We start from the raw sequence: 57,477 nt of genomic DNA, 5'->3' as shown, positions 1-57,477 counted from the left end.
TAAAGCTCGTCTTGATTCTTCGTTAAATGAAACGATTTTTGCCATAAGTTTGCTGTGTTGGGCTGTCTCCATTAGCAAATTTAGCACTCAAGGCGAGAGAGTGCTAATAAAATTGCTATCGCTGATGTAGGGATTTCCCTAATTGTGTAGGGATTGCCCTAATCTCCCTATTTGAGTCAGCTCACACTTGTACTAACCGGATTAAGTGCTGAAACCACTGCCTGTGCAGCACTTTTGCTCGATTGAGGATTTTGACCCGTAATCAGGTTGCCATCCTGCTCAATATGGTCAGACCAGTTAGGCTGCACAACGAACTGACCACCTAGTTCACGTAGCTTAGTTTCCAGTAAGAAGGGCATCAACTGATCCAGTTCGACGGCACGTTCTTCCTCGTTGGTAAACCCAGTAATCGTTTTACCAGCAACCAGAGACGTCCCATCTGCTAGCTTTGTGCCAACAAACCCCGCCGGCCCATGACAAACGGCCGCAATCACTTTATTGGCTTCGGCAAAGGTACTCAGTAGCTTTTGTAGTTCCGCGCTTTCCGGTAGGTCAAACATTGTTCCATGTCCACCAGGGAGGAAGATGGCATCAAAATCTGCTGCCTCAAGAGAAGTGAGTGCTTTAGTATGCTGCAATACCTCTTGAGCTTCAGTCCAGTTGCTTGCTTCTTCCGTCTCGGTACTGCGTGGATCAAGTGGTGCTACTCCTCCATTTGGGCTAGCAACTGTCACCTCAAAGCCGTTGGACTTGAACTCCATGTAGGGGATAGCAAATTCTTCAAACCAGATACCAGTGGGGTGGGTGTCGTCGATGCGATCGCAATTTGTAACAACTATCAGTACTCTTTTTGGCTGGCTCATTATTCATTCCTCTCTATCGTCTTTGCAGGGGGCGATTTCACCATCATCACCCTGCTTCAACTGTAGGAGAACTTTTAACTTCAAGAGGTAGAGAGGAACGCAAAGTTACTTGTTACCCTCTGCGTTCCTAGGTATTGCCTGGAGTTAAGCCATCACCATGCCACCATCGACATTAAACACTTGCCCAGTGATGTAAGCTGCTGCTGAGTCTGCTGCCAGAAATCTCACCATGCCAGCGACTTCTTCCGGTTCCCCATAACGACCTAGAGGGATGTATTTGAGAATTTCCTCAGACTTGAGGTCATTAGTCATATCTGTAGCGATAAATCCCGGCGCTACTGCATTCACCGTGATGCCACGACTTGCCAACTCCTTCGCCACGGTTTTGGTAAACCCAATCACACCCGCCTTGGCAGCACTGTAATTTGCCTGACCTGGATTTCCCATCTGCCCTGCTACTGAGGCAATATTGATAATGCGACCGGAACGTTGCTTGAGCATCCCTTTACTGACAGCTTTTGTACATAAAAAAACGCCAGTCAGATTTAGGTCAATCACCGCCTGCCAATCTTCTGGTTTCATCCGCAGTAGTAGAGTATCGCGGGTGATGCCAGCATTATTGACCAGTACATCAACACGACCAAACTTTTCTAACGTGGTACTTAAAAGGGCATCTACTTGTTCAACTTTAGAGACATCGGCTTGAGCGGTAATAGCATTTCCCCCAGCTTCAGTGATTGCCGCCACGACTTCTTCAGCCGCATTACTAGAACTGGCGTAATTCACCACAACATTAGCTCCCTCAGATGCCAAGGCTAAAGCGACAGCACGACCAATTCCTCGCGATGCCCCTGTGACAATTGCAACGCGATCGCGTAACCGTTGCGAAGCTATTTCTAATGCTTCCATCAAAAATTCCCCTTAAACTGTTTGTCTAATTCAGCTCCAAAAATTTTGCACTAGAATCGAGCAGAAAGCCTAAAACAGGGGTTTATTTTTTATGGCAGTTAAAAAGCAGTTCAGTAGCTTCCAAGACCTGCTCTCAGGCTCCGATGTCCCGGTATTGGTAGATTTTTATGCGACTTGGTGTGGGCCTTGTCAGATGATGAGTCCAATCTTGGAGAACGTGAACACTCAACTAAAGGGTCGTTTACAAGTTGTAAAAATTGATACAGATAAATATCCCCATCTAGCCTCTCAATACCAAATTCACGCTTTGCCTACGTTGGTACTCTTCAAAAATGCCCAGCCAGTAGAGCGCATTGAAGGCGTTCTGCCAGCCGAGCAACTTGTCCAACGATTACAATCCTTGGTTTAAATCAGCATTCAGGAAATCAAGGATTAAGATGCCTCAGAAGAGGGAGCTTCATCTTTAGGAGTATCCGACGGTTGAGTAGACTCACCGCTTGGAGGAGTAGCTGTTTTATTCATATCCTGGGCACGCTGTTCCCGTTTTTTCCGCTCAGCCTTGATGGCATCTTCCATCACAATGCGTGCCTGAGCCATTTTTTCTAGGTTGCTGCGGTACAACTCCAAGTCTTTTTGCAGTTTGTCATCTTGGAGGTGCAGCGTCTCGCTGATTTGCTTGAGTGCCTCAGTACGTTGCTTCTCGTCATTAACAAACTCTGTGTCAGCTTGTTCGAGTAGCGTATAAATACCAATCGCAAATAAGCGGCTGTACTTAAATTTTGGGTTATCTGAAATCGCAGCAACAGTGCTGTACAAGTCCCCAGCATCATGGGGAGTGGGTAAACTAAACCAGGAGACTAAGTCTCTCCCAGATAAACGCCCCGCTATGGTTTTGAGCTGTTCAGCATCCTGCTTGTATTGCTGCGGATTACCCTCGACTGCCTGACAGATAGCATCAAAAATTGATTCCTTATCTCGTTCTGGTCGATAGCCTTGCATGAATCGATCAAAGGAGGTTACGACACCCAAGGCATAGATGGGATCGTATTTAAAATCAGTATTGACGGATAGCAAATGCATCTCTACCATTAATTCTTCTACCACTCGTCGATAAATCGAGTTAATGGGACGGGTGTGATGGTTGTAAAAATCTCGTTTAGTATCCGAGACTGTGCGAACGTTATTCACAAAGCAGACTTGAAGGGGGACGTATGACCATTGTCTCGCTTATGGACACGTTTGCCAAGGCACGATCCCAGAACAGGACTTATAAGTTATGAGTTAGGAGTGGTGAATTACAAGGTAGACACCCCTGAACACGAGTACACAAACATTGCGATGAAAATCCCTCTCCCTTCTCCCCTACCACCTATAGCAATCAGCAGTCAGCTTTCAGCGGTCAGCTTTGGGTCAATTAGGCTCACTTAAGCAGGAACGCTCTTCTCCCGTTAATGTCCTAACATTCGTGGCTACTGCTATAACACTTAACACCTAACACCTATTTTCAGATTAGTATGAGCCTTTCCTCTGAGCTAGTTACCCTAGCAAAATATATGGCTGGCGAATTTGATAATCAACAACAAGCGCTCGGAGAACCCGCTTGGTATGTTCATCTTCGCCTCTGGCAGCGACCTGTTCCCTTATTTTCTGAAGACAGCCTGACTCTATTTGCAGAACAAGCCAATATCGTCAATTTAGATAAGCCATACCGTCCGCGTATCCTACGTCTACAGCACAGCGAGACAACACCAGACTCGTTGCAGGTACAGTACTACATGCTCAAAGATTTAGAAGCCATCCGAGGTGCTGGTCGTAAGCCAGAGTTATTAAAACAACTGACTCCTGAACAGATAGAGTTCCTACCTGGCTGTAGTCTTACCGTTAAGTCGCGCCAAGTTAGCCCAAATTCCTATGAGTTCTCAGCAACTTCAGCAACAGGTAAACCTTGTAGCTTTAGCTATCAAGGTAACAATTACCAGGTTTCCTTAGGATTTGAGGCAACAGCAGAAGAATTCCGCAGCTACGACAAAGGCATTGACACAATAACAGGAAAAGCGATTTGGGGAGCCTTGCTCGGCCCATTTCGCTTTACAAAACGTCAGGATTTTGCTACCGAATTAGTAATTTAACTGAACTCAAGGCGGGAGCTTAGAGACTGGGGACTAGAAGAGGCTAGGACTATCTGACAAAACTAGAAACTACGAACAAAAGCCATAATTCATAAATCAAAACCAGACACCTATAAAAAAATCTCTTCTCCAGCCACTAATCCCCAATCCCTAATCCCTTAAGTTGGCATACTTCGAGGCACACCTTCCAACGCTTCTTTTTCAGTTTCAAAAATTTCAAACACTGAGTCCATCATGGTGACTTCAAACACCAATTTGGCTTCAGGATGAACATTACAAATACGGAAGCTACCTTTAACTTTGTCAGCATCTCGCATTCCAGCCACCAAGGATGTCAAACCTGAACTGTCAATAAAATTAACCTGACTTAAATTGACAACCACATGGCGGCTGAGTTTAGAGATACACTCTTGCAACTTCAGACGAAATTGCCAAGCTGTGGTAATGTCTAGGCGCCCAATCGGTGCCAAAACAATAATGGTCGTACCATCCTGTGTCGTGTGCGTTTTCTGCTCTATATGAATCACGGATACCTCCTTGCCGTGGCAGCGTTGCGGTTGCGATTTGGGTGCATCAATTAAACCTTAAACACTTTATCCAAACAACAAGCACCCTGGTTGCGCCCATGCAGCTACTCACCTCAAGTAGTTTAACTCAGATATCTTTAAGGCAAGGCAGAAGACACCGGGATAAATCCCTTCTGCCTTCAGCCTTCTGTCCTCTGCCTTTCTTGGTTCATGAGGTAGCAGGCATCCAGTTAGCCCAGTCCTGTGGCTTGAGGAATGTATTGTATAAGTCAGCTTCGGGTGTATTCGGTTCCGGTTGGTAACCATATTCCCAACGAACTAAAGGCGGTAGAGACATCAGAATTGACTCAGTACGCCCGTTCGTTTGCAGACCAAAAATTGTCCCCCGGTCGTAGACCAAATTAAACTCTACATAGCGTCCCCGTCGATAGAGTTGAAAATCGCGTTCCCTCTCACCATGCTCTATGCCTCGACGCCGCTCAACAATTGGTAAATATGCAGGTAAAAACGACTTACCGCACTGCTGTACAAAAGCAAAGACATCCTCCCAACCGCGAGGCTCCAAAGCCCTGATTTCGTTACTATAAGCTGCTGCTGATCCATCTGAGTGAGGGCCGCGATACAGTGCGCCTGTGCCATCCTGATAGTCGAAAAACAGTCCACCAACACCCCGCGTTTCTTGACGATGTTTTAGATAGAAGTATTCATCGCACCAAAGCTTGAAAACGGGATAATACTCTGGGTGATGAGCATCACAAGCGGCTTTGAGGGTGCGGTGGAAATGAGCCGCATCTTCGGCAAAGGGATAATACGGTGTCAAATCCGCCCCGCCACCGAACCACCAAACGGGCCCAGCCTCAAAGTAGCGGTAATTTAGGTGAACTGTGGGGATATAGGGATTGCGGGGGTGCAACACCATTGAGGTGCCAGTGGCAAAAAATCCGTGTCCCGCTGCTTCTGGGCGTTGCGTCAGAATTGAGGGCGGTAGCTGGCTACCCCAAACTTCAGAAAAGTTTACTCCACCCTGCTCAAACACAGCACCATCACGGATGACACGGGAACGACCGCCGCCGCCTTCTTCCCGTTCCCAAACATCTTCCTTAAAAGCGCCAGCACCATCCATTTGAGCAAGTGCATCACAAATATTGTCTTGCAGGTTTTGCATAAACTGCTTAACTCTTTCTCTAGAGTCAGCAGTCGGTAAAGAATTGGTGTTGCTCGTTGCGTCTGTCTTAAAAGCTGTCATAATCTCAATTCAATGTCGTTCATCCAAAAGCGGCTTGTCGCCGCTGGGCATCTGGAACCGTTCAAAGCGGTAAAGCTGTTTTCTCTAATCAGGGCAATGCTTTTAAAAGCATCTGTCTTGATCAGGTTAGCAACAGCCAATCAGCTTGGAAAGTTGTCGGGATGTAGTCCAGCAGGTGGCGATCGCGTCTAAGAACACAGTATTGATCAGGGTTTCTCAAAAACCTTCTGTGACCAAAATATAAGACAAAAATTCACATTAGGAGTATCACTGCACTTTACTTAGACTATCTCGAATCGGTTCGATCACAAGCACTAACTAATCGCCAGACCTTAATTGTTATTTCAAGAGTTGCGACTATATCCTAAATAGAGGGATTTGACCCGCAACACATTACCTACAATCAAAAGTTTGCCTGAACGTCGCTGCCGGAGGCGTGTTGTGATTCTTAATTTTTCCTTCAAGTTAATCGCCGGTCGAGGAGGCATTTGGTGCAAGTTTACGTTTTTCCGGACTTATCGCGCCTTGAGTACTGCGCCAGTGGACGTACTCTGGCAAAAGTTGATTAACTTAGCTGATATTTCCTGGAATCCTCTGTTATCTAGCACTAATGCTCCTAGGGGGTTAATCGCTAAGCCAGGTTTGATTTATCAGGTAGTAACTCGCTTGATACCGATTCCTGTGCAAATTTTTGTTGAGCGCGTCCGACCCGGTGAGCTACTCAGTGTCCGCTTTCTAGCAATTCCTGGCGTTGAAAAAGTAGTAACTTACCAGGTTGAGTCTACGGTTTGCGGCACCTATGTCTCCTATTCGGTGACGCTGCGCGGTTGGTTATCCCCGTTTATCTGGTGGCTAATTCGTCCCTACGCGGCGCGTGTTGCCTCAGAATTAGCGCAAGCCGCAGAGCAGGTTGCGGCTCTATAATCCCGGCTTGGCTAAACACTGCTCTAGAATGCAGCAGCAACCTATTAAGATCTATGAAGAATCCCTAAAGAAGTTGCCTTAGTCTAAATGATTCAGGCAAGGAAAGAGAAAGTATTATGCTCGATGCTAGTTCAGTTCTAGAAGTCCTACGACCCGTACAAGACCCCGAACTCCGCAAGAGTTTGGTGGAATTGAATATGATTCGGAATGTCAAAATTGACAACGGCGCTGTTAGTTTTACCTTGGTGTTGACAACCCCAGCTTGCCCGTTGCGAGAGTTTATTGTTGAGGATTGTCAGAAGGCAGTAAAGCAGCTACCTGGTGTTGAAAAGGTTGTCGTAGATGTCACAGCGGAGACTCCTCAGCAAAAATCGCTACCCGATCGCACCGGGATCGCTGGGGTGAAAAATATTTTGGCAATTTCCAGTGGAAAGGGTGGTGTTGGCAAGAGTACAGTAGCAGTGAATGTTGCCGTAGCGTTAGCACAGTTAGGTTCAAAAGTCGGTCTCATTGATGCCGATATTTATGGCCCAAATGCTCCAACCATGCTGGGGTTAGAGAAAGCCAAGGTGATGGTGCATCAAGGGGAAGAGGGAGAAATATTGGAACCCACGTTTAACCACGGTGTCAAGTTAGTTTCAATGGGCTTTTTGATCGACCCAGATCAGCCAGTAATTTGGCGAGGACCAATGTTAAACGGGATTATTCGCCGCTTTCTCTACCAGGTAGAATGGGGCGAATTAGACTATTTAATTGTGGATATGCCGCCCGGAACTGGCGATGCTCAGCTAACCTTGGCACAGGCGGTACCGATGGCAGGTGCTGTCATTGTGACAACACCCCAAACTGTGGCGCTACTTGACTCCCGTCGAGGGTTGAAGATGTTCCAGCAACTGGGAGTACCTGTGTTAGGAATTGTGGAAAATATGAGCTATTTCATCCCGCCAGATCTACCAGAACGTCAGTATGACTTATTTGGCTCTGGAGGGGGTGAGAAGACGGCGAAGGAACTGGGTATTCCTTTACTCGGTTGTATCCCCTTAGAGATTTCTCTACGGCAGGGAGGGGATTCGGGAGTGCCGATTGTCGCTGGCGATCCAGAATCGGCATCTGCGAAAGCGTTAGTTGCGATCGCGCAGCAAATTGCTGCTAAAGTCTCAGTTGCCGCCCTCAGCAGCAGGTAGTGCTGACTTTTTTGTCTTTTGGTACAAAATTTTTTTTCAAACTTCCTGAACATCACACCTTACCAAAGCTAATTGCTAACAAGGATTACAACAACTTGATATGTTGCAAAAGTCACTAATCGGTATTCGCTGGAAGTCTCTATTTGGGTCTTGGCAAGAATTGGACTGGCAGTTAATGATATTGACTATCGGTCTAACCTTCCTTGGCGGAGTGATGATTCGCAGTGCTGAACTGAACGAGGGGCTGACCGATTGGTGGTGGCATTGGATTGTTGGCGGGATTGGACTAACCATAGCGCTGTTCATTGCGCGATCGCGTTATGAGGCTCTCATGCAATGGTATTGGGTTGTGTATGGCGCTACAGTTGCCTCCCTGATAGCGGTGATGTTCATTGGTAGTGATGCCAATGGCGCTCAACGATGGATTCCAATCTTTGGCTTCAATGTCCAACCCTCTGAATTTGCAAAAATTGGGTTAATCATCACCCTGGCGGCAATTTTGCACTCGGAACCTGCTTCAACCTTGAGCGCCGTTTTCAGAGTCTTAGCTGTTGCAGGAGTTCCCTGGATTTTTGTATTCTTGGAGCCTAACTTGGGAACCTCCCTAGTGTTTGGCTCAATTACTCTAGGGATGCTCTACTGGGGTAATGCGAATCCAGGCTGGCTGCTACTACTGGCTTCCCCTGTTGTCTCAGCAATCCTATTTAGTATATTATTGCCGGCTTGGTTTGTCTGGGTCGCTGCGATGGTCGTCATTGGCTGGCATACTCTACCTTGGCCGTTGTTGGGAGCGTTCGGCGCTTTGGTCGTGAATGCCATTTCAGGCGGTTTAGGGCACCTCTTGTGGGGTCTTCTGAAGGATTATCAAAAAAACCGTCTAATTCTCTTTTTAGACCCTGATAAAGACCCCTTGGGGGGAGGGTACCACCTAATACAGTCTCGAATTGCGATCGGGGCAGGTGAACTCTGGGGTAGAGGACTTCATCAAGGAACCCAAACCCAACTCCAGTTTATTCCTGAACAACACACTGACTTTATCTTCTCAGCGATTGGTGAAGAACTCGGCTTTGTTGGGGGGTTGTGTGTTCTTTTGGCTTTTTGGTTCCTGTGTCTGCGCTTAGTAATCATTGCTCAGAATGCTAAAGACAACTTTGGTTCTTTAATTGCGATCGGAGTCCTCTCAATGATCGTGTTTCAGACAGTGGTTAATATTGGCATGAACATTGGCTTAGCGCCCATTACAGGGATTCCACTTCCCCTGTTGAGTTATGGTCGCTCGGCATTACTGGCGAACTTTATTGGCATCGGGCTTGTGGAGTCGGTTGCTAATCACCGACATCGATTGAAGTTTTAGTCATTAGTGCATCGTCTTTACTAATGACCAATGACTACTAACTCCTAGTAAGCTATTAGGTACAAACTCAGTTGTAGGGACTCATGATTCTTCCAGGTTCAATTGTTCGTGTGGTCAATCCCAATGACATTTACTATCACTTTCAGGGACTAGTCCAACGTGTTAGTGATGGCAAAGCGGCTGTTCTATTTGAAGGCGGTAACTGGGACAAACTCATAACATTCCAACTGTCCGAACTCGAAGCCGTTGAGCCAAAAGTTGCGAAGAAAGGTAAATAGTCATTCGTCATTAGCACAAGACAACTGACAACTAACTAAGTGTATGCGTCTTCCTTTACCCCAGTTTGCAGTTGGCGATCGCCCCGATAATCACATTGCTGAGGTGATCGAAACGACGACGACAGAATTTCTTGCCCAGTGTTTGGAGCCAGAAGACTTGAGCTTTCCCGTCATGCCGCCCTTCGGTAGTTGGGTAAGGTCGGTTGATGAAGAATCGGGGAATCAAGTTTTGGCAGTGGTTTACTATGCAACCACTAGCCCAATTGATTCTGTTCATCGAGCCAGAGCGCTGGGGTTGTCTCTGGAAGACTTACGGGAGCAACAGCCCCAAATTTTTGCCATGCTCAAAACAGAGTTCCGCGCTGCTATTGTCGGTTTTCAGCCCCCCTTTCAAGGAGCAAATGGCTCAAAGCATACAGGTGGACCTGTTTATCAGTATCTTCCCCCCCGTCCGCCGCAAATTCATCAAGCTGTCTATCAGTGTGACCCTGGAGAAATTGTTCACTTTAGCGAACAGTTAGACTTTTTACGAACACTTCTGCAAGTCAATGGCGCACCTGTAGAGGCACTGACAGCCGCAGCGATTCGAGAAGTATATCAATTACGCAAAGCAGATCGGGAGTGGTTAGTGAAAGCAGGGCGTACATTGAGTGTGCTGCTGAAGGACGATTATGACCGCTTACGGTATATATTGAGTCAACTTCACTGGTAAGCTATTGTGTATCGACTCTGGTATTTAAAACACAATTTTTTATTAACGCTTTTTAGGTAAAAGCGAAAGAGTGAAAAGGTTGGTATTAAATATCGTTTCGCTCTTTACCCTCACCCTATTAACTAATGAGTTCCTCTTGCAAGCTAAGTCTACAAACTTAGAGAGGATTTGTCTTTAAATTAAATCCCTCTAGGGATAGTATTTCTACTTATTAAAATTTGTTTAACTTTACAGTGACCGATTCTAGAAAATTTCGTAACTGTAAGGTTTAAGCCTTGATACAAGGTTAATGAGCCAAAAAACTTTTGAATCAAGGACTAGGAACAGTTGACCCAATCTGAGACAACCATTACTTGTTTGATTCCTAGCTTAGTCAATCAGGACACAAGCTGTGCTAAGGTTTTCTTACCAGAGTCAGTTAGCGAGCGCCTAAACAAAAGCAAGACTCTAAAAGGCACTCAGCTCAAGCCTCGTCTAAAATTCTTCTTCCATTTCTTGACTCTTAACTCCTGTGTTATTAGTTCTTAATCAAGGTTAATGACTAATAACTAATGAAGACAAACGATAGCTAAAAAAAGCGTCGCGTTATTTTTTTACGATTCTAAGGTAACTTAGTCACTTAATTTACCAAGACACAGCTAAGGTCGTGCCTTCCCTTGAACGATTTACCTGAGGTTGGCTTACCCCAACGCACCTCACTTCAAACTTTCTACTGCATAATCCCATCCTACTGACATCCCATGGAATCTTTTTCCGAAGTTTTAAAGGAGCCTATTGTCCCGTTTGCCATTTTGCTCGTAGTCATCTTGGCAGTACCTCCTATCTTTGAGCGGTTCCGAGTGCCTGGAATTGTCGGGCTTTTGGCGGCAGGTGTGCTGCTGGGTTCCAATGGTTTGCAGGTGCTTGAAAATGAATCAGAGACGATGTCTCTGCTATCGGATATCGGGTTAGTTTACCTGATGTTCGTTGCGGGCTTAGAAGTGGACATGGAGCAGTTCCGCCGCACGAGGAATCGCTCAATGGGGTATGGTAGCTTCACCTTCGCAGTCCCGCTAATCATGGGAACGTTGGTAGGGCGTCTGTTTAACTTTGACTGGAATGCTTCAGTCTTAATTGGTTCCCTGTTTGCCTCCCATACGCTATTGGCATATCCCATCGTCAGACGCTTGGGTGTTGTCAACAACGAAGCCGTGACAGTCACTATTGGGGCAACCATTTTCACCGACATTGGCTCTCTTTTAGTCCTTGCTGTTTGTATTGCTATTAGTAAAGGGGAATTTTCAGCGCTACGGCTGGCAATCCTGCTGGGTTCCTTGGCTGTCTACTCAGTTGCGATCCTAGTCGGCGTTGACAAGTTGGGAAGAGAATTTTTTCGTCGCTCTAGAGACGACCAAGGTAACCAATTTTTGTTTGTACTGCTGGCGTTGTTTTTAGCATCAGTGGGAGCGCAGCTAATTGGTGTAGAAAAAATTATTGGTGCGTTTCTCGCAGGTCTCGCAGTGAATGACGTTGTGGGTCATGGACCAGTCAAGGAAAAAGTCGAGTTTGTTGGCAGCGTACTATTTATCCCGATCTTTTTCGTTGACTTAGGCTTGCTGGTTGATATCCCCGCGTTTGTCAAAAGCCTTAGCACCATTTGGCTGACTGTCGCGATTGTCGTGGGTTTGATTGTTAGCAAACTTTTAGCCGCAGTTCTTGCCAAGTTGGTCTACCGCTACAACTTCGTAGAGATGATGACAATGTGGTCATTGTCGATGCCGCAGGTCGGTGCGACACTGGCAGCAACATTGGTCGGTTACCGGGCGGGAGTGCTTGATGAAGGGGTTTTAAATAGTGTGATTGTCTTAATGCTAGTGACTTCTACACTTGGCCCCGTTCTGACAGCGCGATTTGCCCCTCAACTACAGACAGTAGGAACAGATTTTCAAGACGATACCTCTTCAGATGAGAGGACACCAGAAGCAGTCGAGGAAAAGGGTGAGTTCACGGTGGTAGTGCCAGTTTATAATCCTCAAACTGAGCGGTACTTAATTGAAATGGCAACATTGCTGGCGCGACACGAAGGCGGTCGAATTGTACCACTTGCGATCGCACAGGCGCACGCTCGCATGGACTCTCCAGAAATGCAAGCGGCTATCCGAAGAAGTCAGCTATTGCTTGACCAGGCAAAAGACCTGAGTCGTGACTTGGGAGTAGAAGCGTCACCGCAACTGCGAATTGAGTACAACGTTGCTCAAGGCATTAGCCATGCTAGCCGAGAACAAAATGCCAGTATGATTGTGCTGGGTTTGAGTAACCGGAGTGGGTTCAGGGCACGTTTGTTTGGTAGCGTCACAGACTCAGTTCTCTGGGGAACTCACTGTCTGGTAGCGGTGACGCGCCTTTTAGATTCACCACTTTCTATCCAGCGTATCCTGGTGCCAGTGGAAAACTTAACAACTCCCGCCCTGCGTCCAGCGCGGTTCGCCCAGATTCTCGCTAGCGCTAATCAAGCGCAGGTGACGTTGCTCCATGTCTGTAGCCCAAGAACCTCACCCAGCAAAATTGCCTGGACACGCTCTCAACTAGAGCTGATGGTTTCTAAAGTATCGCCTCAAGGTTCACAAATAGAGGTTCAAATCAAGCCTCATGAGAATGTGACACAAGCGATTCTGAATGCGTCCCAATCTCATGATTTGGTTGTATTGCGATCGCAAAGACGTCAGCAGGGTGGCAATGGATTAACAGTTGGCGAAGTCACGACTCCGTTACTGCAACAACTGACTTGCTCGATTGTCATGTTAGGCGAACCACAGGGCACCTCGACGAGTGTTTTTTCCCCTAGCTCACCCAAACAGGTAGAAATGAGGAAGAGTAAGCGGCAGGTATAGGCACTAACGTGTCGCCTCTACTTACGATTCCTCTCAATCAGTGTCTTTAGAACCCGTGTCCTCAGCGTCGGGACTCTCTGAATCTGCTTTGTTTTTCAACTGTGCAGCTAGCGCGTCTAGCTGCTGCTTTTCCCGTTTTAAATCTTCTTCCAGGGTTTGAATTTGTTCGCGACGAGCTTCCATTTCTAGATGGCGGCGAGTCAAATCCTGACTTTGCAGGGTGAGGTCTTGCCGCCATTGTTCAGTGCGTTCCGCTTCTTCCTGTAGGAATGTTGGAGTAACGCCAGTACTTAGGTACTGCTCTACCAGATCCAACACCCAGTCGTTGGCATGTTGAATACTTAGAACCTCTTGGTTCTCAGAAAGCTCGACCAAAACCAACAAACCTTCATTCAGGAGGTGGCTGTTGGGTAGGGGAATGTCTTCTGGACTAATGACTGTCCAGGAATTCTCAGACTGTTGGCGGGCCAGCAATCTCAGTTCCACCCCGCCTACACTCTCATTCTTTTGCACTTTGGCCAGGTGTAGCATTGCCTGTTGGTTGTTGGTTATTAGTGGTTAGAAACTATTCAAGATTCTGTTGCAATTTGATTGAGGCGCGATCGCAAAATTTCCGCTTGCTTTTCGGCCTCCGCCAACGCTTCCTTCGCACCCTGTACGACTTCTGCTGGAGCTTTGCTAACAAAGTTTTGATTGGCTAGACGCCCAGAAAGAGCTTTGATTTCCGCTTCCACTTTCGCTAAATCTTTCTTTAACTTAGCAGAGAGGGCATCTACATCTACAACGCCAGCGAGGGGCATCAGGACTTGGATCGTGCCGACGACACCCGCCATCGTTCTTTTGAGTTCTCCTGATTCTGGGGTAATTGTCAATGCCTCCACCTTGGCTAAGTCTTGAATATATGACTGACCCGCTTCAAGGATTTGGCGTTCCAGATCACTCCCACTTTGCAGAATAACAGACACCTTCACCCCTGGCTTCACATCTGCCTCAGCCCGAAGGTTGCGGATTGTGCGAATTGTACCAATGAGCAGCTCAAACTGTTGCTCCAGTTCTGGATCAATTAGCTGAGAGTTGATTTCAGGATAAGGTTGAACAGCGAGGGAATCCTCCGTTGTTTGGGTGAGTGTATGCCAGATTTCTTCAGTAATATGCGGCATGAATGGGTGGAGCAATTTCAGAATGCCTTCTAGTACATAGGCAAGGGTTGCTTGAGCAATCTGCCGAGATTGGGACGTGGCATCTTCACGTAATTGTGATTTAACTAGTTCAATATACCAGTCACAGAAGTCACCCCAGATGAAGTCGTAGAGTCCCTTCGCCGCTTCACCTAAACCAAAGGCATCCAGATAATCACTCGTTTGACGCACCACTTGATGAAAGCGCGAGAGAATCCAGCGAGACGCTTGAAGACTCGCTGACGCTTTGCCATCACTTAATTCCAGATTTCCTTGCAAGGATGGGTTCCCTAGCATTTGCGGCGTTTTGCCATCCAGATTCATCATCACAAACCGGGCAGCATTCCACAGTTTATTGCCAAAATTCCGGGATGCCTGCACTGATGCCGACTCTTGAGTTGTGCGATCGTATTCCAAACGGATATCTTGACCCGCACCTGCCACTTCCCTGATTAAGGTGTAGCGCAGAGAATCTGTGCCGTATTTGTCAATCAACAGCAGGGGATCGATCCCATTATTTGCCGACTTAGACATTTTTTTGCCGTTCTCATCCAGCACCAGTCCATGAATATAAACATTCTGGAATGGCATCTGCCCTGTGAAGTGTCCTGCCATCATCGTCATCCGGGCAACCCAGAAGAAGATAATGTCAAAACCCGTAACTAATGTAGTGGTCGGGTAGTAAGTCGCTAAATCCTGAGTTTGTTCCGGCCAACCCATGGTTGAAAACGGCCACAGTCCCGACGAGAACCAGGTATCGAGAACATCTGGGTCTTGCTCTAGCTTGACATCACTACCAAATTGTGAAATTGCTTTTTCCCGTGCTTCTTGCTCAGTCTTTGCCACCACAAACGGAGTTGAGTCAGTAATTTGTCCCCCCGTCTCACTGACTGCATACCAAGCTGGGATTTGGTGTCCCCACCAGAGTTGCCGCGAGATGCACCAGTCTGTCAGCTTTACCAGCCAATCGCGATAAACCTTCGTCCACCGTTGAGGCACAAATACGGGTGAATTCTGCTCGTCGAGGGATTCTAACGTGCGGTCAGCGAGGGGACGAATTTTGACAAACCATTGAGTTGATAGGAGGGGTTCGACGGGGACTTTTCCGCGATCGCTATAGGGCACGGTATGCTTGTAATCCTCTACCTTCACCAAGAAGCCCTCGGCATCTAGCTGCTGCACCACATTCTTCCGGGCTTCAAAACGGTCTTGCCCTTGGAACGTCCCGGCATTCTCGTTTAACGTGCCGTCCTTATTCATAATGTTGATGAACGGCAGCTTGTGACGTTGACCCATCTCAAAGTCATTCGGGTCATGGGCAGGTGTCACCTTCACACAACCTGTCCCAAACGCTGGGTCAACTAACTCATCGGCAATAATCGGGATTTCTCGCCCCATCAGTGGCAACGTCAGCGTCTTACCAATTAGGTGTTGATATCGCTCATCTTGAGGATTAACAGCAACTGCCGTATCTCCTAGCATTGTCTCCGGTCGAGTGGTTGCCACTTCCACATAACCACTGCCATCTGTGAGGGGGTAGCGGAAGTGCCAAAGATTGCCCTCTACTTCCTTGCTTTCCACCTCTAAATCTGAGACAGCAGACTGAGTGGCAGGACACCAGTTGACTAGGTACTCGCCTCGATAAATCAGCCCTTCTTCATGCAGTTGGACAAAGGCTTCCAGCACCGCTTTGGATAAGCCTTCATCCATCGTGAACCGTTCCCGCGACCAATCGACCGACAAACCCAAGCGTCGTAGTTGTCCAACAATCGTACCCCCAGATTTTTCTTTCCACTGCCAAGCACGAGTAAGATAGTCCTCGCGTCCCAAGTCCTTGCGAGTTTTGCCCTCTTCTTTCAGTTGCCTATCCAGAATCGTAGATACGGCAATGCTGGCGTGGTCGGTTCCGGGTAGCCACAGAGTATTACGCCCTTTCATCCGGTGGTAGCGGATGAGGGTATCAATCAGGGCATGTTCAAAGGCGTGACCCATATGCAAGCTGCCAGTCACGTTGGGCGGCGGAATCACAATGGAGTAGGGTTCGCCGTCGTGATTGGGATCAGCTTTAAAGATTTGGTGTTCTTCCCAGAACTTTTGCCATTTAGCTTCCGTAGCCGTAGGGTCGTATTGAGTTTGCAGGTTGGGCGTTGTTGCGGTCATGCAGGGAACAATAAAAGAGGACGAGCTTACCTAAATTTTGCCATAGGGGAGGAGAGCCTTTGATGAGAATGAACCCCAGAGGCGAATAGAGAAGAGATTAAGAGAAGTATGGCAGCGATCGCCAATCATTACCAGATTGTTAATTCAGTCGCTTTTTGGGTTCGCTGATGTTGTCATGTTGGCGGTCAAGAAACAGTTTAGCTGAGGCGATCGCACTTTTGATAACTGAGTCTACCCATTGGCTACGGTAACAGCAGACTAGAAATTATAGGTCTACCTTTTCACTTACTTCAAAATCTTCAAAGGTAATCCATTCTAAATGCTGGGGGTTTTCCATTAGGTCTTTTGCCACGATGTAGGCAGCGAGTGTCCAGGTTTGATATCTCATCGCTTTTTTCCCAACCAGCGTGCCTTTCTTCCCGTCGTAGTATTCTGGCCACTTATCTTTATCTTTATATTCAAGCCAGCGTTTTTCAGCAACTTTGATCGCTCTGTCGCCAAGGCTTGTTCTACCCGTTTTCTGAGCGGCTGCAACCATAAACCAAAGCAATACTGGCCAATTGCCGCCATTATGATATGACCAACGGATATTTTTAGGATCGCATCCCGTAACCCATTGCCATTCTTTATCTTCCACGGCTGGAAAACAGATTTTCATGGGCATATCTCCCACCAAATCCGACCATTTTCTCGCAATGAGATTCATGATGTCTTGTGACTGTTGAGTATCAGTTAGGGAGCAGATAATGGACATCAGGTTTCCCAGCGCAAAGAAGCGAAAATCCATCCACCCTGGGCCAAGATTTCCGGCTAGATAACCTGCTTGTTTCGGAAGCCACTCAGCTACCCAGGTAGGAACCGAATCTGGGTAGATATTGAATTTATTGACAACTTCTTCCCCAAACTCTTCGTTTTCATATCTATGAATTTCATTGACGCGATCGAGGTCTATCCAATAATGCTGCTGGATGTGTATCTTTAACCTCGCTAGGCGTTGCTGTATCTCGTCATGGACGGGGATTTTATATTCGGGCAGGAGTAGTTCATCGGCTGCAAGCAAAGTTGCGTAAAATAGAGCCTGGATTTCCAAAGGACGCCCAAAAACGCCCATACGACGGTCAATCATAAAAGCGCCATCTGGAACCAAGAGCGTTGGATACATATCAAATCGCTTCACCAAGCACAGTTCCAGAATTAACTTGATACCTTCTTGGAATTCCGGTTCATGGGCAAGATTAGAGTCGCCTGTTGCTTTCGTATAAGCACGCAACAAGATGAGCCACCAGAGGCAAGAATCAACAGGTGTTACTCTCCCAATCGCCCGTTCACCATAATCAGCTCTAATAACTGGTTCTCCATTCTCTTCCTCCACCTCGAAGCTAGCTGGCATTAAACCTATGCCTGGTCTAGCACCATCCATGTGCGCTCTAATTTCTTCAATATTGTTGTGATTAATCTGCAATTTCAACGTCTGTTTGAGGAAATTAGCTACAATTTTTCCTCTTCCTTTAGTTAGAAAAGCAAGCCCGGAAGGGACAAAATCGCGGATAAAGCAGTGACCGTAATTGTATTGCTTTACACCAGCTTCAGGAGTTGCGGCTACTGTCCCAACTGGTTCTTCGCCATACTTAAGAATCGACGCTTCAAGCCTTTCCCATGCCTCGTTTAATAGAGCACCCTCTGTAAGCATTGACCAGTTAGCCTCCTCAACTTTTTCTGCCCACTATATTGTAAAGGGATGTTTCAGGGGCTATGGCATATCTGTATTTCAACTGAGGCGCGATCGCATAAATAATTAGATGTCTTGCATAAATCCTGGAATGCCCTCTAAATCCCCTAATTTTGGGGACTTTGAATTCAGGTTCCCTCCATAATTGGGGGCTAGGGGGGCGAAAGAGGATGTTACCTCAGGTGAAGGACTCTTTGAGCATCAGCATCGGCTACTGCTCTGGCTGCATCCAGCGCTTCATTCGCTGATGGGTAAGCTAGGGTAGAAGTTTTAAGGCTCTCTTGAGTGTCCTTAATAGCCTCAGCACTATAGCCGTTAACAGTCTCTACAACCCACAACTGGTAATTACGACCCTGGCTTTCGTAGGGTTCGGCTTTTGAAAATCTCATTTTTTTATCCTTTATGATTTTATATTTGTTATAAATTTAGGTTGCCAGCTTTCCTAACCACCTGACCACTGCTATTGGAGATAATCCGCTAGAGGCAGACTTTCACTACGGAAAGAGCCAAATGGATTTTAGGGTTGGGATTGAGGCGCGATAGTATTCCAGTGCTACTTTTGAATTAGTAGATTTCAGGCTCTTTAAGACTGTACTCTACTGAACCAAGCTAGCTAGAGGTGTTTTTATGAACCCAGAAATGATTTCTTTTGAAGTTTCTCAGGATGTCCTAGCCGCCTTAAAAATTGGTTCAGTCGAGTTGCTTCATAGAATGCGGCTGTTAACTGCGATCGCTTATTTTCAAGAAAAAAAGCTCTCCTTGGGTAAAGCAGCGGAATTAGCAGGAATGAATCGTCTGGATTTTATGGATATTTTATCCCAAAAAGGAATTGTGATTTTTGATTATGACGAATCGGATCTAAATACTGAATTGAGTGGTATTACTCAGTTGCGATTTGACAATGATGATAATTAGTAATGCCACTCCTTTGATTGCTTTTGCAAAAATAGGGCAGCTTTCCTTGCTGCAAAAGATGGTAAAGAATCTGGTAATCCCTGAGGCAGTAGCTGATGAAATTTCTGCTTATCCTCAAGGTCAACCAGGGTTCATTGACCTACAGCAAGAAACTTGGATCGGCATCCAATCTATTACTTCTGAGCAACAGGTTATTTTGCTACTGCCAAAGCTGGATCGAGGAGAAGCTGAAGTAATTGCTTTAGCTTTGGAGAGACAAGCACAGTTGGTACTGATTGATGAATTGACCGCTCGAAAAGTTGCAGAATCGCTCAATCTTAATGTTTCCGGTTCTGTGGGTATTTTAATTCGGGCAAAGCAAGTAGGAGAAATTGTAGCGGTGAAGCCGTTGTTGGATGCAATGACCGAGCAGAGAATATATTTTAGCCAAAGGTTCATTGATGCGGTTCTACGGCTAGTTGGAGAAGCTTAAGTTAAGCGGTGTAATCGTTATTGTGTGAGCCAGATAACAGTTTGGAGCGAGTAGCGATCGCGCCTTTGGCTGCTGAGTCTACTTGCTGGCATCGGTTACGCTACGGAAAGAGCCAGACGGAGTTTAGGGTTGGTATTGAAGAGTGTGATCGCGCTTCAATAGCAGTGAGTCGCTAGTCGAGTTAGCTGTGTAAAGGACATAGGTAATATGAGCAATACAAGAACTCTCACATGGAGTAAAGTAGAGTACACAGCTCAACTTGCTTTTTATGCATGGGGCGATCAACGAGAGGTAGAATGGGCAAAACAAGCTTGGGAGAGCTTAATTAAAGCCGGACTTACTACCTACTCAACTAAGACTGAATACTGCCAGGTCATAATTTGTTTCTTTGCTCTTATTGATTTCTACCTCGGATTTTGTAGGGTTGCTTGGGGAAAATACATCGAACCGGATTACTTTCCGTGGGCGAAAAAACTGCAAATTAATCCATTTCAAGTTGGACAATTAATTGCTGGCGATCCTAATTGGAACCTCAGTGACAATGAAAATAGATACGAAATTGGGCTAAAGTTTTTAGCTAAAAAATATCGTCCTCATGTTACAGCAGCGCTGCTAGACGATTTTGGCAGTGAGTCAAAACTTTTTGTTTCCCTTTATCGAATTGGTGAAACGTACACAGCCCCTGTGGACTGTGATGAAGGTCAGGAAGAGAGTTACTCCTACAAAACTGACCAAGAAATCATCAACAAAGCCACGGCAGAAAATTCATTGGCATTTGAGTGGCTTACCACTATATGTTCTCATAAACTAATTAGAAAGCTCAAACTGCCACCTAAACCTCAATCAATGGTTGAGGAGTTCAGCCTAAACCCAGAATACAGTTTGTTTGAATGTGCTGATGATACTGGCTTTGAGGAAGCAGATCTAGAAGACTGGGTACGTGCTATTGAACGCAAAGGACAAGCAATTCTATATGGCTCACCAGGAACAGGCAAAACATACATTGCTGACAAACTCGCAAAACAGATAATCGGTGGCAGTGATGGTTTTATGGAACTAGTGCAATTTCATCCAGCCTATGCTTACGAAGATTTTATTCAAGGCATTCGTCCACAAGCTAGGCTAGATGGACGGCTTGATTACCAAATAGTTCCAGGTCGCTTTCTAGAATTCTGTAAAAAAGCAGAGTTTTGTGAAGGTTTGTGTGTTCTGATTATTGATGAAATCAACCGCGCAAACCTAGCTCAGGTGTTTGGAGAGTTAATGTATTTGTTGGAATACCGCGATAAAAAAATACCTCTAGCTGGAAGTAGCAAACCATTTGGCATCCCGGAAAATGTTCGCATCATCGGCACAATGAATACAGCTGATCGCTCTATTGCCCTAGTCGATCATGCCTTACGCCGTCGATTTGCCTTCATCGAACTTCGTCCTAATTATAATGTGCTGCGACGGTATCACCAAAGAAATACTGGTTTTCCAGTGGACAGACTGATTGAGATGCTGAAGCGGTTGAATAATGCGATCGCAGACAAACACTACGAAGTTGGCATCTCCTATTTTTTGACAGAAAATCTTGATGAAGAACTTGAAGATATCTGGCAAATGGAAATTGAGCCGTATCTTGAAGAATACTTTTATGACCAGCTAGAAAAAGTAGACGAGTTTCGCTGGGACAAAATCAAACAGCAGGTTTGTCCATGAATGTGGAGCGAACTATCGAGTTGACTGAATATAGCCCCAGAAAGCTTGAACGGGAAGAAATTACTCCGGCAATTGAAGAAGCCTTGTGGCGTAACTATAGAAATCAGATCAAGGTAGAATCTCCGTCCATCCAAACTGGCGGTAAGTGGAAATTAACCTCTCAGGGATGGGTTGGTCATATTCCATTAACTCCGGAATTTTACCTCGCCCTACTTCCCAAAGTTCAGCTAAAAAATCTATTCGGGATGTTGGAATATGCCTACCAACTGAAAAGCAAAAGCTTTCGCTTTCTTGAAGGATTAATAGATTGCCAATCCCTAGAAGACTTCTACAGCCAAATAGCTTATCTCTTAGCCCGTCGCATTCTTGATCGTGGACATAAGGGATTCTATCGCACCTATGTCCCTAAAACTGGTCAGCTAGCGTATGTTCGAGGACGGCTGAATATTCGGCAGGCTATCCAAAAGCCTTGGGATGTCAAACTTAGCTGCCACTACGAAGAATATAGCGGCGACATTGAAGAAAATCAGATTCTCGCTTGGACTCTTTTTATCATTGGTCGCAGTGGCTTGTGTTCAGAACGAGTCTCACCAACAGTGCGACAAGCCTATCACGCCCTACAAGGCTTTGTGACGCTTCAGCCTAGCTCTGCCAAAGCTTGCGTTGGACGACTCTACAACCGTCTGAACGAAGACTATCGACCCTTACACGCGCTTTGTCGCTTCTTCTTAGAAAGTAGTGGGGTGAGTCATGAAAGAGGCGATCGCGCAATGCTACCTTTTCTGGTAGACATGGCAAAACTGTATGAACTTTTTGTCACTGAATGGCTTCAGGAAAACCCACCTCAAGGCTTTTTTTTCAAAAAGCAGCATCCAGTAGAAATTGGTCAGAATCGGCACTTTCGTATTGACTTGATGCTCTGCCATGTGGCGACTGGCGAAGCACGAGCTGTACTGGATACTAAGTACAAGGCTCCTGATCGAGCCGCAGATACCGACATTCATCAAATGATCAGCTACGCCAAAGCGACAAAGTGTTCTGAAGCGTTTCTAATTTATCCGACAGTTCTGAAAGAACCCCTTGATATCACCGCTTCTGATATCCGAGTCCGTAGCCTCACTTTCTCACTAGACGATGACCTCGATCAAGCAGGACAATCTCTTTCAAAGGATTTACCTGTTCTTGCGTAATCCTATCCATCCAAAAGCACAACTAGTCGCTCAGGTGTTAGCGAAGCATAGCCTTAGGTTTATCGCTCTCAAAACAAACTGTAACAGGAGTTACAAAAGTTTCGCGCTTGACGGTGCTAGAAAATGTCATGCTTGTTCTACAAAGTATAGATAGACAAATTAGTGAGGAGCTAAGACCTTGAAGAAGGTAGAAGCAATTATCCGTCCATTTAAGCTAGACGAAGTGAAAATCGCTTTGGTCAACGCTGGTATTGTGGGAATGACAGTTTCTGAAGTCCGGGGATTTGGACGCCAGAAAGGTCAGACTGAACGCTATCGTGGTTCTGAGTACACCGTTGAGTTCCTACAAAAGCTCAAGGTAGAAATTGTTATCGAGGATAACCAGGTTGATATGGTGGTAGAAAAAATCATTGCCGCTGCTCGAACGGGTGAAATTGGCGATGGCAAGATTTTCATCAGTCCTGTCGATCAGGTCATTCGGATTCGGACAGGAGAGAAGAATCTGGAAGCTGTTTAACTAATCCCATCCAAAGTGGTAGCACTTACGCACAGGACTTACGCAAATTTATCTTTGAACCACCATCTGTAGGGGCGCAAGACCTTGCGCCCCTACCATGTGTCGCGTCTGTGCGTAAGTCCTGAGTGGAGAGGCTGAGGTACTATCCCTGGTTAGTGCCTCAGCTTCTACTAGTGTCTGGTGGCATCCACTGCCCCAGCCCAGATTAAGCCAACTGGCTCAACTGAGGAAGTAGAGATTCAAACGCTTTGCCGCGATGACTATACTGCCGCTTCATCTCCGGCTTCATCTCGGCAAACGTCAACCCTGGCTCTGGTAGATAAAAAATTGGGTCGTAGCCGAAGCCACCCGTCCCACGAGGAGCGCGTAAAATTTCACCCCGGCAGATACCTTCCGCTTGGAGAGCGATCGCGCCATCAGGACGTGCGATCGCCACAACACAAACAAACTGCGCTTCCCGATTCAGCTCATTACCCAGTTCCCCTAACAGCCGCTCGATCCGCTCTGAGTCTGTTTTACCGTAACGTGCTGAGTAGACCCCTGGTGCCCCATTAAGAGCATCGACTTGTAAACCGGAATCATCTGCGATCGCCCACTCTCCAGTTGCCTTCGCCACCTCTGACGCTTTTAGGCAAGCATTCGCGGTAAATGTATCACCCGTTTCCTCAATCTCCAATTCAGGTGGCTTTAGCTGCAAATCCCACCCCAAAGCTTCCAAGTAGAGCTGCATTTCCCGCAACTTCCCAGGATTTCCTGTCGCTACAACGAGTTTAGTCATTAGTCGTTGGTTGTTAGTTGTTGGTTGATAGTTGCCCTGTATTCAACTGAATCACTAATGACTAAAGACAAATCATACAGAATTTGCCCAATCCTTCGCCCAGTTGAGGGTGCGACGTGCCTCCTCAGGAGTAGCAGCTTCGCAGTACAGCCGCAGTACAGGTTCAGTGCCACTAAAACGAATCAGCAGCCAACTGTCATTAGCTAAACGGAATTTATATCCGTCCGTCGTCTGACAATCTACCACCGACTGCCCAGCAATTTCAGTTAAGGGCTGAGTTTGTAATTGTTCCAGCAGACGCGCTCTTACGTCCATCCCCGACAGATGTAAATCAATCCGGTCGTAGGCAGAGAAATAACCCGTGCGCTCCTGGAGGCGTTTGTAGAGGTCACTCAGATCGAGTCCTGATTCAGCGATCGCTTCTAAAACATACAGGGCTGAGAGCAAAGCATCTCGTTCTGGAATATGGTTTCCATAACCAATTCCTCCCGACTCTTCACCCCCTAGCAAAACCGGAGTTGTTAACATCCGATCAGCAATGTACTTGTAGCCAATTGGAGTCTCGTAGACGGGCAACTGATACAAGGCAGCTACACGGGGGAACAAGTCTGAACCACTAATCGTTTTGACGAGTTCACCAGTAAACTGACGCCGTTCTGCTAGATGTTCGAGCAAAATCGGGATGAGAATTTGAGAGCTTAGGAAATTCCCCTCACCATCGACGGCAGCAATGCGATCGCTATCACCATCAAACACCAACCCCACTGACAACTCCGTACCTTCTTTACGCCGATGAGTTCGCATCACCCGGAATAGCTGAGAAAGGTACTTTGGCAACGGTTCTGGGGCACCACCACCAAATAAAGGGTCGCGTGAACTATTAATTTCCTGAATCGGAACACCCAATATTTGCTCTAAACCACCCGCTGCTGCCCCATGCATCACATCAGCATAGACAGTTAGCTTTCCTTGTCGGATAACTTCCTGAATTCGAGGCAGATCAACTTTTGCCCGCAATGCCTCGCAGTAACTTAACCAGGGGTTAAACGTCTGAAGACTTCCAGGCTTGGCAACTGCTGGTAGTTCCTGACCGAGTTGAGCTTCAATCTGCTGAGTAATTTCTGGCGCAACTGACCCACCAAACGCGCCTTTTACTTTTAATCCCAGGTAGCCTCCAGGATTGTGGCTTGCTGTGAGTACCAAAGCTCCTAGAGCGTTTTGTTGCTTCGCTGCCCAGCTAAATGCGGGAGTTGGAGCATAACTCTCTGAGAACAGGACATCAAATCCAGCCGCTGTCACAACCTCTGCTGTCTTTTTGGCAAAATCTTCTGCCATGAAGCGTCGGTCGTAACCCACAATTAGTGTGTTACTACCGGTGGAATCACCATAAACGTCCGCCAAGACTTTTGCAGCCACAGGTGCGACTAAAGCGAGGCGCTCAAACGTGAAATCGGCGGCAATTAGCCCTCGCCAGCCGTCTGTCCCAAATTTAATTGATTGCACGGCAACCGGTATCACAAAAAGGTACTGTTTTTCTAAATTTTCAAGACCAACGGCAGCATCTTAGCACTTGTGACGCCCACTGTCTTGCTCGTGCTAACTGACGTTACTGGTTATTTATAGAGTTCCCTAAGAGTCTCCCCTGCTCAAGACGCTCATCCCTCTTTGCTCACGTCAGTCGTCAACACTTCGTCGGGTTCTGCTTCCAAGAGAAGATTGCACAAGAGCAATTGCAGCTTCATTCGATCGATGTACGGCCAGCCTCCCGTTTCCTCAATATCTCTTAAGAGAGAATAGAGCGCCTGTCGATTATCTGGCAGCGAGGCTTGAAACAGGTTTTCTCGAATCTCCCGATGTGAATGCTCCAAAGCCCGAAGCAAAGATAGCAACGCTAGAGTGTTACCCTGATGGCTATCGGCTAAAGTCCGAATATCGGCAGTAATGGCTTGCAGTTTGACCTGTAATTGCCGCGACTCCAAATCTTTGTCACCGTTCATGCGATCAATTTCACAGAAATTAAGATTGACTTATAAAGTTAGCTGAGGCTTTGGGAGAGCTAAGTCAAGCGAGTAAAGGCGACCCTTCCCGTGTACAATGCTTTCTTAGAAGAACGGAGGCTCACGCATTCGGTGCCATTCTAAGAACGTTGCTCAATTATCGCAGCAGTTCAACTGAACGTATGCGCTAACCGAAAGTATTCGTGTGCCCCAAAATATAGCATGGGTAGAAAGTGAATTGTGGGCATCTCTTGTCGGCGTCTTGAGGACAGCAGTTGTTTCACTTCGATTCATTGGAACCCAATTCATAGCAAAACCCTAACAGAAATTTTCAGATCTAGAGATTGACGATTGAGGTTGACCATGAGGTATCGCGCTTTCATTGTTGCCTTCCTGGCTTTGTGCTTAGGAGTGCTAACAGCTTGTAGTGATGGTTCAGCTAATGCGACCAGCACAGAAAAACTAACCTATGACCAGATCAGAAATACAGGACTCGCGAATAACTGTCCCCAACTGGCAGAAACTACTCGCGGTTCTATTCCCTTAGATTCCGGACAGTCCTATGTACTGACGGATGTGTGCTTACAGCCAACGACGTTCTTTGTCAAGGAAGAACCCGCCAATAAGCGGCAAGAGGCAGAATTTATTCCAGGCAAGTTGTTGACACGGTACACATCTAGCCTTGACCAAGTTCGAGGAGACTTAAAAGTTGGTGGAGATGGAAGCCTAACCTTTATTGAAAAAGATGGTTTAGACTTTCAACCGATTACAGTACAGTTGCCGGGTGGTGAACGAGTACCGTTCCTGTTCACGATTAAAAACCTAGTTGCCAAGACTCAATCAGGTCTAGACAGCATCAACACCTCTACAGACTTTGAAGGCGAGTTTAAAGTCCCCTCCTACCGAGGAGCTGTTTTCCTCGATCCGAAGGGTCGTGGTGTGGCATCTGGATACGATAATGCGATCGCCCTTCCCTCTCAAGCTGACCGGGAAGACTTAACTCGTGCCAATGTTAAGCGGGTGGAAACTATCCCTGGTTCTATCTCCCTCCAAGTCGCCAAGGTCGATAGCCGTACTGGAGAAATTGCTGGTACGTTTGAGAGCGAACAGCCCTCAGATACTGACTTAGGTGCGGCTGAGCCAAAAGAAGTACTGATTCGAGGTATCTTTTATGGTCGAATTGAACCCGAACAAGTGTAGAGTTTAGCGCTGTTTAACTCCCTTGGTGAGTAACGCGCTGACTGGCTGCTTAAAAAATAGTCAAACTGGGGCAAATGCCCCTTTTTTATTGCACAGACCTTCAATAGGAAGCTTAGTTAAGGTAACGCTTGCTAATCACTCTGTAGAGAGAATAAATTGAGCCTTATTTTATGTAGTTTTCGTACCTTAACTCAACAGTTTTGCAAGAATGCTCGGTGCTTCAAATAATCTCACTCCTAGAGGTCACAAAAGACCGACAATCACTCTTTTGGTGGTTTCAACCACTTGATAATCTATGGCTATTGACAATCTCGGTTAACCGCTATATGGTAATTAGCTTGTTCTTCTATCGCTGTAAGAACCACTAGTAAGCCTTGGGGAGCGATAAGACTGTTTCAGTAAAAATACCGTTTTTATTAGGACTCAAGTCAGTGAAATTGCGGTTTTAATAAATCTTGATTGAATGTTAAGATTAGTCAAACAGCATCTCTACTAGTTATAGGATTGAAGACTTTAAAAAGCCGTCAATCTTTTCCCGGCTTAAGTCCGTCATCTCATGGGTGCAAAATAGCTAATGGCTGTGTTCCAAATCACAGCGACTACCTTTAAAGAGGACTCCTACTAGAAAAAGAGTCTTTGATCAGACTGTGCTCTACCACCCAATTAATGCTATGTCCACTCCTGTCACCCATGAACTGAAGCACGAAAGCCTACGGTTGTTGCGAGAGTACCAGTTAGGCAATTGTGCTAAAATCCGCAATCAACTAGTTCATCTCAACTTCGGGCTGGTTAGGAAAGAGGCTCACCACTGGGTTAATCAGTGTACTGAGAGCTATGAAGATTTACTTCAAGTTGGTTGTATTGGTCTAATTCGAGCCGTTGAGCGATTTGACATAACCAAGGGAAGCGCTTTTAGTTCGTTCGCCATTCCTTACATTCGTGGCGAGATTCAGCACTACTTACGCGATCGCGGTTGTTCAGTTCGTATCCCGCGACGTTGGCTAGCACTACGACAGCAGTCTGTGGAAGTTACCCAAAACCTACGGGGTAAGTTTAATCGACAACCAACAGATTCTGAAATAGCGGCAGCTTTAGATATCTCTCTGGCTGAATGGCAAGAAATCAAGCTAGCTCATCAAAACCGGGAACCTCTAAGTTTAGATACACCGATTGGGGATGCAGATGAAGGCTCCACTAGCTTAGGCGAACTTGTCCCCGATCCTCGCTATCGGAGTTTCCAGTTAGCGCAAGAAGACCAAATTCGTCTACAACAGGCTTTAGCCCACTTGGAACAGCGTACCCGTGATGTTTTAGAATTCGTGTTTTTACACGACCTAACTCAAAAAGAAGTGGCTGAACGATTGGATATCAGTGTTGTAACGGTTTCCCGTCGCGTTAAAAAAGGACTAGATTCACTGAAAAAGTTAATGGTTGGAAGCGAACATTAAAATTGAAAGACGGTGCAACTCATCCTTGCATTCTAGCCGCTAGGGTACAGCCAGTCACCCTATCACCAGGTTTAGTAAGTGCTAACTCACATAAGCGATCGCACAAAAACCCTACATTTTGATAGTTGATTAGTTGGAGTTATTTAGCACAGCTTTTACCAAGCTAATAGGCATTCAACATAGCCTTTCGCTCTTGACACTTAAACGGTAAAGAAAAGAACAAGAGTAAAGCAACTATTCCTTAAACACGACAAAGCTATAATAGATTATTGACATATCTGCTGATTGATCGATTTCTGATAGGGTAATTTCGACAGCCTTGGTAATAAAGGTTGGGGGACAGATTAATGCGTAAAGCTTCATTATTTGTGTTAGTGGGTGTGGCTCTATTCATCGGGGGCTGCCCAGCGGGAAACGAAAGTGAGGATGTTAGTGAGATCACACCTAGCCCATCGCCTGTTCGCCGCCAACGTACTGCTCAACCCTCACCCTCACCTGCCGCAACACCATTTGCTAATCCTGTAGCACCCAGGCAACCGGGAAGTGCGCCAGCCGTGACAGGCTTAGTTCCATCTCTACCAGCAGAAGTACGAATCGGTCAGATTCCTAAAGGGCGGACTGATCCATTTGCAGTAGTTCCAGTGCAACCGCAAGTAGAAGTGACGCAAACGGGTCAGGGTCGGGGTGGCTCTACAGCTAGACCTGTGCCTGTAGTTCCCCAACTTCCACGTCCCGGCGGTGGTGGAAATACCCGGACGAATCAACCAAGAACAGCTGGAGGGGGAACTGCTGCATCTAGAGGAAATGTTGCCCCTGGCTCGACTCGGCAGGCGGCAAGACCTCCAGCAACTAGCCGTCCTAACAATACAAATACATCGGGTCGTCCTAATAATGCCAATGGCAATCCTATTTTGCCTCCCCCACCTCCAACTCTGCCCGGATTAGTACCAGAATTGCCGCCGTTACCAGAACCAGAAATTGCACGGGCGATTGCAGTAACAGGAGTTGTTCAAGCTGGAGGTCGGACTAATGCCATTGTGCAAGTACCGAATGAGCCAACTAGCCGTTACGTGCAAGCAGGACAGCGGTTAGCCAATGGACAGGTATTAGTCAAGCGGATTGAACTGAATCGTGGTCCTACTCCGGTGGTGATTTTGGAGCAATACGGTATTGAGGTTGGCAGAGCAGTTGGAGAAGCCCCAGTAGAGGCTGCTGAAGGAGCCGGGTCACCGAGTGCCGCTTTACCTCCGCCCCCGCCAGTTGTTCAGCCGAATGTTTAGTCTCAAGTGTGAGTACTACCTGTAAAGCTTGAATGTAGGAGTTTAGAGCGTGCAGCAGGGAGTGAACGAACAGCCGCGATCGCCTAATGAGCAGCTTCAAAGGCGAACGCAAATCCGTTGTCCTGGGTTACCCTTGGCAATATATCGGGAGGTGGCAGCTCATTTACGGCAAGTCACAGGGGTGGAAGCCGAGTTGATTCCTCAGACATCACAACAGTTTGATTACAGAGACAGTCAGATTGGTGGCTTGTTGATTCAGTACACCGAGGCTGTTGATTTAGAGAATCAAGAACGGGTGAACCAAATTTTGGCGTATTATCAAAATCGCTATGGTGCTTGGGAAGACGTAACGACTGAAGTCGTGCCGTGAGATGTAGATTGGAAGCGGAAAATTTAATGGGTTCGATTCAGGCTTTACCAGGAACACGAGACATACTGCCAAACGAAGTTGGGTATTGGCAGAACGTCGAAGCGATCGCACGGCAGATTCTCACGAGAGCGGCTTATCAGGAAATTCGTCCCCCGATTTTTGAGCGAACAGAGTTATTTGAACGGGGGATTGGGGAAGCGACAGACGTGGTTGGGAAGGAAATGTACACCTTCAATGACCGCGCTACCCCACCCCGTTCTGTGACACTAAGACCAGAAGGGACAGCCGGGGTAGTCCGAGCCTTTATCGAAAATAGCCTCTATGCAGCCGGAGGTGTACAACGCATTTGGTACACAGGCCCAATGTTTCGTTACGAAAGACCTCAAGCGGGTCGTCAGCGGCAATTTCACCAACTAGGGGTAGAGGTAATTGGTAGTGCTGACCCACGGGCAGATGCGGAAGTGATTGCGATCGCCACCGATATCCTGAAAACATTGGGACTTTCTAACCTGAATTTAGACCTCAACTCCGTTGGAAATCCAGACGACCGACAGCAGTATCGAGAGGCGCTAGTCAATTATCTAACACCTTACAAGGATGAGTTAGATAAAGACTCTCAGGAGCGTCTAACTCGTAATCCGATGCGGATATTAGACAGCAAGGATAAACGCACTCAAGAAATTGCGGCTAATGCTCCAAGTATTTTGGACTACCTCGGCTCAGATTCTAAGCGTCACTTTGAGCAGGTGAAGCAGTTACTGAGTGATTTAGGAATTAGTTATAAGCTCAATCCTCGCTTAGTACGAGGTTTAGACTACTACACCCACACCGCCTTTGAAATCCAGTCTGATGACTTGGGAGCGCAGGCAACAGTTTGTGGTGGCGGTCGCTACGATGGACTGGTAGAGGAATTGGGTGGAGCAAAAACACCTGCTGTCGGCTGGGCAATTGGTCTAGAGCGTTTGATACTATTGTTGCAACAACTCTCGCAACCGCCGCGCCAAGCCCTCGATTTTTATGTCGTCTCGAAAGGCGAAGCGGCAGAATCACAAGCGCTAAAACTGGCGCAAAAGCTTCGTCAGGCTGGGTTTGCTGTAGAACTGGACTTGAGTGGGAGTGCCTTTGGTAAGCAGTTTAAGCGAGCCGATCGCAGTGGTGCAGTCGCTTGCTTGGTTTTGGGTGATGCTGAAGCAGAGCAACAAACAGTGAATTTGAAGTGGCTGAAGTCTAAGGAACAGGAAGCGATCGCACAAGCTGACTTGCTGGAAAAAGCCGAGGATTTACGCCGCCAGATTGCTCACATTCAACAAGCTGATTAGTTGTTAGTCAACGATCTTCTGGTAGACATTAAACTTAAGAAATTAAATTACAGGCGTATGGGAAAATTGCCGCCATCGAAGATGAAAATCTTCCGCCCTTGCCTATTTTCATAAAGGACGTTAGATGATATTAGGTTCAAGGGCGGCAGCACCTTCCAACGTCTAAACTAATGGCTACGAGAAGAACCACTAACAACTATGGATTATTGGGAATTTCTACTCCAGAAAGAAGGCGATCGCTCTTGGCGTCCCATTAAGTCGCCAAAATTTAAAATCGAAGCGGGTCGGTATCGGGTTGTGGCTCACTCAAGCTGCACCAATACTGATGTGGAAATTTGCGTGATGCATGAGTGTACCGAAGAAGACCCACCCAAGCGACGGTTTCAGAAGCGATCGCGTCGTACCAATCCAGAAGGGTTAATGGTTGTAATTCCCTTCACGTACCTTAAACCAGGGTCGTGGGAGTTACGTTGCTGTGGCGATATTATGTCCGACTTGCTGGGTAAATCCTGGAAGAAAGCGGTTCGTTTAGAAGTCTTATCCAAAGCCAGCGAAGTATTACAAGTTCCTGAATCTGTAGCACCAATAACAGACATCACCCAAGCAGAACTGATTGCCAATTCTCCCTCCAACCATCTGTCACAGAAAGAGAATCAGGAGCTAAGGGAGAGTAACGAAATCACTAGTCTGAACGGTAGCGAAGCGAGTCAGAAAGGAGATGAGGGAGATGAGATCATTTCTGCCCTTCCTTCCCCATCTTCCCCACCTTCCTTAACTAAGTATCATTCCCCCGTAGCCTTAGCCCTTTCCAATAACCAGGATGAGATAATGGAGGAAACCAAGGATTTAGGGGCGAATCAGGAGCAATTTACGGAAGAACAGCTAGACCTTGAGATGGATCAATTGATGGAGGATTTAACCTCTCTGATTTCTGAGGTCGATTCAGTCCCCGCTCCCCAACTCAATGAAGCTAAACTAGCCACCACAACAGACAAAATAATTCCCCTTCATCCAGTTGAGCGAAACAACAATCCAGAAACCCCAGTAGCAGCCACCAACAATCCAGCAGAGGTGACGGCGGCGGCAAACCCGATTTTAGACCAGTCGCTGCAAATGCTGGAGCAAATTCTCCAGCAGGTGCTTGAGCCAGTCTTGCAAGAATTTGACCGACCTGAGCCTTCTAGTCAGGAGACATCAGAAACGCCTGATGCCGACTTCTCAGAAGAAGTTGTCAATGAGCAAGGGGTAATGCTAACCCTTAACGAAGACGCTTTAGTGGCGAGACGGGGTGAGCCTTTAACGATTACGGGGCAAGTGGATGCGTTGGAAGTCAATCAGCTCAGTAACGGTGAGCAGTCGAGTCCCTTGAACTCTATTTTTCATGGCACCCTACGTTATGAATTGCGTGACCCTCAAACCCTACAAGTTTTGCTCAATGTCGAACAACCCTTACCGGAACAGGAGTTACCGTTAGCGTTTCGCCATACTCTAGAGATTCCGCCAGACTGCAATACTCGCCTGATATTAGGAAAAGCTGTACTTTATGGGTCAAGTTCAAGGGCTTTGGCAAGTCAACCGTTTAGTGTGACGGCTGATTTGGATGAGCTATTAGGAGCAATTATCCCGGCGAGTAAGGCAATGCCTGTCGCGAAAATGCTAGTTCTCTCTAACAAACTTGCTGCTGCCGAAGAACTTCAGGAAGAGTTGTCCGAACCTGCGCCACCACCACTCAATCAGGCATTACTTGACTTGGTAGATGCTCCTAAAAGTCATCAGCCTATATCCTTGCAGCCAGCATCTCGACAGCCCCTACCGCCACAACTTAACAAATCTGCACCTGAGAAATTTGCACCTACTCCCAAAGCCTCAAAATTTTTGCAACTGCCTAAACTCCCCAAGGTGCCACCCGTTGCCCTAAGTGTTCCTGAGCCAGTTGAGGTGGAGCCAGTTGAGGCTTTGGAGCAAGCTGCTTCACTCCAGGACGTTGGACAACTATTTGAGGAGGGAACGTCTGAGGACGATATCGTTGTGGCAGATTCTTCAGCGAGTACCTGGGATGCGATCTCCTGGTCAGATTCCTCAGTTTCTGTAATAGATTCCGGGATAGATACTCCAGAAGTGGCTGAAACGATTGAGCCTTCAGCATTGACAAATTCTCAGTTAGATACCTCAGAGACAATTGATGTGCCAGCTACTGTTACGCCAGATGTTGATTCCCAGGAGAGTGAGTCGGACGCGCCAGAATTAGAGAAATCCACTGAGGCACCTGTTGCCAATGACTCTACGACTGTGGATAGTGCTTTTCAAGCCTTGAACCTACAAGACCGTTTCTGGTTGCGGCTGAATTCTCTGGCAGCCGATGCTGAATTATCGGAATGGCTGAAGTTTGAGCTATCGCCGTCTCATCCTCCAACGGATGAGGAGGACGTACCACCGCAAAATGATGCTCCACTCGCTGACGACCTTGAAGTCACAGAACAGCTGAATTCTGATGGGCTACTGGCTGATTTTGATGAATCGATGTGGGAAGGTTCTGACGATGTTGGGAATATCCCTGCGGAGGTAGACCAACTACAACCACCAAATTTTGAAGAGGAGACGGCTTCAGAAGCGGAGGAATTAGCTGAGCCACCTTTGGTAGAGGTTGAGACAATAGACTGGACGGCTCAAGAAATTGTTGTAGAAGACGAAGAAGAATTAACTCAACAACCAGAAGTCAAGCATGATGCTTCAGGAATGGCTTATCCGACAGAGGTGGTTAGTTCTGAACCGAAACCGGAACCGCTTTCCCCGCAAGAGTTGGAGTCGCCATTGCCAGCCCCTGTCCTCTTGGTTCCTACGACTGAGTTGGCGGCTGGAGAACCTGTAATTATCCGTATCAAGTTACCGCCTCATCCGACGCGGCTGTGTATCAAGCTGTGGCTGCAAGATCGACAAAGCCGATCGCTTCTGGATGGCCCCCGTTGGTTGGTGGATTTGTTACCGGATGGTGCAGGAAATCTGGAGGCGATGACTCAGTTGCTTATCCCATTTGGTACGACAGAAATCCGGTTTGAGGCGATCGCAGTTGATATCTACAGCCAACGAGAAAGCCACAAGGTAACGGTTGATTGTGTTGTCGTTCCACCGGATATGCCGGACTTTTCTCTAGATGACTTTGAGACATGACAGTCTCTATCACTGGAAGGTAGGGTTAGGGAACATCGCTTACTCAAACAACGAAGCTTACTATGGCTGCTCAATTAAGCACGGCTGAAATTAATGATTATCGGGAGATATTCCCAAACGATGACCCAGCACAAGCGGTTCTGGCTATTCTGGACAAAAATAACGGTAGTTTTGATGACTCGTTGAATGAGATCTACAGCGAGAAATTCGGAAGCCTACCGGAGATGCCGGAGGGCAAGTCGTTGTTGCAGATAACACTCAAGCAACTACGAGAGGAAGTCTGTGGGAATGAGGGGTTTTGCGCTCAAGTCTCGGATTACAACAAGAATCCCAGGAGTGTACCATTGCTCACAGGGTTGATTGTCTCTTTGGTAGGGGTGGCAGCCACTAATAGCTTTCCACTTGAAAGAGCGATCGCAACTGTTGTTGTCCTTTACATTCTTAAAATTGGACTCAATGTGTTTTGTGAGTACACAGAACCGTCTGCGAAAGACGCTTCCTCCCGACGAATCCCGGACGATTAAAGAACTCCCCAGCCCGGCTTACCAAGCAGGGCTAATTTATTGTCGTTAGAGAAATTGGGGGAGATTCACTTCCACTCAAGATTTAAGTGATAGCGAAGCGCTGCTGCGTTTGCCCTTGGCGTTGCCGAAGGCTAGCGCAGATCGCATTTTGGCATTTATCGAATATTTCAACCTAACCCTGGCTAAACCGTTTGAGTGGAAGGATGAAGGCTACCCAGAAGCGGTCTAGACTGGTGGGTTATTTTTGCCGCACTGCACTAGTGCGATCGCTCCAAGCAAAACCACACGTTAGATTAACTCACGATCTTTATTTTGTTGGCTGCTCTACTTGCTTTTTCCCTGGCTTCTTGGGTATCGTTTCCCTTAGCTAAAGCGACTCCCATTCTCCGGAACGGGCGGGAATCTGGCTTACCAAATAATCTTAAATCGACATCGGGTTCTGACAAAGCCTCAGCTACACCTTCAAACGCAATTGAATCCGAATAATCTTTGGCTAAGATTACAGCACTAGCAGAAGCTCCGAGTTGTTCAATCTTAGGAATGGGTAAGCCTAAAATAGCTCTGAGATGTAACTCAAATTCATTAAGGTTTTGAGAGATTAGAGTGACCATGCCTGTATCATGAGGTCGGGGAGAAAGTTCAGAAAAAATTACTTCATCTTTAGTGAGAAAAAACTCTACTCCGAAGATTCCAGCACCACCTAAAGCATCAGTAACTTTTTTTGCGATCGCCTCTGCTTCTCGAATCAGTTTTTCAGAAATTGCTACAGGTTGCCAGGACTCTTGATAATCACCTCGTTCTTGACGATGCCCAATCGCTGGACAGAATATTGTCGGTGCATTCCACTGCTTAATGGTGAGTAAAGTAATCTCTAACTCAAATTGAATAAACTCTTCAACAATAATCTTTTGAGTATCGCCCCTTGACCCTTCTATTGCATAATTCCATGCCCTTTCTACTTCAGCTTGAGAATTAACAGTTGATTGCCCTTTGCCAGAGGAGGACATCACGGGTTTGACAACATTCGGAAAACCGATTTTTTGAGAAACCTCGATTAGCTCATCCAAAGTCGTTGCGTAAGCATAGTTAGCCGTTCTGATGCCTAACTGCTGATGAGCCAATTCTCTAATCTTGTCTCGATTCATTGTATAGTTAGTCGCCATCGCTGTAGGAATTACCGTGATTCCTCTTTGCTCAAATTCCAGCAATTTCTCAGTTCTGATCGCTTCAATTTCTGGAATAATGAAATCTGGCTGATGTTTGGTAACAACTCGTTCCAAATCCTCAGCACTTAGCATAGAAATAACTTCTGAGCAATCAGCGACTTGCATGGCTGGAGCATTCTCATAACGGTCAACAGCAACAACATAATTGCCCAGTCGTTGAGCCGCAATCACAAATTCTTTGCCGAGTTCTCCTGAACCAAGGAGCATTAGTTTTTGAGGGAGTCTGAGGGAATCTGACATTGATTGGTTAAGTTCAAGCTAAATTTTGCGCCAACTTATTGTAAAACTCGCTCAGCATTAGAGATAGAACGGCTTTTCAACTCTATGTATGAGAGCAAACGGTTAGGAGAAACCGATGACACCAGAACAACAGCAAGAAATTATTAATTTACGAGTTCAGAAGCTGACACCCAAGCAAATTGCCCGAAAGTTGGGATTGAAGGTGGCTGAGGTAAGTGCGGCAATTAAAGAACAAGCTGAGCAAACAACACTTACCCGTGCAGCTACAGGAGAACTAAATCCAGTAGTGGAGTGCCTGGTGAATGCTAGCTGTGCTGAGAAATTTCTGGAAAATAACGCTACCCAAGAGTCAGAATCAGACGAGGACATGAACGGTGGGTTAGCGATTGTTTCAGTCACCCGACAAGTTGGTTACAATCGTTTAACGGTCTGCACGTATATGTTGGATATGTGGTGTCTGGGTGTTAAAGATACCATTGGTCCACGCCAGTTGAATCGGATGAAGTATCTACAATTCATAGATGCTGTGTATCACGGCTTTGCTGAAGAAACACAGAAAATTACTCTAGAACAAGCCCAAGCATTAGTTTTTAGCGCAATAGATTATGCGGGGCAGTTAGGGTTTAAGCCTCATCCTGATTTTGAGAAATCGCGATCGCATCTAGGTGAGTGGAGTGGAGAACCAAAAATCCAGTGTGGTCGTAATGGCAAGCCGTTTTATGTCAGTGGCCCCTACGACAATCCCGACAAGATTATCAAGACGCTGCGTGAGAATGTAGGAGAAGGCAATTTTGATCACCTCCTTGGAATAGGTTAACAAGCATAACGCGATCGCCTACAATCAGCCATTTTTTGACCCCTTGTGTGGTTCTGGAACCCTACCCCTAGAGGCTAGTTTAAAGCTGATGTTTGATAACAACTCGTTCCAAATCCTCAGCACTCAGCACAGCAACTTTATGCAAAGATATTCAGCAAATGCCTGGGTTATCTGTATTTCTAGATAAATGCGATGCCAAACTCCTCGTTGATTGGTTAAATCAAGATGAGGAAATTGCCTTTCTCATACCAGCCGGATGTGGGAAGTGGCAAGCTGTACCTTCTGTTGCTGACCTGAAGGATGGTGAGTACAGTCTGTGGCATATACCGAGTGGACTCCTACCACTATGGAGTGGTAGCTATGACCAAGAAATCATAGTAAACCCTTGGGACGGTTGGACTGAGCCAATAACTGGATGCAACCCGATCACAAGACCCAACTCTGGAGTGAATCGTCCAGGAGTAATTTTGCTTGAGCTTCATACAAGACATCAACCCTACTCAAAACAAGAACTTCACGAAAGTCCAATACTTGATGCATGGCTGATGACAGGTAAAGACATCATTGTTGATTCAAATTTCTCGTGGATAGGCGATCGCTATCAACCAGCACCATCAGCAACACATCGGTGGTGGAGACGGTTTAAGTATTGGGTAGCACGTCAAGCTATCAGGCTTACACCGCCAGGTGAGCGTTGGAGTTTTTGGGCTTTTCCGTCAGCCTTTCAAAAGATGAAGAGTGGGATGGAGTACTATGCAAACGGATGGGATTTGGATATAGCACTACGTGAGGCAAAAGAAAAAGCAATTTAGGCTATGCATAACAGATTCTTTGCTACCGTTGCCCGTGGACTAGAACCAATTGCTGCCCAAGAACTGGAACGTCTGGGTGCGACACAAGTACGTCCTGATTTTACTGGGGTGCATTTTGTGGGTGACGTGGCATTACTCTATCGCGTGAATCTCTGGGCGAGAACCATTTTCCGTGTGTTAGTTACGCTACGGGAATTCCCCTGTCCAGATGCCGATCGCCTTTACCAAGAAGTCTACAAAATCAATTGGGAGCAGTACCTCCAACCTCACCAAACCTTGGCAGTAAATGCAACAGGGGGCAATCAGAAACTCAATCACACTCACTTTACAGCGCTACAAGTCAAAAATGCGATCGTTGATCAACAGCGTCGCCAATTTGATCAACGCTCTAGCATTGATACCGAAAATCCTGATGTGTTGGTCAACGCCCACATCCATGAAAACCGTTGCATTCTCAGTTTAGATAGTTCGGGTACAAGCCTCCATCGTCGAGGCTATCGCCCTGCGGTAGGACTTGCGCCTCTCAAGGAAACGCTTGCTGCTTCGCTGTTGGAGATAGCGGAGTGGGAGCCAAGTCAACCATTTTTAGACCCATTGTGTGGTTCTGGCACCCTACCCCTAGAGGCTAGTTTAAAAGCCTTAAACATTGCGCCTGGGTTGTTTCGTCAGCAATTTGCCTTTGAGAAGTGGCTGGATTTTGACGAAGCGTTATGGGATGAGTTACTAAAGGAAGCGAACGAAAGCGAATTGCCGGAACTCAAGGCACCCATTTTAGGAAGCGATCGCGACGCTGATATCATCAGTCAAGCCCGCACCAATGCTCAACAATGTGGTGTTGCTGATCAAGTTACCTTTACCCAAACGGAACTATCCCAGCTAGAAGCACCAGCCGACAGTGGAGTTCTAATCTGCAATCCTCCCTATGGGGAACGTCTGGGAGAGGCTAAAGAACTGGGCGATCTTTACAAACTGCTTGGTGATGTCTTGAAGCAACGCTTTAAAGGTTGGACAGCGTTTGTTTTGACTGGGAATAAGGAATTGGCGAAACGAGTGGGACTAAGAGCCTCTCGCCGTATACCTGTTTACAATGGTGCGATCGCCTGCACCCTCTTAAAATACGAACTTTACTAAAGCAAAAGAAAATCGGCGCTTCTCCTAGAAAATCCTCACACTAAGGAGGAGAGGAGAAGTTTTGCCTGAGACTTAGGATAAATTGCCTCAATCGTTTAGTTTTAGTCGATTTACTTCGTAGGAATGATTCTGTGTCAGCAGCACTTGCGAGAAGATGTTAATGTAACAGTTTGTTGCGTTTATACTCACAAATCTTCACGGCAGTGCTAAGAAACAGTAAACGAATGATCGAACTTGACCACAAACCTCTACCGCCAGCAGAATCTACACGAATAGCGAGAAGTGAAGATACAAATTACGGGCTTTTTATTGCTCTTTCAATCCTTGCCATTTGGGCAATTAGCTTAATCTTTTTAGTCTCCTTAGATGTTGATAAGCTTCCAGTTTATTGGATAGTATCAGCCATGCTTTGGCAAACCTTTGTCTATACAGGTTTGTTTGTCACAACTCATGATGCCATGCATGGAGTAGTTTTTCCAAAAAACCGAAAAATCAATAACTTAGTCGGTTCAGTAGCTGCTCTGGTTTATGCCCTGTTTTCGTTTAAGAAATTATCAGAAAAGCATTGGCAACATCATAGCCATCCTGCCAGTGAACTCGACCCCGATTATCATGATGGCAAGCACAAAAACTTTTTCGCCTGGTATTGGCAATTCACAAAGGAGTACTGGAGCTGGACCAGACTTTTAGGGTTGATGGCAATCTTTAATCTCGTTACACACACCCTACATATTCCAGACGCCAATCTTACATTATTTTGGGTAATACCCTCTATTTTGAGTTCAGTACAGCTATTTTACTTTGGTAGCTTCCTGCCTCACAAAGAACCCAAAGAAGGCTACACGAACGCTTGTCGTGCTAAAAGCAATCAATTACCAGTTTTCTGGTCATTTATAACCTGTTATCACTTTGGCTACCATCAAGAACATCACGAGTATCCTCATGTTCCTTGGTGGCGACTACCAGAAATTTATAAATTGAACCAAGGAATTTCTTGAGACGGGATTTCGTTGCGTGTTAAGTTGCCAAGCTTCGGAAGTTAAAAAAGCGCACAGCTCTGATACTAGGCTGTGCGCTGTTATTTTATGAACTGACTGGCTGTTTTAAAACCTTTTGTAGTTCTTCTAAAGAATTTTCAGCATCCTCTAGCTGCTGTCGGACACTACCGCTATCACCACATTTTTTGCAAAGCTCAGAGTGCAATTTTCTTAAACGCTCTACCCTAGCTTTTACCTCTGGAAGTTTTGCCTGGGCATCTTGAACGGCTTTTAAACGAGCTTTCCTTTGTGTGTAATCATCAACTGATTTGTAGTTTGGCATGAACTAATGCACTCCTGTTAGGTCTAGTAGTATGTAGAGTCAGCACATAGCTGCCCATCCTTGGGGTGAGAACAGCTTATAAGCGGTTGTGCCTTCAAATGGGCTATTACAGCATTCAGTTATAAGGAAGATGCAAGGGAACAAGGTAAACTCTTACTGTTCACATCCGTTGCTTTTTCCTAAAACTAACTGGCTTCACATAGCAAGTCAAATGCACGAGCGCGTAAAAATACCCTCTTGTTTCCATAAGGGGACGCCGTTCAAAACTCAAATAAAGTATAGATAACTTAGGGCAGCCAGGGAAGATGGGAGTGAACCTCCCCTCAGTCAGCTAGTATCAATAATGGTGTAATATTATAATTTTTAATACTTAGTAGATTTACTAAATTCAGTGTGAAGAATTTGTGAAGGAAATCAATGGTTTATTTAGTCCTATCCTGCGGTAGATGCTACGATTTACCCCTACAAAAAGCTTCCGGCGTGCTGGATTGGATACAAACGAAAGTTGAGAGTCACAGATTATTATGAGCTTTGTGTGTAACTTTTACACAAGTCATCTTAGAAAAAATTCTTTCTGCTCCGTTTACTATTTTTAACAAGAGTCTCTTTTTAAGTATTAATATCCACTGCATCTCTTAAGATTCAGTGGGTTGTAGAACTTCTAGTTTCTGGACAAGGTTATCAATAGCAAGTTCTGGTAGCACGGCTGTCTACGAAGGGTTGCACAACAGTATTGGCTCAACGGAAACTTCCAGAGAAACAATGCAAATAAGGGCTTAGTAAGCCGCAAAAAGTCAATTAATTAATGAAAGTACATCGACCAAGTGGTATTCGTTGAGTCCAGACACAAGAACACCCTGCACACATAAAGTCCGTGCAATTGCTAAGGTTGCTTTTCTATCTCTGACTTCATCCGCTTCAGAGTCATGTTCATCTGGTCGAACATTTGCTGAGGTGTCATGCCAAATTGACCAAGCTGTGTATTAAGTTGTTCCACAGTCATCTGCGCCATAAAGTCGTCAGATAACTCAAAGCGCTTCATAAAAATGCGATAGCGCTCCATCATGGATTCCATCTGCTCGATAAAGATTTTTTTCCCTTCGAGGTCAAACTTGCCATAGCTGCCTCCCAACTGGATTAGAGACTGATAATCTTCAAACAGCTGCTTGGCTTCTTGTTGTACGATTTCCGAATCAAAGAACCCCATTGCTCCTCATCAACCAAGTAGGTTGTACTACTGCGTCGTCATAGTCACATTTTAGTGGAGCGTAAAGCTTCCGTATAATTCGGTTTTCCGTATTACTACAGGAGGGGGAGATGCTCCCGAACGCAACAAAGGCAAGAGAAACTGCTTAGGTTCGCTGGGTCACCAACAAATAAAGTCATTACCGCTTCTACGACAAACAGCGTAAGTCAATATCATAGAAAAATGAATCGCTGGTTCTTTCTGCAAACAGAGCTACATCACGGGTCGGAGCAAATATGTTGAGCAAGCCGAAAAATCGCAAACTCGCGGCAATCTTAGCCTTTAGTGGGGCAGTGATACCGATCGCGGGATTCCACAAGTTTTATCTGGGACAGCCACTTTGGGGGGTGTTGTATTTGCTACTTTGCTGGACACCGATTCCTAAGGTCGCTAGTGTAATTGAAGGATTTTGGTACTTGGCACAAGGTCAAGATGAGTTTGACCACAATTTTAATTTAAATGTAATCCCCGCTGGTGCATCGGTACAGGCTCAATCGCCTGGAGTTGACCCAGCGCAGGTGGGAGCGATCGCAGATGCCCTCCGGCAGCTAGATAGCCTACGCCAGGATGGCTTGATGTCAGAATATGAGTTTGAGCAAAAGCGTCGCCAATTACTTGACCGTATTGCATGAGGAAAATGGCACTGTTTGACTGGCTGACCCCCGCCGCTCGACTTAATCCAAATTGGCAAGCCATCCGGACGCGGCTCCAGAGCGACCCCTACTATCGGCTGAAATCAGCAGAAGAAATTGCAGTAGCCGCAGCACTAGGCATCAAAATTGATGTCAATCAAGCGAGTGTCGATGATTGGCTGAGACTACCAGGGATATCCATTCATCAAGCGCGATCGCTTTTTGAACTCACTAAGGCAGGTGTTCAGTTTTGCTGTATGGAAGACTTAGCGGCAGCTCTGAGTGTACCCGTACAGCGGCTTACGCCGTTACAACCAATTCTGAGTTTTTGCTATTACGACGCGGAGAGTCTTTTAACACCTCAGCCAATCAACCCAAATACAGCAACAGTAGAACAACTCACGAAAATCCCAGCCGTTGACTTATTTCTTGCCAGAGCGATTGTACAAAATCGCCATGAGTTGGGCGCTTATCGTAATCTTGCCAATTTCCAACAGCGCCTTTCTCTAAACCCTCAGTTGATCTCTGAGCTAATGTACTACTTGCGATTCTGATTTCAAAGCGGCAGCACTTTTATCAAACACGACCAATACGACTGAAAGGCCAGAAGCGGTAACAAGCGTGACCAATCACGTTTTGCTTAGGCAAAAAGCCCCATACGTGAGAGTCGTTGCTGTTATTACGGTTATCTCCCATCACAAATAGTTGGTCTTCAGGCACCTGCACAGCTTCCATCTGATAGGCAGGTGGTTCGGCAATGTAGTCCTCCTTTAATGAACGACCATTGATGTAAACCTTGCCGTCTTGAACTTGAACAGTTTGTCCGGGTGTCCCAATTACTCGTTTGATGAAAGCTTGGTCTTTGGCATAACCCTGAATTTGGAGTTGTTGAGGTGGGTCAAAGACAACAATCTCACCAGTGGTGGGTGGTCGGAAATAGTAGGAGACTTTTTCTACAACTAAGCGATCGCCTACTTCCAACGTCGGTAACATCGAATCCGAGGGGATGTAACGAGGTTCTGCGACAAATGCACGGATGAACAGAGCTAAGGCAAGCGCGATCGCAATAATTTGTAAATTTTCCCGCGTTTGCTGCCAGAATTTTGACTGACGATTTACCTGTTCTGTCTCTTGCGCCGCAGCGCTTGCTTGACCTAGTGTGATTTTTTCTGATGTTGAATTTGCTAATCCAGAAGACTGGCTAGCTGCCGAAGCATTTTTTTTCTCTAAAGCCATAAAAGTTTCAACGGAAAATAGCTGGTATAGTATCTTCACCTCACCAGCACTTCATAAGTCTTTGCCAGTTTTGGCTCTCAGCCAAGATACCACGCTTAATAAGGTTTCTAAGCCCATGGTAATGCCGCAAAGCGCGGTGCAAATAATCGCTCCTCAATTTGCGCTAGCGTAGGAAGTGAGACTCTTTGACAAAAACATCCGTGTTTGATAAACGCCCAGTCCTACTTGCTAGTTTTGCCGCTTGCCTCTTGGGGTTGTTGACCTCCTGTGCCAACAGCTCAACTGGCGAGGCACTTGAGCGTTCCTTTGCGGCAGACCCGAAGTTGAGGAATAACTCAACTACTTTAGATGGTTCACCACAGGGAAATTCTCCGAGTCAAACGACAGCAAAACTGCCAGAGGATTTCCCTTCAGAAATTCCACTGTATCCCAATGCAACGCTAGAGAACGTTGAGCCGTTGACTGTGCCAAATGCTCAAGGTGAGCAAACAAGCTGGTCATCCACTGACCCGATTAATGCCATTCAGAGCTTTTACACACAAGAATTTGAGTCGAATAACTGGCAGATTACGTCTCAACCCACTGATGAAGCAGGTGGCACGTTTGTCGCCCGTCGAAATAGTTTACAAGTGACTGTAACTATTCCATCAAGTGCAGCAACTAACAACTCAGGGGAAACATCTACAGCAACAGAACCATCTACCAGTGGCACATCCAACGCCGTTACAGAGTTTGAGATTCAGTACATCCGTAATCAAGGGGAAGCAGCTTCTGAGCAATCTGGACAGGATTCGTCACAATCAGAAGTCCCTTCTTACGTTCCCAGCCGATCAGCAGGGGAAGCGCAAGATTTCACTGACCTTGATAAAGCCCCTAAAGAGTTACGCCAATATATTGAAGATTTGGCGACTTTAGGAGTTTTAACCGTTGATTCCTCTGGTTCTAAAACTAACGCAGGTGCTAGTGGTACGACATTTGAGCCGAATAAAACGATTACTCGTCGTGAGTATGCGCGTTGGCTTGTTGCGGCGAATAATCAGATTTATGCCAATCGTCCAGGGCAACAAATTCGTTCGGCATCAGAAACCACTCAACCAGCCTTCCGGGATGTTCCACGAAGCGATCGCGATTTCCAAAGCATTCAAGCTTTAGCAGAAGCTGGCTTAATTCCTAGCCCTTTAACTGGCGACGCTACAGCCGTTTTATTTCGTCCAGATGCTCCCTTAACCAGAGAAAACCTCATTTTGTGGAAAGTCCCTTTGGATACCCGTCAGTCTCTGCCTTCGGCTTCGGTTGATGCCGTGAAACAGACTTGGGGTTTCCAAGATGCTGCCAAGGTTGAACCAAAGGCGTTACGCGCTGTATTAGCAGATTTTCAGAATGGAGAGTCCGCTAACATCCGCCGGATGCTGGGTTATACAACACTATTCCAGCCGAAAAAGCCTGTAACCCGTGCTGAAGCCGCGTCAGTTTTTTGGTACTTTGGCTCCCAAGGTGAAGGGCTATCAGCAAAAGAAGCGCAACAAATCAAGCGTGAAGACGCTCAGCCGTCAGAGACACCAACGCCATCACCATCAAGTTCTGGTGAACAGTAGTTGTCTTACAGATTACAGTCTTTGTAGCTTTAGGAGAAAAAGCTTGAACACATAGCGGTTCTCACATCAGTGCAGTATAGTTTGACCTTTCCCCCAACCCCTCTCCTACAAGGAGAGGGGAGTAAGAAGTCTTCTCCCCCTTCCGTGAAATAAAAGGCTTCGTCCTCTGCCATCTCCCCTTGTAGGGGAGATGGCAGAGGTGGGAAGGGGGCTGGGGGATTAGGTTTTTCTGATGTACTTCGTGCAACTGAGAACTGCTATGGTTTACAAAATCTTTAAGTTTAGTTCTGTCGATTTAGTTGTTCTTACTGAGAGAATGATTGTTTCTGTGACTATCAGGGGACAATTTACTATGAACAAAAAAGCTGTAGCGACTGGGTTTTTCCTGTTATCTTTCCTGTTTCCACTTAGAGCTTCAGCGGCAAGTTTTAGTAATCTTTATGTCTTTGGCGATAGTCTTTCCGATCAGGGGAATGTATTCAATGCTACAGGAGGAGCTATTCCTCCAAGCCCACCTTACTTTGATGGACGATTTTCCAATGGTCTGGTTTGGGTAGATTATCTGGTACAAGATCTAGGATTAGAAGTCAATCCGTTCGTTGGCAACATTGACCCAACTGAAGGCATAAACTTTGCTTTTGGGGGTGCAACTACAGGAGTGGAGAATACGATTTCTTTGACTTTCCCGCAAGTACCTGGTTTACCAGGATTACAGCAGCAGATTAGTTTTTTTACAAACACTGTACCAGCCGCTGACCCGAATGCGCTCTATATAGTGTGGGCGGGTGCCAATGATTACAGCCCTACGGATGGGACTTTTATTCCTTTTCAAGACCCTGACACGACAATCGCCAACTTATCGCAAGCGGTGACATCCCTCGCCAATGTTGGTGCAAAAAATATCATGGTGGTTAACTTGCCTGATTTGGGAAGGCTACCAATTTCGCTTAATACACCCGATTCTGAGCGTCTCACTACTTTGACCGAATCCCACAACGCGGCTCTCGAAGATTTAAGCCAGAGCTTCGATTCTAGTATCAACCTCATCTTGTTTGATGTTAACGAGAGTGTTGAGCAAGTTTTTGCAACACCGCAGGAGTTCGGCTTTACAAATGTAACTACTCCTTGTTTATTCGTACAATCCTGTGTCATCAACCCAGATGTACAGAACCAATACTTATTCTGGGATGAGAGGCATCCAACAACTGCGGCTCATCAGTTGGTTGGAGATTTTGCCTTGGCAGCACTGAATGCAGATGATCCTACGGGTGTTCCTGAACCCGCTTCGGCTATCGGTTTATTGGCTATTGGTGCTTTAGGTGCAGGTTCGGCACTCAAGCGCAAAAAACGCGAACAATCACATCAAGTTGCAGTTAAAACCAAGGCGAAGTGATTAACTGAACTTACTACTTAACTAATGTTTTAGGACATTTCTACTGGCTCTCTCTCTACTGCCCCTTGTCCTATGTCAGCCGAATGCGATTCAATGGAACCCTTCGTGGGTTCCAGCATAGCTGGTCTTTTGGCGTTGTGGGGACTCTGAAAGGTTTCTTGGGCGTTGGGTTTCTGGCAAGCAATCATTGTTTTGACGTGTTCTAATTCGTCATCTCTGATAGCAACGAACACATCGTAGAGATTCTCGATCGTAGGACGGCGTTCTTCTCCTGGATGAGATGTTTGAAATTCATCAAACAAATAGAGGTCGCCATCACGGTAGTAACTAATTGCGACTTCCGGCGCGGGTTGAGTTTTGAGAAACTCTCCTTGTTCTTGCAGAAAGCTGTCATAGGTGTGGTAGGCGTGTTCTTCAATCAACTGCATGAAGTGATATGCAGATCGGGGACTAGCCATATACACCAAGACGATAATCCAGTAGTAAACAAAAGCTCCTGTGCGAGCAACAAAACGGTCAATCCAGTATTGATCGCCACCAAGTGCTTCGGCAATTAGCAGGTGATGTAATTCGTTCCAGGTTTCGGCAAAGTGAATTTTTATCCAATCTGCTTTACGCCACCAACCCATAGTTTCATAAAGGTGAAGGACTGAGGTATAGGCAAAATAAGGGACACGAGCAACCGTCTCCAGTACGAAAAATCGTGGATACGTGCGATCGCGATAAAAGGTATTCAAAAGAGCTTCTAAAAAATTAACGAGCAGTCTAATCATCTTGGTATTCTTCTAAAGCGTTCCCTTATAAAAATTAGAAATACTTTCAGGTGAAACTGCCCTCATCACAAAGAGCTAAATCTTTGTGTATAAGCGGCTTATATCCCATTAGGGTCGGATTCTAGAAATCACAATGCTTGAACAGGGGGCATTAGGGGCGATCGCAAATGGCACATTGGAACTTACTAGTTGAGACAGAGTGATTTGCAATGTAGCGAACAACACAATAGAAAACCGCGTTCAGCAAAACTTTGCCTAAATCACTAGTTTTTAGTTTTTCTTTACAATCAGCTCTGAGCCTGACCTGACGCTGTTACAGGCTCTTTCCTTTAGCTTTTTAGTAGTTCGAGTAACTACTCTGTCGCTGTAGAGACGCCTCTCACAGTAGCTGCTGTCACAATTGGAAAATAGATACTTTTTATGGAAGTCCTAAGGACAAGTAGTATGACTGCTACATTATCCGCACCTGAATCGATTGAAGCCTGGTTAGGTGGAGAAGCTGAAGACCTACTCACTTACCAGCCTAAGGTTTCCAAACAACTGTTACATCTACCTGGATCTGACTCGGTAGAGCGTATTTTTAGCAATAGCGATCGCAACCCGCAAGTTTTACGCAGTCTCCAGCAGCTTTACTCAAGTGGACGTCTTGCCAATACTGGTTATCTCTCCATCCTCCCAGTAGACCAAGGGATAGAACACTCGGCTGGTGCCTCCTTTGCGCCGAATCCTAGTTACTTCGACCCAGAAAACATCATTAAACTTGCCCTTGAAGGTGGCTGTAATGCAGTTGCTACTACCTTGGGTGTTCTGGGCATGGTTTCTCGCAAGTATGCCCACCGCATTCCGTTCATTATGAAAATCAACCATAATGAACTGCTCACCTACCCCAATCAATATGACCAGATAATGTTTGCTAGCGTTGAGCAAGCTTGGAATTTAGGAGCTGTTGCTGTGGGGGCAACGATTTACTTTGGTTCTGAACAATCTACTCGCCAGATTCAGGAAGTCAGCCGCGCCTTTGCCCGCGCCCACGAACTCGGTATGGCAACCATTCTCTGGTGCTATCTCCGTAATAGTGCATTTAAGCAAGATGAGAAGGATTATCACCTTGCGGCTGACCTCACGGGTCAGGCAAACCATCTGGGTGTCACCATTGAAGCTGATATCATCAAGCAGAAGTTGCCCGAATGTAACAATGGCTACGGTGCGGTTGGGAAAACGCTTGGTGCAAAGGTGTACGGCAAAACCAATGACCTAGTTTATTCTGAACTCAGTACTGACCACCCCATTGACTTAACGCGCTATCAGGTTCTCAACTGCTACGCTGGTCGTGCTGGTTTAATTAACTCCGGTGGGGCATCAGGAAAAAGTGACTTTGCCGAAGCAATTCGCACCGCTGTGATTAATAAACGTGCTGGTGGTTCTGGTCTAATTTCTGGACGCAAGACCTTCCAGCGACCTTTTGAGGAGGGCGTTAAGCTATTTCACGCGATTCAGGATGTCTACTTGTCACCGGAAGTGACAATTGCTTAAGTCAACACCCTTTCACTATTGCTTGGCAACAGATACGGCTCAAAAACCTTTGAAGTCCCCTGATTAACACTTGCGATCGCTTTTTATCTTTGGTGGTGAAGGCGATCGCATTTAGGTAAAGACTCAAATTAGCTGAAGCTGATTCAACTTTAAGACTTCTCTCAAGCTGGCAAAGGGCAAAAGGTGTCCTTTAATTATCATTACCCTGATGTTTGTACCTGAGCCAAAAACCAAGTACCGACTTCAGTGTTATCCATTTCACGACTACGCCGTAAAGCTTCCTCTAGCAAGGAAATAGCTAATCCTGGCAACATCTCTGATTCTCTAATCCGTTGACTACCACCATTAGCAATCATCTTAAAGGCAGTAATTCGTGTTTTTTTTACATCTACTACCCAGTATTCTCTAACACCTAAATCTTCATACAGTATTCGTTTTTCACCTAAGTCATCAGATAAAGAAGTGTCAGCAATTTCTATCACTAAATCTGGGGCTTGGTTGTTATCTAGATTAACTACAGAACTACCTGTTGGGGCTGATTGAACTCGCTCTCCAATGTAATAAGACGCATCTGGTTGAGCTTCTCGCAGACCTTGTTTCCGGTAGCTACAGTTGACAAATAGCTTGAGTGCTATACCTTTTGCAATTCCAAAGAGGTTGACTAATATAACAACAATTCCGTTATTATCAGCGTGGTCAACTCTGACTGGTGGCATTTCAATTCTTAGTTGCCCTTTGTTGTAGTAGCCCTTAGCTTTTCCATAAGTAGGGTCTTCAATTACCTGAATATACTCATCCCAGCTAGCTACAATCCAGGTATCACTAGCCACTTTTGTCTGTAATTCACTCATAGATTACCTTAACGAAAAATCCCTTTGAGTTTTGACCAGAGATTCTTGAGCAAACTAGAAGCACAACCCATGAGTTCACCAAGGGAGAAGCGATCGCTTACTGCCCACCTAACCAAGCTTCTAAATCAGCAATATTGGTAAAGTCTAACAGCGCTTCACCCAAATTCTCTAACTGCTCAATAGACAGCATCCCAATACGCTCTCGTAACTGAGGAGCTACTATACCAAGGCGGCGAGTGAGTTGGCGCATCACCAGTGCTAATTCTCCCTGCTGCCTTCCTTGTTGCAGTCCCTGTTGCAGTCCCTGTTGTAGTCCCTGTTGCAGTCCCTGTTGAATACCTTGTTCCATCCAGCTAGTGACAATTTCCATAATTCCCTCTGCTCTAGCTGGTTCAATCCTAGCAAGCTCTGCCTGAAACATTGCTTCCTCCTCGGCATTCAACTTGAGGTAAGTATCAATAAATCCAGAGATTAGCTGCACTTGTGCTGGATTCAGTCCCAAATTAGCCAACAATTGCAGCGATACCAACTTAACTGTAGGACGTTCTTGAGCATCTATCCTCATTTTGGACATCAAGGCACTTGCTACGGGATTTTGCTGATTCACAAAATCCTGCCACTGAAGCCGATTCAACTGGATTACGCGGTAGTTGAATTCCAGCACCATCCAACCAGGAAACTGGACTTGATAAGAGTCTGGTTCTGGACGTTGAGGAGTATCAAAGGAAAATAGAACAATCGGATACACTGGTAAGTCGTATTTTTCGTGCAGTCGAGCGAAGTAGCGGAACATTCGCTTATTAAAATCGGCTTCGGATGAGGATTGGTGTTCTAGATGAATGATGAACAGGGACGGCTCACTCCTAAATTCTGCTTGCACAACTAAGTCAGCAATTTTCCGCTCTCCAGAAGTGACATCTGTGAAGACTTCCTGGGGTAAGAAAGCCAAGGAATTAGGCTCTAGGTAAGCGATGAAATCGGGGAAGAACAGAGCAATAAAATCAGGGAAGAAGTTGGAGAGGAGTTCTTTGAATAGGCGATCATGGTCAATCATAGGGCTAGTATATCGACAGGCAGCCTGAAACGTAGCCTATCGCCCTTAATTCTCTATTGCTGGTAAAACAGGAATTTAAGGAGAAAGCCTTGGCAAAGCATTCTGTAAGGTTTATCACAGCCCTAAGGATACCAAAAGGCGATCGCAACACAATGATTCGTTGATTGATGACATTCTCTAGGTTCTGGCACGGAGTACGATGGTCATACCTTAAATGCCTCCTGACATAACTCAGGTGACAAGCACTATTGTTAGCCAGAAGGCATCATCTATAAGCATTAGAAATTAATGACACTTTGGGGCAAGGGCAAAACCGAAATTGCCCAAGCGTAGACATATATCACCCAACCATCAGTGAAAGCACTTTCCTCAACCTCCTGATTAATCTAACCACTCATTGACATCGCGGCTTTTGAAACTAACCGGACGCCGACATTCTTGGGTTGTTTGTTGATCTTCTGCTACCCAAGCTCGATGCACGTTGGATTGATGTAAGCCTTCTGTAGAGGATTGGTCGTATGAAGCTGCGGAGGTTTGGGATTTGGTCTGAGTGCGTAAATCTCTTGTTCGAGGAATTGATCGGAAAGAGCGCAACCGTTCATGAGCTTCATTCAGTTCTTGAAGCTTACTCTGAGCTTTCTGTTGTAACCGGGGATGACCTGTAAAGCGGTCAGGATGCCATACCCAAGTCAAATCGAGGTAGCCTTGGTGAACTTCCTCCGGTGAAGCTCCCGGCTCCAACTCAAGGATTCTGTAGTATCGCTCTGCTTCTATCATCTACAACATCCTTTCGTGACAGGGACATAGTAGACGAAATAGTAATTCAAATCTCAAGGGGCTGACCGTGAAAGCAAGCAAAACAACACATGATTTTAGGAAAGATATATTTTGTAGTCTTTCGTTAACTTAAGTTCACGCTCTCACATTTCTCCAATCACAGCATTGTTTACACTAAGAGACTTTTGCTGTCTGCTCTTCATCCAATTAACGCTGGGGCACTCTGGCATTATTATGATTGAATGCCCAATGGAAACTAGTTACTGAAGGAAAAGCGATCGCAACCTCAGTTTTCAGGTTTGGTTTCCTGCGTCTGCCCGTCTATAACAGTACTCCAATCGTCATTCTCCACTGCGGCTTCAATCTGATGACGAGTTTCGGTAGTACTCCTATCCTTTGCCTCTAGTTCCTTAACCAGTGCAGTGTCAGCCATCGCTTTACGCAATTTAAGCTTCTTCTCCTCATAAGCATTACGCTCACTTGCTGACATCGTTGCCTTTGCAGCTTCACCGACTGTACTTGCCCAATTCGCACTCTCCTCACTGTTTCCTGGAGGAATGTAGTCCAGTTCGGAAAGCCACGCTTCACGCAAGTCTTCCATTTCTTGGCGCTTCGGGAACTTGAACGTCTGCACTTGCACGAATGCACAGGCTTCCGTCCCGTTTTGGGCGAGATGGCTGTTGAGAGAAAGCAGGACATTGCGCGAGTAGCCGATGTACTGTGTTTGTTGCTTATCGTTCAGCACCGCATATACGCCAGCAACCTTTGCATTTTGCGAAAGGGCGCACCAAGCCTCAAACGATAAGACTTGATTGCTATTACTTTCAAGTTCCTGTTTATCAGTTACGTCAGTAGTATCGTGTTCATCTGGGGAACTGTACAAAAAATCATGCAATCCCCGATGCTCAATAGGTACATTCTGGTGTTCGATTGAGATGTCCTTGTTTGTCTCCATGCCGATTGTCTCCCTATGATTAATTTGCTTGCTTCTTCATTGAACCCCAAACCAGTAGGTTGTCTAAGAAAACAGAGTAAGACTTTGTTTTGAAGTCGAATAACTATGCGTATGACCTGTGAATGCTCTTCAAGGCTGAATAATTAACAAATAATAAAAATATTTTTGTCTTCCCCCCAAAGGAGTAAAATCTTTTTAACAAGAGATTCAAACGTGCTTGAGATGAGGATTAACCAGTATCCTATACTCACCTGTACTTAACTTCCAGAATTAAAAAAGAAACAATAGGTGCTTCAAAGCGGAGGAAATTAACGAGGTGTCCGCTCAGCTCCTCATCCAGCTCACTCTTCTAATTGGATTTGGCAGCAGAAACAGCAAACTAAAAAATGGACATCAGTCGAGTTCAGGTCCCCCCTTTTGAGACAATTTTTCAATTTGTTGATACAACTGTTTATAACGTCGTCGGCAAACACCTTTCCAATATCGAAGTTGTTGTTTTACAAGGTTCCTGGTTGGGGCAAACGTATTCTGAAATTGCCTCCCAGAATGACTACACGCTTGAGTATTTAAAGAACGATATTGGACCTCAATTGTGGAGACGGCTCTCAAAGGCGTTGGGAGAGGAAGTTACAAAAACGAACTGTCGAGCTGTGCTGCGGCGTTGGGCTTATCAGGAAAAATATACTAGCAAGAAAGCAGAGGCGGAAGCATCAGTTCAGCAGATCGCACCCAAAGCTAGTAAGCAGGAAACCCGAAGCCAAGAACCGATAACTGCACTAAATCTTTCTCTGTCTCAGTGTTCCGAAGGCAGTTGCCTGAATCCAGTCAAGCTCCACCACAATCTTCCACCGCTTGATTGCACAAGGTTAGTAGGGCGGAAAGCAGAAGTTCAACAACTGCTTGAATGGCTATCTTTTGAACATCCGACGCCTCGAATGGTTATTCAAGGGATGGGTGGCGTGGGCAAGACAACCTTACTCTTGGAGGTTGCTCATCAATGTTTACAGGCAAGCCAAGCGGCTCAACAGGGTGATAGCGCAAGCGTGACGGAAGTCATTCGCTCCCGTCCAGACTTGCCAACATTTGAGGCGATCGCATTCACCTCTGCAAAAACTCAGCACTTCACAGATTTCGGCATTTTGCCTCGGTTTCGGCAAGAATGCACCCTGCGAGAGATTTTGCGAACTATTGCCCGCACACTCCACTGTGCCGATAAGCCTTCTGCAAGTTTTGCGGAAGCAGGCGATCAGATTTTTAGGTGTTTGGAGCATCAGCGAATGTTGCTGATTGTCGATAACCTAGATGAGTTGGAAGAACGGCAGGATGTCCTCAGTTTTCTCTATGAACTGCCTGCAACGGTAAAGGTAGTCATCACCAGTCGAGAATGCACTCCGCTTCCAACGATTCGGCTAAATGCATTACCCTCAACTGAAGCACTACATCTAATTCAGCATCAGGCACGAGAAAAGGGAATGCATCTCAACTTGGGAGAATCCCAAATACTTTCCCAAACCACTGGAGGCATCCCTGCCGCGATCGTCTATGCCATTAGTCAGTTAGCGATGGGTTATGGATTGGAAGAGGTGCCTTTGAGGTTGCAACAGCCTGATGGCGACTTTTCCCGATTTTATTTTGAGAGAGCGATTAAATCGCTGCAAGGAACCCCTGCCCAATCGTTGTTAATCGCTCTGGCGCTGTTTTCTACGCCGCCGACACGAGAAGCCATCTGTACGATCTCGGCTGTGACAGCTCCAAGCCTCGCAACAGCAGGGTTTATCCGATTGCTGCAACTCTCACTGATTCAGTTGCAGCACGGACGTTACACCATGCCGCAACTGACACGCCGCTTTGTTCTAGTGGAACTGGCAGCCCATCCAGAGTGTGAGCAGAGTATCCGCAATCGCTGGGTGCAGTGGTATCTCAAGCTGGCGCGAGAACATGGAGGCAAAGACTGGAAGGAGTGGCAGAACTATACACCGTTGGAGCAAGAGTGGGAGAATATTACGAACGTGATCGAGTGGTGCATTGCCCACGATCGCTATTCTGAAGTGTGTCAACTCTGGCGAGACGTGAAATGCTACACCTACTCCCAAGGCTACTGTCAATCTCGGTTGAGTTACTGGGACACCGCGTTGGATTGGCTGAGTTGGATGATTCAAGCGGCTCAAACCCGCAAAGACTGGGCAACGGTGGCGGAACTGATGGGCGATCGAGCCTGGAAGCTAACGTTACTGGAGCAACCCGAACACTTGATTGCTGCCAGTATCTTGTTTACCCAAACGTGGGAACTGCGGCACTATCAGACAGTCTGCTGGCAAGTTGAGTTAGCAACGCATATTGCCGCATGGCATCTGCAACAGCAGCAGTTTGCTCTAGCCGCGCAATGGCTTCATCAGGCGCTTTCTTTGCTGGATGAGGCTCGGCTAGCTCCTTTTGAAACGGCACGGCAGGCAGTGTTAATCCACTACTATCAAGGCGAGGTTTACTACAAAACAGGAAAATACGATCACTCTCAAGCGTTGTTTGAACAAATTGCTACCCAAGCACAGGCAATTGGCTGGCAACGGGCACTGTTTCTGGCAAAGGACTTTTTAGCCCATATTGCGATTCAGCGAGGAGAGCTAGACAAAGCGCAACAGCTTTTAACCGAAGGGTTACAGGTAGCCGAAGCGCAGGGCGATCGCTATAGTGCGGCATATATTAAGCGCTCGCTGGGACAACTAGAACAAAAACGTAATTATTTCAATGAAGCGTCTTGTTGGGCAACCGAAGCGAGGGAAGAATTTGAAAGCTTGGGTATGATTCCAGAGATACAGGAAACCCAAGCGCTTATAAAAACCTCACAGCCAGGACTCTAATCGTAGTTCTGTCAAGTGACTTCTTTTTTATAAATTCTCTAGAACCTGTAGCTTTGTTTGGAGTTGATTGAGTATGTAGTAAGAAATACTAATGTCTTCTTGATAAGGGCGATCGCATCTAGTTTAGAACTTACGCAAATTACTCGTTTAAACACTATTCGTAGTAGTAGGGTGGGCACTGCTCACCCTACTACGAGAGAGGTTCTGGGTAAGTCCTGTAGTTGTGAGAATAATCTCCCCTCTTTATCAAAGCCATATAAGAATCAGAAGGGAGACGTAAACAAACGTTTACTACTGCTGAACAACAGTAATCACTGTTGGATTACTTCTGTTACTTCTCGCTTCAATGGCAGTCGCACGAATTGTAAACTTCGTACCTGGCTTTTGCCTGATACTTGCTGGGATTACTATCTGAAAGCGCCCTGAAGCATCAGCTTTCACGGTAGTTGCGTATGCCTGAGTTTCTTGCTGAGTGGAGGATGAGGAAGATGAGGACGGTCTCGATCCCCCAAGTAGAGTTGACACAGCATCACCTACACGCTGAGTTAAAGAATCCCTTCTCCCACTTGAACTTGTTTGTCCCCCACTTGAACTTGCTTGAGGGATGTAAGTTATCTGAATAGAAACGCTGGCGTTTGGTCGAGTTTCACCCTCTAACTTGAAGCTGTTGGGGTCAAAATAATCCCCATCAAATAAGTTAGTAAATTCGGGTTGCAAGGTAGTTGTTGCTGTCGCTGTAGTCGTGGTACGGGAAGTGCTAGTTGTGGCGGAAGTACTACTTGTTGCCGTTGCTGGGGTAGTTGTTGTCGTTGCTGGAGTCGTTGTTGCCGTTGCTGGGGTAGTTGTTGTCGTTGCTGGGGTAGTTGTTGTCGTTGCTGGGGTAGTTGTTGTCGTTGCTGGAGTCGTTGTTGCCGTTGCTGGGGTAGTTGTTGCCGTTGCTGGGGTAGTTGTTGTCGTTGCTGGAGTCGTTGTTGTCGTTGCTGGGGTAGTTGTTGCCGTTGCTGGGGTAGTTGTTGCCGTTGCTGGGGTAGTTATTGTCGAGGTGGACGGAGTTACCTTCGTTAGCTTCCACGTTTGAGCAGATGAAGCCCTTTGTGTGATTGCCATATAGGGAGAATTGAAAGGAGGTCCAACAGACGCATTCGCAGGAGCATCATCAAGGGTAGTTAGCGAACTCTTATCTAGGTATTGATTTGTGAGCCGGACATAGCCACCAGAAACTGGAACGAGTTGCCAAAATTGACCACTTGCATCTCCCTTTCGTCCCATTTGAAGCTCGGATACACCATCGCTATTGTCGTCGGGTTGGGTATCGAGAGCTTGCTCATCACCTAAAGAAACATTGGTGATGCGGTAATAACCTCCTCCACTTGGGCTAAATTTCCAATATTGGCTGGGCTTATCTGTCTTGATTCCCATCACCAGCTCATTAGTAGTGCTGTCAATATCCAGAGTACGTCCGTCCTGTAACAACAAATTACTTAACCTGTAATAAGAACCAGGTTCAACTGGTTGTGCAAACGTTTTAGAAGACAAAGCAAAGCATAATAAAACTCCTAAAAACGAGCATAAGGAAATTGAGAAAAACCTTAAAATCTGCTTTTTGATTTTCATTAAAACCTCTATAACTTCAAAATAGCTAGAGTTTGAATTAACTCTTCTTGCTGCTATTTATGGACAAATGAGAAAGTAGCTACTGGGCTATTACTTCTGTAAACGTCAAAGGTGATATCAATACCACCACCTTCGGCTGGTTGAGTGCTTACGACAACCTCGTCGCCCCTTTTAATAGTTGTGCCGCTACCAATACCTGCCACAACTGTATTAATTCCAGACAATTTATCTTGTAAGTTAGGGTCATCAACACTGTATTGAATAACAGCTTGTGAATTGCCTTGGGTTACTGTGACAGCACTGTATGTTGCCCCTGCTACAATTCCTACCTCTGTGTCGTCTGCGGTTGGTGTGAAAGCTCCCGTACCTCCTTGAACAACAGCACCATTACTGACAGTAAATGAATCACCTGGAGTAACGCCAACTACTACACCCTCACCCGACTGAGCGGCTTGATTGATAGTTGGGT

General features: G+C 46.2%; 57 protein-coding genes (2 of these 57 running past the window's edge). 33 read left to right on the top strand and 24 right to left on the bottom strand.

What is annotated here, in order from left to right:
- The 3 genes from groL to fabG all read right to left on the bottom strand — a co-directional run.
- On the bottom strand, positions 1–45 hold the beginning of the coding sequence (gene groL, locus H6F98_RS21150; protein WP_192220660.1) for a chaperonin GroEL. 1,626 nt of this gene lie to the left of the window's left edge; the window shows 45 of its 1,671 coding nt (coding positions 1–45); its start codon is at positions 43–45; the stop codon falls past the left edge of the window.
- A gap of 131 nt (positions 46–176) precedes the next feature.
- Entirely contained in the window at positions 177–863 is a 687-nt protein-coding gene (locus H6F98_RS21145) for a type 1 glutamine amidotransferase domain-containing protein (protein WP_192220659.1), read from the bottom strand.
- A 144-nt stretch (positions 864–1,007) separates the two neighbouring features.
- Positions 1,008–1,772: a 3-oxoacyl-[acyl-carrier-protein] reductase gene (gene fabG, locus H6F98_RS21140; RefSeq protein WP_192220658.1), complete on the bottom strand. Its 765-nt coding sequence runs from the start codon at positions 1,770–1,772 to the stop codon at positions 1,008–1,010.
- A gap of 91 nt (positions 1,773–1,863) precedes the next feature.
- Here fabG and trxA point away from each other — a divergent pair, with 91 nt between their 5' ends.
- Complete coding sequence (gene trxA / locus H6F98_RS21135) at positions 1,864–2,181, top strand: thioredoxin (RefSeq protein WP_192220657.1); 318 nt, start codon at positions 1,864–1,866, stop codon at positions 2,179–2,181.
- A gap of 23 nt (positions 2,182–2,204) precedes the next feature.
- On the opposite strand, the gene psb29 is transcribed toward trxA, so the two are convergent.
- On the bottom strand, positions 2,205–2,960 hold the full coding sequence (psb29, locus tag H6F98_RS21130; protein WP_192220656.1) for a photosystem II biogenesis protein Psp29: 756 nt from the start codon (positions 2,958–2,960) through the stop codon (positions 2,205–2,207).
- 326 nt (positions 2,961–3,286) lie between these two features.
- Between psb29 and H6F98_RS21125 the strand changes: the two genes are divergently transcribed.
- Positions 3,287–3,901: a chromophore lyase CpcT/CpeT gene (locus H6F98_RS21125; RefSeq protein ID WP_192220655.1), complete on the top strand. Its 615-nt coding sequence runs from the start codon at positions 3,287–3,289 to the stop codon at positions 3,899–3,901.
- A 158-nt stretch (positions 3,902–4,059) separates the two neighbouring features.
- Here H6F98_RS21125 and H6F98_RS21120 read toward each other — a convergent pair whose 3' ends face one another.
- Together H6F98_RS21120 and hemF are read right to left on the bottom strand one after the other, a co-directional pair.
- Entirely contained in the window at positions 4,060–4,428 is a 369-nt protein-coding gene (locus H6F98_RS21120; RefSeq protein WP_192220654.1) for an STAS domain-containing protein, read from the bottom strand.
- Between the two features lie 208 nt (positions 4,429–4,636).
- Positions 4,637–5,674 (bottom strand): oxygen-dependent coproporphyrinogen oxidase, encoded by a 1,038-nt coding sequence (hemF, locus tag H6F98_RS21115; protein ID WP_192220653.1) that lies wholly within the window; start codon positions 5,672–5,674, stop codon positions 4,637–4,639.
- 12 nt (positions 5,675–5,686) lie between these two features.
- Here hemF and H6F98_RS21110 point away from each other — a divergent pair, with 12 nt between their 5' ends.
- The 7 genes from H6F98_RS21110 to H6F98_RS21080 all read left to right on the top strand — a co-directional run bounded on the left by H6F98_RS21110 (position 5,687) and on the right by H6F98_RS21080 (position 12,996).
- Positions 5,687–5,866 (top strand): hypothetical protein, encoded by a 180-nt coding sequence (locus H6F98_RS21110; protein WP_192220652.1) that lies wholly within the window; start codon positions 5,687–5,689, stop codon positions 5,864–5,866.
- Between the two features lie 249 nt (positions 5,867–6,115).
- On the top strand, positions 6,116–6,598 hold the full coding sequence (locus H6F98_RS21105; RefSeq protein ID WP_192220651.1) for an SRPBCC family protein: 483 nt from the start codon (positions 6,116–6,118) through the stop codon (positions 6,596–6,598).
- A gap of 116 nt (positions 6,599–6,714) precedes the next feature.
- The gene (locus H6F98_RS21100; RefSeq protein WP_199348719.1) at positions 6,715–7,782 is read left to right on the top strand and encodes an Mrp/NBP35 family ATP-binding protein; all 1,068 of its coding nucleotides are present in this window, start codon (positions 6,715–6,717) and stop codon (positions 7,780–7,782) included.
- A 100-nt stretch (positions 7,783–7,882) separates the two neighbouring features.
- Positions 7,883–9,136, top strand: coding sequence for a rod shape-determining protein RodA (rodA, locus tag H6F98_RS21095; protein ID WP_192220650.1), 1,254 nt, complete (start codon positions 7,883–7,885; stop codon positions 9,134–9,136).
- 83 nt (positions 9,137–9,219) lie between these two features.
- Positions 9,220–9,414: an NAD(P)H dehydrogenase subunit NdhS gene (locus tag H6F98_RS21090; protein WP_192220649.1), complete on the top strand. Its 195-nt coding sequence runs from the start codon at positions 9,220–9,222 to the stop codon at positions 9,412–9,414.
- 43 nt (positions 9,415–9,457) lie between these two features.
- A complete protein-coding gene (locus H6F98_RS21085; RefSeq protein WP_192220648.1) occupies positions 9,458–10,126 on the top strand; it encodes an HAS-barrel domain-containing protein in 669 nt (222 codons plus the stop codon).
- Positions 10,127–10,866: 740 nt separating this feature from the next.
- On the top strand, positions 10,867–12,996 hold the full coding sequence (locus tag H6F98_RS21080) for a cation:proton antiporter (RefSeq protein ID WP_192220647.1): 2,130 nt from the start codon (positions 10,867–10,869) through the stop codon (positions 12,994–12,996).
- 33 nt (positions 12,997–13,029) lie between these two features.
- Here the strand turns inward: H6F98_RS21080 and H6F98_RS21075 are convergent, their stop codons facing one another.
- From H6F98_RS21075 to H6F98_RS21060, 4 genes are all read right to left on the bottom strand, one after another.
- Positions 13,030–13,527 (bottom strand): hypothetical protein, encoded by a 498-nt coding sequence (locus tag H6F98_RS21075; RefSeq protein ID WP_192220646.1) that lies wholly within the window; start codon positions 13,525–13,527, stop codon positions 13,030–13,032.
- Positions 13,528–13,565: 38 nt separating this feature from the next.
- On the bottom strand, positions 13,566–16,334 hold the full coding sequence (locus H6F98_RS21070) for a valine--tRNA ligase (protein WP_192220645.1): 2,769 nt from the start codon (positions 16,332–16,334) through the stop codon (positions 13,566–13,568).
- Positions 16,335–16,599: 265 nt separating this feature from the next.
- The gene (locus H6F98_RS21065) at positions 16,600–18,024 is read right to left on the bottom strand and encodes a glycoside hydrolase 100 family protein (RefSeq protein ID WP_192220644.1); all 1,425 of its coding nucleotides are present in this window, start codon (positions 18,022–18,024) and stop codon (positions 16,600–16,602) included.
- Between the two features lie 212 nt (positions 18,025–18,236).
- A complete protein-coding gene (locus H6F98_RS21060; RefSeq protein WP_192220643.1) occupies positions 18,237–18,452 on the bottom strand; it encodes a hypothetical protein in 216 nt (71 codons plus the stop codon).
- A gap of 238 nt (positions 18,453–18,690) precedes the next feature.
- On the opposite strand from H6F98_RS21060, the gene H6F98_RS21055 reads away from it, so the two are divergent.
- The 6 genes from H6F98_RS21055 to H6F98_RS21030 all read left to right on the top strand — a co-directional run bounded on the left by H6F98_RS21055 (position 18,691) and on the right by H6F98_RS21030 (position 22,861).
- Entirely contained in the window at positions 18,691–18,978 is a 288-nt protein-coding gene (locus H6F98_RS21055) for a UPF0175 family protein (protein WP_192220642.1), read from the top strand.
- Positions 18,965–19,450 (top strand): DUF3368 domain-containing protein, encoded by a 486-nt coding sequence (locus tag H6F98_RS21050; protein WP_242058617.1) that lies wholly within the window; start codon positions 18,965–18,967, stop codon positions 19,448–19,450. Before H6F98_RS21055 ends, H6F98_RS21050 begins: the two co-directional genes overlap by 14 nt.
- Before the next feature lie 20 nt (positions 19,451–19,470).
- Complete coding sequence (locus H6F98_RS21045; protein WP_192220641.1) at positions 19,471–19,626, top strand: hypothetical protein; 156 nt, start codon at positions 19,471–19,473, stop codon at positions 19,624–19,626.
- 31 nt (positions 19,627–19,657) lie between these two features.
- The gene (locus H6F98_RS21040) at positions 19,658–21,154 is read left to right on the top strand and encodes an McrB family protein (RefSeq protein ID WP_192220640.1); all 1,497 of its coding nucleotides are present in this window, start codon (positions 19,658–19,660) and stop codon (positions 21,152–21,154) included.
- Complete coding sequence (locus H6F98_RS21035; protein WP_192220639.1) at positions 21,151–22,344, top strand: McrC family protein; 1,194 nt, start codon at positions 21,151–21,153, stop codon at positions 22,342–22,344. Before H6F98_RS21040 ends, H6F98_RS21035 begins: the two co-directional genes overlap by 4 nt.
- Positions 22,345–22,522: 178 nt before the next feature.
- On the top strand, positions 22,523–22,861 hold the full coding sequence (locus H6F98_RS21030) for a P-II family nitrogen regulator (protein ID WP_192220638.1): 339 nt from the start codon (positions 22,523–22,525) through the stop codon (positions 22,859–22,861).
- 205 nt (positions 22,862–23,066) lie between these two features.
- Here H6F98_RS21030 and rdgB read toward each other — a convergent pair whose 3' ends face one another.
- The 3 genes from rdgB to H6F98_RS21015 all read right to left on the bottom strand — a co-directional run bounded on the left by rdgB (position 23,067) and on the right by H6F98_RS21015 (position 25,636).
- Positions 23,067–23,639, bottom strand: a complete 573-nt coding sequence (rdgB, locus tag H6F98_RS21025; protein ID WP_192220637.1) for an RdgB/HAM1 family non-canonical purine NTP pyrophosphatase — start codon at positions 23,637–23,639, stop codon at positions 23,067–23,069.
- A gap of 72 nt (positions 23,640–23,711) precedes the next feature.
- Entirely contained in the window at positions 23,712–25,142 is a 1,431-nt protein-coding gene (locus H6F98_RS21020; RefSeq protein ID WP_313929906.1) for a phosphoglucomutase/phosphomannomutase family protein, read from the bottom strand.
- Positions 25,143–25,294: 152 nt separating this feature from the next.
- Positions 25,295–25,636: a hypothetical protein gene (locus H6F98_RS21015; RefSeq protein ID WP_192220636.1), complete on the bottom strand. Its 342-nt coding sequence runs from the start codon at positions 25,634–25,636 to the stop codon at positions 25,295–25,297.
- Positions 25,637–25,999: 363 nt separating this feature from the next.
- On the opposite strand from H6F98_RS21015, the gene H6F98_RS21010 reads away from it, so the two are divergent.
- The 7 genes from H6F98_RS21010 to H6F98_RS20980 all read left to right on the top strand — a co-directional run bounded on the left by H6F98_RS21010 (position 26,000) and on the right by H6F98_RS20980 (position 34,945).
- Positions 26,000–26,836, top strand: a complete 837-nt coding sequence (locus tag H6F98_RS21010) for a photosystem II manganese-stabilizing polypeptide (protein ID WP_192220635.1) — start codon at positions 26,000–26,002, stop codon at positions 26,834–26,836.
- 671 nt (positions 26,837–27,507) lie between these two features.
- Positions 27,508–28,284 carry an RNA polymerase sigma factor SigF gene (locus tag H6F98_RS21005; RefSeq protein ID WP_192220634.1) on the top strand — a complete coding sequence of 259 codons (777 nt, stop codon included), beginning with the start codon at positions 27,508–27,510 and terminating at the stop codon, positions 28,282–28,284.
- 347 nt (positions 28,285–28,631) lie between these two features.
- Positions 28,632–29,564, top strand: a complete 933-nt coding sequence (locus tag H6F98_RS21000; RefSeq protein ID WP_192220633.1) for a hypothetical protein — start codon at positions 28,632–28,634, stop codon at positions 29,562–29,564.
- 61 nt (positions 29,565–29,625) lie between these two features.
- The gene (locus H6F98_RS20995; protein WP_192220714.1) at positions 29,626–29,934 is read left to right on the top strand and encodes a hypothetical protein; all 309 of its coding nucleotides are present in this window, start codon (positions 29,626–29,628) and stop codon (positions 29,932–29,934) included.
- A 26-nt stretch (positions 29,935–29,960) separates the two neighbouring features.
- Positions 29,961–31,253 (top strand): histidine--tRNA ligase, encoded by a 1,293-nt coding sequence (gene hisS / locus H6F98_RS20990; RefSeq protein ID WP_192220632.1) that lies wholly within the window; start codon positions 29,961–29,963, stop codon positions 31,251–31,253.
- Positions 31,254–31,451: 198 nt separating this feature from the next.
- Positions 31,452–34,421 carry a hypothetical protein gene (locus H6F98_RS20985; protein ID WP_192220631.1) on the top strand — a complete coding sequence of 990 codons (2,970 nt, stop codon included), beginning with the start codon at positions 31,452–31,454 and terminating at the stop codon, positions 34,419–34,421.
- 62 nt (positions 34,422–34,483) lie between these two features.
- The gene (locus tag H6F98_RS20980; RefSeq protein WP_192220630.1) at positions 34,484–34,945 is read left to right on the top strand and encodes a hypothetical protein; all 462 of its coding nucleotides are present in this window, start codon (positions 34,484–34,486) and stop codon (positions 34,943–34,945) included.
- A gap of 293 nt (positions 34,946–35,238) precedes the next feature.
- Here H6F98_RS20980 and purT read toward each other — a convergent pair whose 3' ends face one another.
- Positions 35,239–36,411 carry a formate-dependent phosphoribosylglycinamide formyltransferase gene (gene purT, locus H6F98_RS20975; RefSeq protein WP_192220629.1) on the bottom strand — a complete coding sequence of 391 codons (1,173 nt, stop codon included), beginning with the start codon at positions 36,409–36,411 and terminating at the stop codon, positions 35,239–35,241.
- 115 nt (positions 36,412–36,526) lie between these two features.
- On the opposite strand from purT, the gene H6F98_RS20970 reads away from it, so the two are divergent.
- The 5 genes from H6F98_RS20970 to crtW all read left to right on the top strand — a co-directional run bounded on the left by H6F98_RS20970 (position 36,527) and on the right by crtW (position 40,169).
- Positions 36,527–37,228, top strand: a complete 702-nt coding sequence (locus H6F98_RS20970) for a sigma-70 family RNA polymerase sigma factor (RefSeq protein ID WP_192220628.1) — start codon at positions 36,527–36,529, stop codon at positions 37,226–37,228.
- 13 nt (positions 37,229–37,241) lie between these two features.
- Positions 37,242–37,415 (top strand): hypothetical protein, encoded by a 174-nt coding sequence (locus H6F98_RS34645; protein WP_396812818.1) that lies wholly within the window; start codon positions 37,242–37,244, stop codon positions 37,413–37,415.
- Positions 37,387–38,040, top strand: coding sequence for a hypothetical protein (locus tag H6F98_RS20960; RefSeq protein ID WP_192220626.1), 654 nt, complete (start codon positions 37,387–37,389; stop codon positions 38,038–38,040). The genes H6F98_RS34645 and H6F98_RS20960 overlap by 29 nt, the downstream gene beginning before the upstream one ends.
- A gap of 3 nt (positions 38,041–38,043) precedes the next feature.
- The gene (locus H6F98_RS20955; RefSeq protein WP_192220625.1) at positions 38,044–39,171 is read left to right on the top strand and encodes a class I SAM-dependent RNA methyltransferase; all 1,128 of its coding nucleotides are present in this window, start codon (positions 38,044–38,046) and stop codon (positions 39,169–39,171) included.
- Positions 39,172–39,395: 224 nt separating this feature from the next.
- On the top strand, positions 39,396–40,169 hold the full coding sequence (gene crtW, locus H6F98_RS20950) for a beta-carotene ketolase CrtW (RefSeq protein ID WP_192220624.1): 774 nt from the start codon (positions 39,396–39,398) through the stop codon (positions 40,167–40,169).
- 85 nt (positions 40,170–40,254) lie between these two features.
- On the opposite strand, the gene H6F98_RS20945 is transcribed toward crtW, so the two are convergent.
- Positions 40,255–40,491, bottom strand: a complete 237-nt coding sequence (locus H6F98_RS20945; protein WP_192220623.1) for a hypothetical protein — start codon at positions 40,489–40,491, stop codon at positions 40,255–40,257.
- Positions 40,492–41,374: 883 nt separating this feature from the next.
- Positions 41,375–41,698, bottom strand: coding sequence for a DUF1825 family protein (locus tag H6F98_RS20940; protein WP_192220622.1), 324 nt, complete (start codon positions 41,696–41,698; stop codon positions 41,375–41,377).
- 275 nt (positions 41,699–41,973) lie between these two features.
- On the opposite strand from H6F98_RS20940, the gene H6F98_RS20935 reads away from it, so the two are divergent.
- Both H6F98_RS20935 and H6F98_RS20930 read left to right on the top strand, forming a co-directional pair.
- Complete coding sequence (locus H6F98_RS20935) at positions 41,974–42,369, top strand: NINE protein (RefSeq protein ID WP_192220621.1); 396 nt, start codon at positions 41,974–41,976, stop codon at positions 42,367–42,369.
- 5 nt (positions 42,370–42,374) lie between these two features.
- Positions 42,375–42,923 (top strand): ComEA family DNA-binding protein, encoded by a 549-nt coding sequence (locus H6F98_RS20930; protein WP_192220620.1) that lies wholly within the window; start codon positions 42,375–42,377, stop codon positions 42,921–42,923.
- A 22-nt stretch (positions 42,924–42,945) separates the two neighbouring features.
- Here the strand turns inward: H6F98_RS20930 and lepB are convergent, their stop codons facing one another.
- Positions 42,946–43,605 carry a signal peptidase I gene (lepB, locus tag H6F98_RS20925; RefSeq protein ID WP_192220619.1) on the bottom strand — a complete coding sequence of 220 codons (660 nt, stop codon included), beginning with the start codon at positions 43,603–43,605 and terminating at the stop codon, positions 42,946–42,948.
- Positions 43,606–43,790: 185 nt separating this feature from the next.
- On the opposite strand from lepB, the gene H6F98_RS20920 reads away from it, so the two are divergent.
- Together H6F98_RS20920 and H6F98_RS20915 are read left to right on the top strand one after the other, a co-directional pair.
- On the top strand, positions 43,791–45,200 hold the full coding sequence (locus H6F98_RS20920; RefSeq protein WP_199348717.1) for an S-layer homology domain-containing protein: 1,410 nt from the start codon (positions 43,791–43,793) through the stop codon (positions 45,198–45,200).
- 352 nt (positions 45,201–45,552) lie between these two features.
- Positions 45,553–46,593: an SGNH/GDSL hydrolase family protein gene (locus tag H6F98_RS20915; RefSeq protein ID WP_192220618.1), complete on the top strand. Its 1,041-nt coding sequence runs from the start codon at positions 45,553–45,555 to the stop codon at positions 46,591–46,593.
- Positions 46,594–46,622: 29 nt separating this feature from the next.
- On the opposite strand, the gene H6F98_RS20910 is transcribed toward H6F98_RS20915, so the two are convergent.
- Entirely contained in the window at positions 46,623–47,366 is a 744-nt protein-coding gene (locus H6F98_RS20910; protein ID WP_192220617.1) for an alternative oxidase, read from the bottom strand.
- A gap of 444 nt (positions 47,367–47,810) precedes the next feature.
- Between H6F98_RS20910 and H6F98_RS20905 the strand changes: the two genes are divergently transcribed.
- Entirely contained in the window at positions 47,811–48,899 is a 1,089-nt protein-coding gene (locus H6F98_RS20905; RefSeq protein ID WP_192220616.1) for a class I fructose-bisphosphate aldolase, read from the top strand.
- A 200-nt stretch (positions 48,900–49,099) separates the two neighbouring features.
- Here the strand turns inward: H6F98_RS20905 and H6F98_RS20900 are convergent, their stop codons facing one another.
- The 4 genes from H6F98_RS20900 to H6F98_RS20885 form a co-directional block, all read right to left on the bottom strand.
- Positions 49,100–49,750, bottom strand: a complete 651-nt coding sequence (locus H6F98_RS20900) for a Uma2 family endonuclease (RefSeq protein WP_192220615.1) — start codon at positions 49,748–49,750, stop codon at positions 49,100–49,102.
- A gap of 97 nt (positions 49,751–49,847) precedes the next feature.
- A complete protein-coding gene (locus H6F98_RS20895) occupies positions 49,848–50,804 on the bottom strand; it encodes a DUF4351 domain-containing protein (RefSeq protein WP_192220614.1) in 957 nt (318 codons plus the stop codon).
- A 381-nt stretch (positions 50,805–51,185) separates the two neighbouring features.
- On the bottom strand, positions 51,186–51,581 hold the full coding sequence (locus H6F98_RS20890) for a J domain-containing protein (RefSeq protein WP_192220613.1): 396 nt from the start codon (positions 51,579–51,581) through the stop codon (positions 51,186–51,188).
- A gap of 286 nt (positions 51,582–51,867) precedes the next feature.
- Positions 51,868–52,536 (bottom strand): GIY-YIG nuclease family protein, encoded by a 669-nt coding sequence (locus tag H6F98_RS20885; protein WP_192220612.1) that lies wholly within the window; start codon positions 52,534–52,536, stop codon positions 51,868–51,870.
- A gap of 386 nt (positions 52,537–52,922) precedes the next feature.
- Here H6F98_RS20885 and H6F98_RS20880 point away from each other — a divergent pair, with 386 nt between their 5' ends.
- Positions 52,923–55,394 carry an ATP-binding protein gene (locus H6F98_RS20880; RefSeq protein ID WP_192220611.1) on the top strand — a complete coding sequence of 824 codons (2,472 nt, stop codon included), beginning with the start codon at positions 52,923–52,925 and terminating at the stop codon, positions 55,392–55,394.
- A 291-nt stretch (positions 55,395–55,685) separates the two neighbouring features.
- Here the strand turns inward: H6F98_RS20880 and H6F98_RS20875 are convergent, their stop codons facing one another.
- A complete protein-coding gene (locus H6F98_RS20875) occupies positions 55,686–56,870 on the bottom strand; it encodes an RICIN domain-containing protein (protein ID WP_192220610.1) in 1,185 nt (394 codons plus the stop codon).
- Between the two features lie 191 nt (positions 56,871–57,061).
- Positions 57,062–57,477 carry the 3' portion of a hypothetical protein gene (locus H6F98_RS20870; protein ID WP_192220609.1) on the bottom strand. 64 nt of this gene lie beyond the right edge of the window, so only the last 416 of its 480 coding nucleotides appear in the window; the start codon falls outside the window, past its right edge; its stop codon occupies positions 57,062–57,064.

The organism is Microcoleus sp. FACHB-SPT15, from assembly GCF_014849525.1.
Lineage (GTDB): Bacteria > Cyanobacteriota > Cyanobacteriia > Cyanobacteriales > Coleofasciculaceae > Symplocastrum > Symplocastrum torsivum.
This window is presented reverse-complemented; position numbering and strand designations above follow the sequence as displayed.

Coding starts and splice junctions, on each gene's coding strand:
- H6F98_RS21145 (WP_192220659.1), bottom strand. CDS start 863: ATGAGCCAGCCAAAAAGAGTACTGATAGTTGTTACAAATTGCGATCGC.
- fabG (WP_192220658.1), bottom strand. CDS start 1,772: ATGGAAGCATTAGAAATAGCTTCGCAACGGTTACGCGATCGCGTTGCA.
- trxA (WP_192220657.1), top strand. CDS start 1,864: ATGGCAGTTAAAAAGCAGTTCAGTAGCTTCCAAGACCTGCTCTCAGGC.
- H6F98_RS21125 (WP_192220655.1), top strand. CDS start 3,287: ATGAGCCTTTCCTCTGAGCTAGTTACCCTAGCAAAATATATGGCTGGC.
- hemF (WP_192220653.1), bottom strand. CDS start 5,674: ATGACAGCTTTTAAGACAGACGCAACGAGCAACACCAATTCTTTACCG.
- H6F98_RS21110 (WP_192220652.1), top strand. CDS start 5,687: ATGTCGTTCATCCAAAAGCGGCTTGTCGCCGCTGGGCATCTGGAACCG.
- H6F98_RS21100 (WP_199348719.1), top strand. CDS start 6,715: ATGCTCGATGCTAGTTCAGTTCTAGAAGTCCTACGACCCGTACAAGAC.
- rodA (WP_192220650.1), top strand. CDS start 7,883: ATGTTGCAAAAGTCACTAATCGGTATTCGCTGGAAGTCTCTATTTGGG.
- H6F98_RS21090 (WP_192220649.1), top strand. CDS start 9,220: ATGATTCTTCCAGGTTCAATTGTTCGTGTGGTCAATCCCAATGACATT.
- H6F98_RS21085 (WP_192220648.1), top strand. CDS start 9,458: ATGCGTCTTCCTTTACCCCAGTTTGCAGTTGGCGATCGCCCCGATAAT.
- H6F98_RS21080 (WP_192220647.1), top strand. CDS start 10,867: ATGGAATCTTTTTCCGAAGTTTTAAAGGAGCCTATTGTCCCGTTTGCC.
- H6F98_RS21075 (WP_192220646.1), bottom strand. CDS start 13,527: ATGCTACACCTGGCCAAAGTGCAAAAGAATGAGAGTGTAGGCGGGGTG.
- H6F98_RS21070 (WP_192220645.1), bottom strand. CDS start 16,334: ATGACCGCAACAACGCCCAACCTGCAAACTCAATACGACCCTACGGCT.
- H6F98_RS21065 (WP_192220644.1), bottom strand. CDS start 18,024: ATGCTTACAGAGGGTGCTCTATTAAACGAGGCATGGGAAAGGCTTGAA.
- H6F98_RS21060 (WP_192220643.1), bottom strand. CDS start 18,452: ATGAGATTTTCAAAAGCCGAACCCTACGAAAGCCAGGGTCGTAATTAC.
- H6F98_RS21055 (WP_192220642.1), top strand. CDS start 18,691: ATGAACCCAGAAATGATTTCTTTTGAAGTTTCTCAGGATGTCCTAGCC.
- H6F98_RS21050 (WP_242058617.1), top strand. CDS start 18,965: ATGATGATAATTAGTAATGCCACTCCTTTGATTGCTTTTGCAAAAATA.
- H6F98_RS21040 (WP_192220640.1), top strand. CDS start 19,658: ATGAGCAATACAAGAACTCTCACATGGAGTAAAGTAGAGTACACAGCT.
- H6F98_RS21035 (WP_192220639.1), top strand. CDS start 21,151: ATGAATGTGGAGCGAACTATCGAGTTGACTGAATATAGCCCCAGAAAG.
- rdgB (WP_192220637.1), bottom strand. CDS start 23,639: ATGACTAAACTCGTTGTAGCGACAGGAAATCCTGGGAAGTTGCGGGAA.
- H6F98_RS21015 (WP_192220636.1), bottom strand. CDS start 25,636: ATGAACGGTGACAAAGATTTGGAGTCGCGGCAATTACAGGTCAAACTG.
- H6F98_RS21010 (WP_192220635.1), top strand. CDS start 26,000: ATGAGGTATCGCGCTTTCATTGTTGCCTTCCTGGCTTTGTGCTTAGGA.
- H6F98_RS21005 (WP_192220634.1), top strand. CDS start 27,508: ATGTCCACTCCTGTCACCCATGAACTGAAGCACGAAAGCCTACGGTTG.
- H6F98_RS21000 (WP_192220633.1), top strand. CDS start 28,632: ATGCGTAAAGCTTCATTATTTGTGTTAGTGGGTGTGGCTCTATTCATC.
- hisS (WP_192220632.1), top strand. CDS start 29,961: ATGGGTTCGATTCAGGCTTTACCAGGAACACGAGACATACTGCCAAAC.
- H6F98_RS20985 (WP_192220631.1), top strand. CDS start 31,452: ATGGATTATTGGGAATTTCTACTCCAGAAAGAAGGCGATCGCTCTTGG.
- H6F98_RS20980 (WP_192220630.1), top strand. CDS start 34,484: ATGGCTGCTCAATTAAGCACGGCTGAAATTAATGATTATCGGGAGATA.
- purT (WP_192220629.1), bottom strand. CDS start 36,411: ATGTCAGATTCCCTCAGACTCCCTCAAAAACTAATGCTCCTTGGTTCA.
- H6F98_RS20970 (WP_192220628.1), top strand. CDS start 36,527: ATGACACCAGAACAACAGCAAGAAATTATTAATTTACGAGTTCAGAAG.
- H6F98_RS20960 (WP_192220626.1), top strand. CDS start 37,387: ATGCCTGGGTTATCTGTATTTCTAGATAAATGCGATGCCAAACTCCTC.
- H6F98_RS20955 (WP_192220625.1), top strand. CDS start 38,044: ATGCATAACAGATTCTTTGCTACCGTTGCCCGTGGACTAGAACCAATT.
- crtW (WP_192220624.1), top strand. CDS start 39,396: ATGATCGAACTTGACCACAAACCTCTACCGCCAGCAGAATCTACACGA.
- H6F98_RS20945 (WP_192220623.1), bottom strand. CDS start 40,491: ATGCCAAACTACAAATCAGTTGATGATTACACACAAAGGAAAGCTCGT.
- H6F98_RS20940 (WP_192220622.1), bottom strand. CDS start 41,698: ATGGGGTTCTTTGATTCGGAAATCGTACAACAAGAAGCCAAGCAGCTG.
- H6F98_RS20935 (WP_192220621.1), top strand. CDS start 41,974: ATGTTGAGCAAGCCGAAAAATCGCAAACTCGCGGCAATCTTAGCCTTT.
- H6F98_RS20930 (WP_192220620.1), top strand. CDS start 42,375: ATGGCACTGTTTGACTGGCTGACCCCCGCCGCTCGACTTAATCCAAAT.
- lepB (WP_192220619.1), bottom strand. CDS start 43,605: ATGGCTTTAGAGAAAAAAAATGCTTCGGCAGCTAGCCAGTCTTCTGGA.
- H6F98_RS20915 (WP_192220618.1), top strand. CDS start 45,553: ATGAACAAAAAAGCTGTAGCGACTGGGTTTTTCCTGTTATCTTTCCTG.
- H6F98_RS20910 (WP_192220617.1), bottom strand. CDS start 47,366: ATGATTAGACTGCTCGTTAATTTTTTAGAAGCTCTTTTGAATACCTTT.
- H6F98_RS20905 (WP_192220616.1), top strand. CDS start 47,811: ATGACTGCTACATTATCCGCACCTGAATCGATTGAAGCCTGGTTAGGT.
- H6F98_RS20900 (WP_192220615.1), bottom strand. CDS start 49,750: ATGAGTGAATTACAGACAAAAGTGGCTAGTGATACCTGGATTGTAGCT.
- H6F98_RS20895 (WP_192220614.1), bottom strand. CDS start 50,804: ATGATTGACCATGATCGCCTATTCAAAGAACTCCTCTCCAACTTCTTC.
- H6F98_RS20890 (WP_192220613.1), bottom strand. CDS start 51,581: ATGATAGAAGCAGAGCGATACTACAGAATCCTTGAGTTGGAGCCGGGA.
- H6F98_RS20885 (WP_192220612.1), bottom strand. CDS start 52,536: ATGGAGACAAACAAGGACATCTCAATCGAACACCAGAATGTACCTATT.
- H6F98_RS20880 (WP_192220611.1), top strand. CDS start 52,923: ATGGACATCAGTCGAGTTCAGGTCCCCCCTTTTGAGACAATTTTTCAA.